The organism is Desulfovibrio diazotrophicus (assembly GCF_902498985.2).
In the GTDB taxonomy this organism is placed as follows: Bacteria; Desulfobacterota; Desulfovibrionia; order Desulfovibrionales; family Desulfovibrionaceae; genus Desulfovibrio; species Desulfovibrio legallii.
In genome coordinates, this window is the sequence record NZ_OX346397.1 from 737,231 (window position 1) to 794,037 (window position 56,807).

Sequence of the window (56,807 nt, forward strand, 5' to 3'; positions counted from 1 at the left end):
GGCGAATCAATCAGCAGAAAGTCCAGTTCGCCCCACTGCACGTCAGAGATAAACTGTCGGATAGCGGCGGTTTTTTTGGGTCCGCGCCACAGAACGGCCTGGTCTTTGTCCTGCAGCAGAGTATCCATGGAAATGACGGCAAGATTTTCGTCATAGGCTGCGGGCAGCAGTGCGTGGGTGGTTTCGTCCATCTCCACGGTGCTGGTGAGGCCCAGCAGGTTGGGCACGCTGGGGCCGTGGATGTCCACATCCAGAATGCCCACCTTGTAGCCCTTGTGCGCCAGGGCTGCGGCCGTATTGACAGTAACGGAGCTTTTGCCCACGCCGCCCTTGCCGCTCATAACAAAAATCTTGTGGCGGATGTGGCCGAGCCGTGCGGCGATGGCCTTGTCCTGCTGGGCCATGGGGTTGCCGCAGTTGCCGTCTCCCCCCTTGGTCGTGGCGCTGGAACAGCCGCCCGCCTGGGAACAGGATGCACACGAAGCCATGACGTCTCCTCTTATTGCGGCGGCGGCGCAGGCTTACCAGCCGTGGTCGCCCACCAGATCCACAAAAATGACCGGCCCCAGGTCTTCACGGCTTACGCGGCCCTGCGTTTTGCGCAGGCGCAGCAGGCGTTGGGTGCGGGGCCGGGAGCCCACAGGGATGAGCAAAATGCCCCCCTCGTCGAGCTGGTCCACCAGCGGCGGAGGCACTTCGGGCCCGCCCGCTGTAACAATGATGCGGTCAAAAGGCGCGGCTTCGGGCACGCCCAGCGTGCCGTCGCGCCTTTGCATATGAATACTGCGAAGCCCCAGTTGCCGCAAGAGCGGCGCAGTGCTTTGATAAAGCTCACGCAGGCGCTCCACTGTAAAAACCACGCAGCCCATGCTGGCCAGCACCGCCGCCTGATAGCCCGAACCCGTGCCTATTTCCAGCACGCGCATGCCCCGGCGCGCCTCCAGCAGCTGGCTCATGAGCGCAACAATATAGGGCTGCGAAATGGTTTGGCCGTAGCCTATGGGCAGGGGCGTATCCTCATAGGCCTGGGCCCGCAGGGCCTCCTGCACAAAAAGATGACGCGGCACGCTGCCCATGGCTGCAAGCACGCCGCAATCCGTAATGCCGCGAGCCTCCAGCTGTTCACGCACCATGCGCTGACGCAGGCGTCGAGGGTCCACCCTGGTTTGAGGAACCCGCCTTTCACCGCCTGTAAAACTACCGTCATTCATATGGCGGAAGTGAAACCAGATTTTGTCCCGCAAGTCAATGCGGTACGGGCGTGTTATGAAAACTTCCAGACTTTTCCTTGAAAACAGCTTCGCTTTGTGCAAGGCTTACCGGGGTAGCAAGAGCAGGAGTAGATATGCGCAAACGAAACATGCTTTCGACAATACTGGGGTTTATCGTACTGGCCGTTCTGGCGGCCGGCGGATATGTTTTTTTTAAAGATCTGGACGGGCCGCAGGTTGTTGTACAGCCGCAGACAGGCCGGGTGTCGCCCGCCAGCGTGATCAAGATCGCCATGAAGGATGCTTCGGGCATCCGCGCCGTCACGGTGGGCGTGCGTAAAAACAATACGCTGAACACCATCTTCAGCAAGCATTTTGAAAAATATCTGCCGGAACGCACGGTGGAGGTGCCCCTTGCCGGCGCCAACCTGCACGAAGGCGCTTTTGATCTGGAAATCCGCGCCACTGACGGCTCGTTGGCCGGTTTCGGCCAGGGCAACACCCGCACCGTACAGATGGCCATGCGCCTGGATACCCAGCCGCCGCGCATTTCTGTCAAAACGCTGCCCCCCAACGTGCGACGGGGCGGCGCCGCCGTAGTGCGCTATACTGTTGATGAAGACGTGAGCGACAGCGGCGTGCTGGTGGCGGGCTATTTTGTGCCCGGCTACCAGCAAAAAGACGGCAGTTACATCTGCTTTTTCCCCTATCCCTACACCATGCCCGCCCGCGAATACAAAAACAGCGTAGAAATCACCGCCACAGACCTGGCCGGCAACGTGACCAAAAGCCGTCTTACAGTCATGGCTTACGAACGCACCTTCAAAAGTGACAGCCTGGAGCTCAGCGACAACTTCCTCATGAGCGTGCAGAACAAACTGCAACACCTGGCCCCGCAGGTTGCCAACCCCCTGGACTGCTACCTCTATATCAACAACAATGTGCGTGCGGCCAATGCCCAGACCCTGCGCGAAATCGGCAAAAACACCGCCGCCGCCATGCTCTGGAGCGGCGCTTTTGCCAGGCTGCCGCGTTCCGCTGCCCGGGCGGGCTTTGCCGACCACCGATTTTACAATTACCAGGGCAAGCTGGTGGGCGAATCCTACCACCTGGGCTTTGACCTGGCTTCTGTCCGCAACGCCGAGGTGCCGGCGGCCAACAGCGGGCGCGTAGTCTTTACGGGCGAGCTGGGCATCTACGGCAACCTGGTGGTCATTGATCACGGCTTGGGGCTCATGTCGCTCTACTCTCACCTCAGCGACATCCAGGTCAAGGTGGGCGATGTGGTACAGAAAGGACAGACCATTGCCCACACGGGCAGCACGGGCCTGGCCTTCGGCGACCATCTGCACTTCGGTATTCTGGTGGGTGGTGTGGAAGTCACTCCTTTGGAGTGGCTGGACCCCAAGTGGATCCGCGACAACATCACTGGCCGTCTGGACGCCTCCAATGCCCCATAGGGCAACTTATTGCAGTAAAAGACCATGACAACGCGGCCCCCGCAGCAGTACGGGAGCCGCGTTGTCGTCTTGTCTGAAGCGTTGACAAAAGCGTTTTCCTTCTGCCCACCGACGACAAAAAATTGTAAGTGAAAAAAAACTCACCAGGCCCCTTGTAATTTCTGGGCAATCCGCTAGCCTGAAAACGTATCGGAAGGCGGCGCGCTCGCCCGCGGCTCTGGCGGCGCCTTTCTTGTGCCTTACGCACATTTTTTGCTTTGCAAGCCCGCCTTCGCCCACACCCCTTCGGCACTATGAGGACTTGCCCGTGTTACCGAATTCTGCGGCTCTGCTGGGCCTGGATATCGGCTCCACTACAGTAAAACTGGCCTTGCTGGACGCCGACGGCCATGTTCTGGAAACTCGTTACAACAGACACGGCACTGCGGTGCGCTCCACCCTCGCCGGTCTGCTGACGGATCTGGCGACCCGCCGTCCCGGCACGCGCGTTGTCGCCGCCATCACCGGGTCTGGCGCGCTCGATTTGGGCGCGCGGCTCGACCTTCCCTTCATGCAGGAACTGCTGGCCACGGCCCGCGCCGTGGGCCACGCCGCACCAGACACCACAGTGGCCGTGGAGCTTGGCGGCGAGGACGCCAAGCTGCTCTACCTCGGGCAGGATGTGGAACTGCGCATGAACGAATCCTGTGCCGGCGGCACAGGGGCCTTCATCGACCAGATGGCCCGTCTGCTCAATACCGACGCCGGAGGGCTCAACGCCTTGGCCGCGCGTCACACAACCCTCTATCCCATTGCTTCGCGCTGCGGCGTGTTCGCCAAGACGGACATTGTGCCCCTGCTCAATGGCGGCGTGCCCCGCGAGGACATTGCGGCCTCCATTTTGCAAGCTGTGGTGGAGCAGACTATCGGCGGTCTGGCCTGCGGCCGGCCCATTGCAGGCAAGGTGGCCTTTTTGGGCGGCCCCTTGCATTTTCTGCCGGAGCTCAAAAAGCTCTTCATCGCCTCCCTCAACCTGAAGCCGGAAGCCGTAGTGGCCCTGCCCCACGCCCAATGCGCCGCCGCCATAGGGGCGGCCCTGTGCGTGCGCGGCAACGACACGGCGGTAGATTTGTCCCGCCTGGCCGAGCGGGCCGCCGCCCTGGTGGACGAACCCCTGCCGATCACGGCTCGCGCCCTGCCCCAGCTTTTTGCCGACGAGCAGGCCTATGCGGCCTTCAGGGAACGCCAGCCGGCCCCGGCCCAGCCGCAAAAGGGGCTGCTCACCGCCGCCAGAGGCCCCCTGTATCTGGGGCTGGACCTGGGTTCCACCACCGTCAAGGCCGTGCTTATGGACGCGGGGCAGACCCCGCTGGACTGGCGCTACGCCTCCAACGGCGGCAACCCGCTGCAAACCCTGCTGCCCGCCCTGGCCGACATGCTGGACAAAATTCCGGAAGGCGCATGGCTGGCCGGGGCCGGAGCGACAGGCTACGGGGCCCATCTGGCGGAATCCGCCCTGGGAGTGGACTGCGTGCTGGTGGAAACCCTGGCGCACTTCAAGGCGGCGTTGCGTCTGGCGCCCCAGGTGAGCTACGTCATCGACATCGGCGGCCAGGACATGAAGTGCCTGAAGGTGGAAAACGGCGTCATCAGCGATGTGAACCTCAACGAGGCCTGCTCCGCCGGCTGTGGGGCTTTTTTGGAAAGTTTCGCACGCGGATTGGGCCTGGACATGGAGGAATTTGTCCGGCTGGCCCTCTTTGCCGCCCACCCGGCAGACCTTGGCTCGCGCTGCACAGTCTTCATGAACTCCAAGGTGACCCAGGCACAAAAAGAAGGCATGCAGGTTTCGGACATTGCGGCCGGGCTGTGTTATTCCGTAGTGCGCAACGCCCTGGACAAGGTGCTGCGCATCAAAAGCGTGGCTGAACTGGGCGAGCATGTGGTGGTGCAGGGCGGGGCCTTTCTCAATGACGCCCTGCTCTGCGCCATGGAGCGCACCTTGGGCCACCCCGTGTACCGACCAGCCCTTTCCGGGCTCATGGGGGCCTTTGGCGCGGCCTTGTCCGCCCAGGAGACCTTGACCGACACCAGGGCCCGCTCGCCGCTCTCCGGCGCGCTCATCCGGAGCCTGGTCATGCGTACCCGCAGCTTCCGCTGCCGGGACTGCGGCAACCACTGCCTGCTGACCGAAACGCGTTTTTCCCACGGCACCCGTCATATTGCGGGCAACCGCTGCGACCGCTTCAGCGAATCCCGCCGGGGGGCCGCGCCGCCCGCCCCCAACCTGTTTGCCTGGAAAAACCAACGCCTCTTCCGCTATGAACCGCTGCCGGAGGACGCCGCGCCCCGCGGGCGGCTGGGCATTCCGCGCGTGCTCAACATGTACACGCACTACCCCTTCTGGTTTACCCTCTTTACCAACCTGGGCTACCGGGTAGAAGTCTCCCCGCCCACCAACCGCGCCTTGTTCGCGGCGGGTCTGACCTCCGTGCCTTCACAGAGCGTCTGCTACCCGGCAAAACTGGCCCATGGGCATGTCCTGGCCCTGCTGGACCGGGGCATAAAGCACATCTTCTTCCCCTGCATCCCGCGCGAAGCGCAGGAATTTCCCGAACTCTGCGACACCTTCTCCTGCCCTGTGGCCTGCGGTTACCCGCAGGTGGTGCGCGAAAATCTGCCGGAACTGGCCCAAGCCGGAGCCGTGCTGCACGCCCCTTTTGTCAACCTGACCCACACGGCCTCCCTGGTGCGCAACCTCTGCCGAGAATTTGGCCTGCCCCGCGCCCAGGTGCGGGCCGCCGTACGCCTGGCCTCGCAAGAACAACGCCGCTACTGGCACGAACTGCGCACAGAAGCCAACCGCATCTATGACGACGTGCGGCGCAACCACGGCTCCCTGGTGGTGCTGGCCGGCCGGCCCTACCATGTGGATCCACAGGTGCACCACGGCCTGCCGGAGTTCATTGCCGGTCTGGGGGCGGCGGTCATCAGCGAAGACGCCATCCCCCATGGCGGCATGGACAGCCCTCTGCTGCAGGGCCTGCGCGTGCGCAACCAGTGGACCTACCCTGCCCGACTGTACCGCGCGGCCGCCTGGGTGGGGCAAGCGAACCACGCCGGCGCGCGGGTGGAGCTGGTGCAGATTACCTCTTTCGGCTGCGGCCTGGACGCCATCACCACGGATCAGGTGCGTGAGCTGCTGCGTGCCAGCGGCAAACTCTATACCCTGATCAAGATGGACGAGGGCAACGCCCTGGCCTCGGCCCGCATCCGCATCCGTTCGCTCTTGGCCGTGACCCGTTCCCGTTCCGAAGCCGCAACGGCGGAACGAGCCGCACTTCTGGCCGCTCCGACCGCGTTCACCCGACACCACGCCGCCAGCCACACCATCCTGGTGCCCCAAATGGCCCCCCTGCACTTTCCCCTGCTGGTGGAAGCCCTGGAGGGCGAAGGCCACCAAGTGCGATTGCTGCCTGAGGTCAGTGCCAGGGCCGTGGACCTGGGCCAGGCCTATGTGAACAACGACGCCTGCTACCCGGCTATTGTGGCCATCGGCCAGCTGCTGGAAGCCCTTTGCGACGGGCATTGCGACCCCGCGCGTACGGCCCTGCTCTTTTCCCAGACCTGCGGCCCATGCCGGGCCAGCAACTACCCCGGCATGTTGCGCAAGGCGCTGCGGGAGTGCGGCTTTCCACAGGTACCCGTTCTGCGGCTCAGCTCCTCCGGCGCAAACAACCAGCCCGGATTCAGACCCTCCCGCGCCCTGCTGGGGCGCATGGTTCTCGGCATGCTGGGCGGCGATATGCTCCAGCGCCTCTCGCTGTTCACAGGCACCCACGAACGCCATAAGGGCGACACCGAAGACCGCACCCAGGCCTGGCTGCGCACCCTGGCCCCCAGCGTTCGCAAAGGCGATGTGGACGCCTTTCAGAAGCAGATGCCCCGCCTGCTGCGCGATTTTGAACAAATCCCTCTGGATGTGGCCCCACGTCCGCGCGTGGCCGTGGTGGGCGAAATCCTCCTTACCTACCACGAGGACGCCAATAAACATATCGTGTCCCAGATTCGTCAGGAAGGCGGCGAACCGCTCCTGCCGGACCTGACCAACTTCATGCTCTACTGTCTGATGGATTCCATCTATGACTGGCGGGCCCAGGGCGGCGCTACCCTGGCGGCCCTGGGCAGCGCTCTGGCCATCCGCCGGGTGGAAAAACTGCGCCGGGGCCCGCGTGCCCTGCTGGCGAGCTCCCCGCTGGCAGACAAAATTATGCCCGTGGCCCATATTGACGGCCTGGCCCAGCTGGGCGAACAGGCCCTCTCCCTGGGCAACGCCGCTGGCGAAGGCTGGCTGCTGCCCGCAGAAATGCTGGAATTCATGCACCACGGCGTCAACAACGTGCTCTGCCTGCAGCCCTTTGGCTGCCTGCCCAACCATGTGGTGGGGCGCGGCTCCTTCAAGACCGTGCGCCGCCTGCACGAAGAAGCCAACATCATGGCTATTGACTACGACCCCGGCAGCAGCGAGGCCAACCAGCTCAACCGCATCCGCCTGTTCATGGCCTTGGCCAAGGAACGCCGAGAGACACAGGAAGCGCCGCAGCCCGCCGCAAGCCCCGTGGCCCGCACACGGCCCGTGGCGGAACGCCGCGCGGTCGCCCGCCGCACCCTTTCGGCTGCCATCTCCCTGCTCCCACAGCTGGCCGGCTTGCTGCCGGGGTAGATGTATGGGGGAACATATGGGGGGAAGGGAACTTTTCTTTTATTGCTCCGTGTTGGCGGCGCGCACAAAGGCATTGTAGGCGGCGCGGCTGTTGCGCACGGCGTCGTTCATGCGCTGGCGCAGGGGCGCGCTGAAGAACTGTGCCTCCACCCCTTGCGCCAACAGGGTTTCATACTCTGCGGCCGTTTTCAGAAAGGCGCGGAACAGGCGCTCCACCTCCGGTGCAGCAAGAAAGGGCGGGCGGCCAGCCGTGGCCAAAGCCGCCCGCAGATCATGCAGCTGTGCGCGCAAGGCCGCCTGGTCCGGCACGGGCGGCGTGAGCAGCCGGGCAACCGCGCCGCAGCCGGCAAACACCCGCTCCGCAGCCAGAATCTGCCGCCGCAACGGGTGTCCGCGCAAAAGCAGGCCCTCGGCCGTCACGGCATGGGCCTCCACCGTGCGCACATAACTTTCCCGCGCCGCCGCAAACTCCGCGTGCGCTTTTTCCATGCTTGCCGCCAAGGCCCGACCCTTGACCCCGTCGTCCTGAATGTCCACGTCCTTAACGTAGCGCTCCAACGCACGATAATCCGCCCTGATGCTGGCCGCGGTTTTGGCCATGATTTCCGCCTGGCGGACCAGCAGCGTCGCGTCCGCTTCCGGCAGCAGCCCGGCGGGCGGCGTCAGCTGCCGGGCCAGCGCGCGGTCTTCGTCGCCCGAAGCCTCAGGGCGAGGCAGCAACTGCCATTCCTGCAGATAGTAACGGGTCTGCACCATGAGCAGATCGGCCTGCCCGTAGCGGCCGGAAGCCAACGCATTGAGCGCGTCGTTATAAAAGGCCACCACGGCGTCGGCCTTTACCCGCTCTGCCTCCGTGGGCAAGGGAAGGGCTTGGTCACTGTCAGCTGGTTGCGGCTGGTCGGCGGTTTGATTTTGGCCCTTGGCGGCATGCTGGGGGGCCGCCGAAGTCGTTGTTGACGTCGTCGGCGTCTCTTTGCTGTCATTGTCGCAAGCCGTGAGCGACAGCGCCACCAAGGCCAGCAGGGGATACACCAGCACAGGGGCCAGCAGCCGGGGCAGCCGTCGGGCCAGAGCACGGGCCGCAGGCTTGCGGCTGCGGAGAAAAAATACGGCGGTTCTGCGCGTCATACCCGGGCCGCAATCCATTCATTGAGCCCCGTGAGGTCAGGCCCCCAAGGATGTTCCCCGCCTTGCAGCTCCGGCCCCACGCCATAAAACAGCGTGCCCACCTGTGCGGCGGCGTCCCGGTCCGTGGGGGCGTCGCCCACCATGAGCGCGTCTTCCGGAGCCAGGGGCAGAGGCGCGACAATGCGCCTGAGAACTTCGGCCTTGGCCGGCGGCGAACCGTGGATGCCAATAAAGTAATCCTTTAAGCCACGTTCGCGCAGCACGGCCTTGACTTCCTCATCCGGCGCACCGGAACAAACGTACATGGGCAGCACGCCACGCCAGCGCCGCAAGGTTTCTTCCGCACCAGGGATAAACGGACAGCGCCGTACCTCTTCCAGAGAATAGTCCACAAACTGGCGGGCCAGCGCGTCGGATTCCTCAGGCGTGATCTCCCGGCCCAGCACTTCCTGGTAAAACCAGGCGAACTTTTTATAGCGGCTTACGCCCCCGTGCCGGGTATGGTACAGCACCATGCGGTCTCTGGCCTCAGGGCCAAAGGGTTCGGCAATGCGGGCATAGGCCCGCGTCTTGATGGGCACGCTGTCCAGCAGCACGCCGTCGCAGTCGAACACAAGGCATTGCAAAGCCATATATTCATCCTCAATGTTGCGGATGCGCCACGCCGCCTTGGGGGGCGGCTGTACCGCGCATGCCGATGACCTTGGCGGGCACCCCGCCCACAATGGTAAAGGGGGCCACGTTGCGGGTGACCACCGCGCCCGCGCCCACCACGGCGCCGCGCCCGATGCGCACGTCCGGAGTGATGACGCAGTTGGCCCCGATCCAGACGTCTTCTTCAATAATGATCTGCCCCGGCACATGGCCTTGACGCATGATGGGCACGTCCTGCCTGGCAATGCGGTGGTTGGCCGCACGGATGACCGTACCGGGCCCTACGGCCGTGTGCGCCCCGATTTCGATGCGTCCCGCGTCCGCCCCCACATGCACGCAGGGCGACAGGGCCACATCGTGGTCCAGCACCAGCGTGCCATCCGTGGCAGTAACAAAGCAGCCTCGGCCCAGCCGCACGTTGTCGCCCAGCCGCATCTGCCGGCAGCCCGCCAGGGTAAGCCCGGTGCCGAAACGCACGGAACCGCAGCGGGCGAACAGCCAGCGCCAGGCCAGCAGCCGCAAGGCCAGCCCCACGGGCGTGGGCACCCAGGCAAACAGGGCTATCCACAGCTCTTCCATGGCCGCGGCCAGACGTTGCTTTGCGCCGGGCGGGCCAGTGTGCCCAGCCGCCGCCGGGGACATGGACGCAGAGCAATCGGACGGAGCCGGTCCAGACAGGCCGGGGGCGCTCTCGCCAGGATCAGATTGACCAGGATCAGACTGGCCTGGGGCAGTCTGGCCAAAGTCGCGCGGCGGCAAGGACGCAGCCATTTATTTGCTGTACTCGTGCATGAGGTCGTCGCCTTCCATCAGCCGGGCCACACGGGCCAGGTCTTCCGGCGTATCCACGCTCCAAGTGCGGCAATCGGTAGGCACCATACGCACTTTTTCGCCGTATTCAAGGATGCGCAGCATGTCCACGGATTCGTAGATTTCCAGCGGGCTTTCCTGCAGTTCATTAAAACGGAGCAGATAGTCGCGGCGGAAAGGGATGATGCAGACCTGCTTGCGCATGGGCACCTTGTCCGCGCCCTTTTTGCGCGAAGGGATGGGCTCGCGCGAAAAATAAAGAGCGTCGTTGTTGCGGTCCACCACCACCTTGACTTCGTTGGGGTCTTCAAATTCTTCCAGCGTGTCCATCTCAGCCATGAGGTTGACCACGTTGATGGAGGGGTCGGCCAGCATGGGGGCCACGGCGGCATCGATCATCTCGGGCCGGACCATGGGCTCGTCGCCCTGGACCATGACCACGATGTCGGCCTTTTTGCCCGTAGCAGCCTCAATTTTGAGCAGAGCCTCGGCAGTACGCGTGGAGCAGCGCACATGATGGTCGCCGGTCATGACGCAAGCAAGGCCCGCGTCTTTGCAGTAGTTTTCAATGATGGCGTCGCAGGTGGCCACATAGGTGGCGGCAAGGGTTTTGCTCATGGCCGTGCGAAAGGCCACATGGCCCACCATAGGCACGTTGTGGATGAGCGCAAGCGGTTTGCCGGGATACCGACTGGACCCCATCCGCGCTGGAATGATAGCGATAATATTCATGGAATGGCTCCTTGAGGGGCTGATTTTACACGGTTTTCAGCAAGCAAAAGGATAAAGCGCGGGGACGGGGCGACGGGAGTGTACGTCTTCGGTACTCGACCGGAGCACAGACGCGCACTGACGCAGACCGCCGTGGGTTCTGTTGTGCGCCCTGTCGGGCCGCGACCAGAGGCCATACAGGCGACGCCCCCGAAATGCCGCGGATTTTTGTTTGTGGCAAGAAAGCGCGGGGACGGGGCGACGGGAGTGTACGTCTTCGGTACTCGACCGGAGCACAGACGCGCGCTGACGCAGCCACAAGCAAAAAGACGCGGCATTTCAGTCGTCGGTGGGGAGCAGATACCCCCCTTCGGACGCCAATTCCGGATGCATCTGCCGGTGCTCCTCTTCCATAACGCGCAAAATGCCCTGCCCCAGGTCCACGGTCAGGGGCGGCACCAGCTTGCGCCCCACCTTGGGCATGAAGGCGTAAGGGGTAATCTGATAGTGGCCACTGTTGGGGTCGTTCTGGTACTTGATGTCCAGATCCTTGCCCAACATTTCGCCGATCATTTTGAAGAGGTCTCCTACCCGCATAGGCTGGTTGCCGGAAATAATGATATTCTGATTCTCAAATTCCGGGGCCAGCACGGCCAGGGTGGCGGTGCTGGCGTCGTCCACATGCACGTATTCGCGCAGAGCCGTGGACGCGCCGTAATAGGTGATGCTGCCCGCAGAAAGGGCTTCATAGACAAAACGGTGGATAGCGTTGCGGCGGTCCGAACGCGGGCCGTAGAGCGAGCCGTAGCGCAGAATGGTGTAGGGCAGGCCGTGCATGGCCTGATAATTTTCTATATACAGCTCGCAGGCTTGCTTGCTGCAACGATAAAAGCCGCCGGATTTGCCGTAGACGTACAGGGAACTGGCAAAAACGTAGCGTCTGACTTTGGCCTGACGGCAGGCCTCCAGCACCATGACGTTGCCCACCACATTGATGCGGGCCGTGTCCACCGGGCGGCTGTTGGCCTCGCCAATGTCGGCTATGCCGGCGTAATTGAAGACCATGTCCGCGCCCTGCACGGCCTGATGGACCACATCTTCATCCAGAATGTTGCCCGTGATCATGGTCTGATCCTGCCGCAGCCAGGGGGAAGGGTGCAGGTCCACAATAGTTACTGCATGCCCTGCCCCGGAAAGTTTGTCGCAGATGTGTGAGCCAAGAAAGCCCGATCCGCCGAAAACGGTGATCTTCACTGTCTGTTCTCCTGTCGGGGGCGCTCTGCCGCTGCCCACAAAAAGACGGAATCAATGCCGTAGGCAATAAAGCGGCTGCCCGCCGCCATTTGTCGGGCCAGTTCTGTGGGGTCGGGCTGCACAATATGCAGGCCCATACGCGCCCCGCAGCGCGCGCAGACGGCGGCGATGCGGTCCATGACTGCCTTGAAGTCGGGGTGGTCAAAACGTCCGGTAAGCCCCATGGAGCCGGAAAGGTCGTAGGGCCCTACCATAATGGCGTCCAGCCGCGGATGGGAAACAATGGCCTCCAGCTGCTCTACGGCGCGGATGTGCTCAATCTGCGCCACCAGGAAAAGTTCCGGGGCGCGGTGTGCGCGGTAGTCGTCAAAATTCTTGCCAAAGGCGTTGGCCCGGCAAAAGCCCACGCCACGGTATTCCGGGGCTGTTTCCCCGGCCGGCCGCCAGCTGTCCTGGCCGGGGTAGACGGAAAGGTCGATGGCCCGGTCGAGCTGGGCGCGGCTTTCGATCATGGGAAAGATAAGGCCCTGCGCGCCGGCTTCCAGGGCAGATTTGATCTGCGTTTTGCTGGCCTCGCCCAAACGGGCGAAGGGCGCGGCCCCACCGCATTCAATGGCCCGAAAGACGTCGGGGAGGCCCGTGCGGCCAAAAGAGCCGTGTTCCATGTCCACGGCCACCCAGTCGTAGCCCGCCCGGGCCATGAGCTCGGCCACATCGGGCGAAGGCAGTTGCAGCCATGTGCCCACGGTGGCTTTGTCCGCCGCCAGCAGCGCGCGAATTTCGTGTACAGTCATAACAAAGCGGCTTGCCGCCGCAGGGTTAAAGGACAACAAACGCAGGGAGTATACGCCGCCGCCGGGTCAGACGCAACGCGCCCAGGCCCCAAAAAATCCGCACAAAAACCCCAACTTTTTATAATGGTTTCATGAACACGCAGATTTTTTATGAAAAAAAATATGTGAAAAATTGCGCAGCTCCTTGACCTAAAAAAACTTCCGGCCTATTCTGGAGCAGCTTGCGGCAGTTGTCGCAAGTCGATGCCTCCGCAAGGCGGCGTTTTTTTAGCCCTCTGCCCTCTGCGGACCTTGCGGCCCTGCATAGCAAACTGGCGAACCGGCCCAAACCGCAGCTTTGCTCCGGCGCGGCCCGAAGGTACATATGGACAACGCCTCCTGTACGCATACCGCCGTGCGCGAAATTCGCTTGCGGACCACGGTCTATCTGGGCGTGGGGGCTTTGACGCGTCTGGAAGACGTGTTTGCGCGTCTGAAGGAAGACGGTGTGCGCTCCGTGCTCTGCGTTTGCGGCGGGCACGCCTATCGGGACAGCGGGGCCTGGGACGAGGCCGAACACGCGGCCCGTCGTCAGGGTTTGACGCTGGCCTTGTACAACCGCGTCACGCCCGACCCTTCCACGGACTGTATGGACGAAGCCGCCGCTTTGGGGCGCGTGGTGGGCGCGGGCGCCGTGCTGGCCATCGGCGGCGGCAGTTCCATAGACTGCGGCAAATGCGCGGCCGTGCTGCTGGCCAACCCTACAGTGACGGCCGAAGATCTGTTTTGCTGTAGATTCCGCCCCCGCACGGCCCTGCCTCTGGTGGCCGTGCCCCTGACCCATGGGGTAGGCAGCGAGGTCAACCGCTTTGCCGTAGCCACCCTGGTGCGGGACAACCGCACCGCGGTCATTGCCCACGACTGCATGTACCCGCGTTATGCGGTGGACGACCCTGCGCTTATGACCGGGCTCTCGCCCGAACAAACCCGTCATGTTTCCGTGGATGCCCTGAGCCGCGTGGTGGAAGCCGCCACAACCACTGTGAGCAATGCTTTTGTGGTTATGCTGGCCAGAGAAACCGTGCGCTTGGTTCACCGCTGGCTGCCCATGGCCCTGGAGCAGCCCGACGACCTGGAGGCCCGCTATGGTCTGTGCCTGGCTGCCATTCAGGCCGGGCTGGCCTTTGACAACGGACTGTTGCATATGGCCCACGCGTTGGAGCAGCCCTTGCGCAGCGTTTGCAAGGCCCCCCACGGTCTGCGTCTGGCCGTGCTGCTGCCTGCGGTAGTGCGGGAATGCTACCCCGCCTGTGCGCCGGTGGCGGCCGATATTCTGGCGCCGCTGGCCCCCGGTCTGCACGGCCTGCCCGAAGAAGCCCCCAAGGCGGCCCGTGCCGTGGAGCAGTGGCTTTTTTCCGTAGGCCTGACGCAAAAGCTCCTGAACCTGGGGGTTCAGGAGCTGGATGTGGAGAAATTTTGTACTCAGGTGGAGCACACCCCGGCTTTGGGGCCGTTGCTTTCCGTAGCGCCGGTGGCCAGTTCGCACGAACTGGTGACCAGAATCTACCGGCAATCCTTGCGTCCTATGGCCTGAGTACGCCATCCTCCTCCTGGGCCGGACTGTTCTGCCGCAGTCCGGCCCCTTAACCCAAGCCCCGCCGTCGCCCGACGGCGGGGCCCCTTTTCCCCGCTCCGCGCCCTCCCTGGGCGTGACGCGAGAAAGCATTTCCCTAGCACCTTCCCGTGCAAAATCCAAGCGCAAATTTCTCCAAGGCCAGGTTTGCCGCTGGGTTAGGGAAGAAAATTTTTTGGATTTTGCAATAACAAAAAGCTGTTAAAGTTTTTTGTCCACGCTCTGACAGGCTTGAAGCAAACGCCTTGTCAGGATAGTGCTGGAGCCGTCATGGAACTGTTTTGGGTATTCTGGCCAGACTTGGCCCCTTTTGCCGCCGCAGCCGCATCGCGGCTTACGCTGGCGCGTCGTCAGCGTATGGAGCGGTATGTCGCTCCTGCGGAGCAGTTGCGCTGCCTTGCGGCAGGGTTGCTGCTGCGCCGTGTACTGGGTGTGCGCCACGACCAGGATCTGACTCTGAACCCTTGGGGCAAGCCGCGATTACGGCGGCCCGGCGGCCTTGGCTTCAGCCTGAGCCACGCGGGACAGTATGCGGTACTGGCTGTGGGAACGCCGCCGCTGGGCGTGGATGTGGAGCCGCGTCTGCCCCCTGACCAGCCCCTGCCCTTGCGCGGCCTGCACCCGGCGGAACGCCGGGCCCTGGAGCAGCAGCCACAGCCGGAGGATTTCTGGCTGCGCCTCTGGACAGGGAAGGAAAGCCTGCTCAAGGCCGTGGGTCTGGGCTTGTGGCGCAATCCTGAAGAAATCTCACTGCTGCCCTTGCAGAACGGCGTGTACCACTGGCGGAACCGGCCCTGGCTGCTGACCTGGCGGGAGCTGCCGGGCCATGTGCTGGCCGTGGCTGCCCGCCGTCCTTTTGCCTCCCTGACGCTGACAGGGCTGACCCCCGTCGACCTGCTGGCGGACACCCTCCCCTCGCCTTTGCGTGGTTTTGCGGCGGCGTCCGTCTGAACCAAAACGTTGTTGCAGGCGCGTTCCGGCAGATACTGCGTCAGCCTTGCCGGGCTTCGGGATTAAGGCAGTCCGGGGGCACGCGACCGTCCAGGGCGGCGAAAATTTTTTCTGCACAGCTGTTGCCCATGCTGATAAAGCCGTCCATGGTGGTAGCGCCTTTATGCGGGGTCAGCAGCACGTTGGGCAAGTCACGCAGACCGGGATGGATCTGCGGCTCACGCTCAAACACGTCCAGACCGGCTCCGGCAATATCGCCCTTTTGGAGGGCTGCTGCCAGGGCGTCTTCGTCCACCACCGGCCCCCGCGCCGTATTGATGAGGATGGCGTGACGGGGCATGATTTCCAGCTCACGTCGGCCGATGTAGTGCCGGGTTTCGGTGGTTAGCGGAACGTGCAGACTTACGAAGTCTGCCGTGGCCAGCAGGGCGTCTTTTTCCATAAAGCGCGCCCCGGTCCGGGCTTCAAAATCCCGCCGGGGCCGGTGCGCCGTATAGATAAGCCGCATACCGAAACCGGCGGCTCGTTGGGCCACGGCCTGGGCGATGCGCCCGCCGCCCACCAGGCCCAGGGTTTTGCCGCTGACCCGCTGCCCGATTTTGAGCAGCAGGCCCCAGGGTTGTTCGCCGCTGCGCACAAAAGCGTCGCACTCGCGCAGGCGTCGGGCCACCCCTAGCATGAGGGCCATGGTCAGGTCGGCCGTATCTTCGGTGACCAGGCCGGGGTTGTGCGTCACCCAGATGCCCAGGCGGGTGGCTGCGGCCACGTCCACATGGTCAAACCCCACACCGTAGCAGGCAATGATTTTACAGGTAGGGGCCAGAGCTTCCAGCACTGCCGCGTCCAGCGGCAGCACCGGGGCAATAATGCCGTCCCGACCGCGTACGGCTCCGCAAAGGGCCGCGTGGTCGAGTCCGCCCAGGGGGCCCATCTCCACCGTGCAGCGGGTGCGCAATAAAGCCACAGATTCCGGAACAATGGCACGGATTACATAGATATTCGGCTGAGACATGGGTGCTGTGTCGGCTGTGGCTCAATGTGAAATAATGCTGGCCAAAAAGTCTTTGGCCCGCTGGGTCTGCGGCGCTTCAAAAAAGCGTTCCTTGGGCGTATCTTCCAGAATTTGGCCGTCTTCCATAAAAAGGACTCGGTGGGCCACTTTGCGGGCAAAGCCCATTTCGTGGGTCACCACCATCATGGTCATGCCTTCGTAGGCCAGCTCCACCATAACGTCCAGCACTTCGTTGATCATTTCCGGGTCCAGGGCCGAGGTGGGTTCGTCAAAGAGCATGGCCACCGGGTCCATGCACAGGGCGCGGGCAATGGCCACGCGTTGCTGCTGTCCGCCGGAAAGCTGGGAGGGATATTTTTTCATCTGCGCTTCCAGCCCCACCCGAGTGAGCAGGGCTACGGCTTTTTCCATGGCTTCCTGGCGCTTGCGTTTAAGCACTTTTTCCTGCGCCAGAATAAGGTTGTGCAGGATGTTCAGGTGAGGAAAAAGCTCAAAATGCTGAAAGACCATGCCCACATGGCTGCGCAGTTCGGCCAAATTGGTTTTTTTGCTGGTCACTTCGGTGCCGTTGACGAATATCTGCCCTTCCTGCACCGGCTCAAGGCCGTTGACCGTCTTGATCAGCGTGGATTTGCCCGATCCGGAAGGTCCACAGACCACCACCACCTCCCCTTTATTGATGCGGGTGGTGCAGTGGCGCAGCACGTTGAAGTCGCCGTACCATTTGGAAACGTCATTGATGATGATCACAGGTTCGGTAGGAGGGTTGCTCATACTTTTATTCTCTTTTTTACCGTGGTCACGGCCAGGGAAACGCAGAAACAGACTACAAAATAGCCCGCGCCCGCCAGCAGCACCATGTTGATTTCAAAGCCCGTCGTTTTGCCGATGTTGGTGGCCGTGCGGAAAAAGTCCGCCAGACCGATGATGTAAACCAGGGATGTATCCTGAAACAGAATCATACCCTGGGTGAGCAGCAAGGGCGTCATGACGCGGAAGGCCTGGGGCAGGATCACATAAACAAGTGCCTGGGGCCTGGTCATACCCAGGGCCAGGGCGGCCGCCCCCTGCCCGGCGGAGACGCTGCGCATGCCCGCCCGGATGATTTCCGCGTAATAGGCCGCCTCAAAGGCGCTGAAGGCCACCACGGCCGAAACCAGGCGGATGTCCGTCTGGGGCGAAAGGTTGAGCACGTTGCTCAGCACCTGCGGCACAATGAGGTAAAACCACAACAGCACCATCACCAGAGGAATGGAGCGGAAGCAATTGACGTAAAGCGTTGCAAACCAGCGCAGGGGCGCAAAAACCGAGATGCGCGCTACAGCCAGCAGCGTGCCCAGCACCATGCCCATGATCACAGCCGTGACCGTGATCTTGAGGGTAACCAGAGCGCCCTGGGCCAGCAGGGGCAGGCTCTGGGCAATCATACTCCAACCAAAATCAAGCATTTTTGCCTCCCATGCTCACGGAGGGCAGCCGCATTTTGTTCTCCAGAAGTTTCATGGCCCGCATGACCACAAAATTCAGCAAGACATAGGCCAGGGTCACGGCGATGAAGGACTCGTAGGCATAGCCGGAAAATTCCAACAGCCGGTTAGCCTGGGAGGTCAGCTCCACCAAGCCGATGGTGGAGGCCACGGCGGTGTTTTTGACCATATTGAGCATCTCTGAAGTGAGCGGCGGGATAATGATCCGGTAGGCATTGGGCAAAAGCACATACAGATAGGTCTGCGGCAGGGTCAGGCCCAAGGCCAGGGCGGCGGAACGCTGCCCGCTGGAAAGAGCCTGGATGCCGGAGCGCACCTGCTCACAGACGCGCGCGCCGGTAAAAAAGCCCAAGGCGCAGGTGGATAAAATAAAAAATTGAATATTCGGATTAAGTTCGGCTTTGAACCATACGCTTACATCGTGCGGCAGCAGGTCCGGCGCGCTCAGGTACCAGATAAAAAACTGGACGATAAGAGGGATGTTACGAAAAATGGCCACATAGGCGGCCCCAATGGTGCGAAAAAGGCGACTTGGCAGGGTACGGAGGATGCCGAACAGCGATCCGGCCACAAAAGCCACAATCCACGCACAGACAAACAGGGCCGCTGTGGTCAGAAATCCGTCCACCAGCCAGCTGAAGTAGGTCACGTTGCCGAACGGCGCCTGTTCAAAAAAAATGCCCCAATTCCAATTTGCCTGCATGGGTCGGATCCCGGTTGAAAGACTGTGTCACACTACGTTGCACTGACGGCGCCACGCAGCGCGTGGAAAATGCAAGGCAAACGCGCGGGTCGGCGCAAACCGGCCCGCGCGCCGCACGGTTAATCCAACGCCTTGTCGTTGGGCGCTTTAAACAGCGTCCTCATTTCTTTGGACATTTCAAAGTTCATGTTCATCCCCTTGGGCGGGATGGGCTGCATGAACCAACGCTGATAAGACTTTTCCGCCACGCCGGAAAGCTGCATTTCGGCAATGACGTCGTCCACCAGTTTCTTGAAGGGGGCATCCCCCTTGCGCACCATGCAGCCGTAGGCTTCATAGCTTTGGGGCGTGCCAACGATGGCCCATTGGGCGGGGTTTTTGGCCTTGGCGCGCTCGCCGGCCAGCAGGGCGTCGTCGATGAAGAAGGCCACGGCGCGGCCCGATTCCACCGTACGGAAGGCATCACCGTGGTCTTTGACGCTGATGATATGGATACCCAGCTTTTTTTCGTCATTCATCTTGTTGAGCAGCTTTTCAGAAGTGGTGCCGGCAGTGACGGCCACGTTCTTGCCCTTGAGATCGTCAAAATCTTTGATGCCGGAATTTTTGTCCACCAGAAGGCGCGTGCCCACAATGAAGAATGTGTTGGAAAAATCCACCTGCTGCTGGCGCTCGCGGTTGTTGGTGGTGGAGCCGCATTCAAAGTCGAAGGTGCCGTTCTGCAGCAGCGGGATGCGGTTCTGCGAGGTGATGGGCACGTAGCGCACCTTGAGGTTGGGCATATTCAGCTTTTTTTTGACGGCGGCCACGACCTTGTCGGAGTAATCCTGAGCGTAGCCCACCACGTTCTGCTGCAGGTCATAATACGAAAAAGGCACAGAAGATTCCCGATGCCCAACTGTTATAATGCCGGTATCTTTGATTTTTTTTAGCGTTCCGGTCAATTCCTCGGCCTGGGTCCCACCGCTCTGCGCGGGCACAAGCAGCAGTGCCGCCAGAGCAGCCAGGGCAAATTTTTTCCAATTCATGAATGCCTCCTCAAAGATGACGTTGCCGACAAGGGGGCCCCTTGCCGTGGGCACAGCCGCCGCCGATGCGCCCGGCAGGGGCTCTGCGCGCAGTATACGGCACAATATGACATGTTGGAAGAAAAAGTACAATAACCGCCGTCGCCGCTGCGGCGGTTGTCCAAAGGCGGCAAAAACCCTCTCTTCTGCCCTGTCAGTGTCCTGAATTGGAGCGACCTTGTCAATATGTTGCCAATCTGCATACTTAGAGATTTTTTTCTCAATCCGCACGGCATCTTTTTTTCAGAGCGCACACGCCCCTCCCTTGCGCGCTCGCCGCCCGCGCTCGACCTCGCTGGCATTTTCTGCTAGTCACTACCACTAGCAACTGCGTTGGCGATTTTTTTACGGCCGCCGCACAACCTCAACCTGGATACGCCATGGAAACCTCCGCCCATCCTCCGGTTCCCGCCTTTTCTTTCCGGCGCATGGCCGGTCTGGATCAGGCCCTGCTGCTTGCCGACGACGAATGGCGTCACCTTGACCGCCTTGACCCCAAGCTCTGGATGGCTTTGAGCTGCCCCACCGAAGGGCTGGAATTTGACACCGCCACCCTGCGCCTGCTGGACGAAGACGGGGACGGACGCATCCGCGCCGCCGACCTGCTGGCCGCTGTGGCCTGGGTCTGCCAGCGGGTTAAACGCCCTTCCCGTCTGCGGGAGCGCGCCCCGGACCTGCCCCTGGACAACCTGCGCGAAGACACGCCTGAAGGCGCGGAAGTGCTGGCCGCCGCCCGCCTGGTGCTTGCCACGGCCAACGCGGAAGGCGCTGCGGCAGTTGCGCGGGAGCAGATTGCCGCCGCTCTGGCCGCCGCCGCCGAATATCCCTACAACGGCGACGGCGTGCTGCCGCCCTGCTCAGTGCCGTCTGATCAGGCGGATGTAGCCCGCTTCATCAGCCTGGGCATGGCCATGGCGGGAGCCAAACGTGACGATTCCGGCCTGCCCGGCCTTGATTTGCCTCTGGCCCAAGAGATCCGCGCCCGCCTGCAGCAGGCCCGGGACTGGCGTGCCCAGGTGCGTGGGGCCGCGCTGCCCCTGGGCGCAGCCACAGAAGAGGCTTGGACGCTGCTCCAGAAAATCTCCCCCAAGATCGACGATTATTTTACCCGTTGCCGGATGGCAGACTTTACGCCCGCCGCCCTGCCCTCCCTCAATGAGGAAGGCGAAGCTGCCGCAGACGGCGAAGAGGCCCTGCTCTCGTTAGAGACCCTGCGGCGCCGCCCCCTGGCCCGCATTGTGCCGGGCCGTTCCCTGCTGGACGCCGCGCGTGGCGTGAATCCCGCCTGGGAGGAAGATTTGCGCGCTTTTGGTCGGCTTTTTGCACCCCTGCTGCCGCAGAAAGAAGGCGAAGCATGGTCTCTGGACGCCGCAACCTGGCGCGCCCTCAAGGAACGCTTCGCGCCCTACGCCGCCCTGCTGGCCCAGCGCCCAACACAACCGGCCGCCCCCGAAGAGGCCGCGCCCGCAACTTTTGCCCGGCCCGACCTGCCCGCCCTGGCTGCTGCCCCTGCCGGCGACCCGCTGGGACGGGCTTTTTTACCCCGTGCGCCGCAGGAGGCCCTGGACGCCGTGACGGATGCGGATTTGGACGCCCTGCTTGCCAACAACGTATGGCAGGGCTTTCTGGCCTGCCTGGAGCGCGAAAAAGCCGCACCGCGTCTGGATTCCCTGCGCGCTCTGGAAAAGCTGCTGCTTCTGCACGCCCACCTCTATACCCTGCTCATGAACTTTCTTTCCTTTGCCGATTTTTATGAGCCGGGCCAGCGCGCCATTTTTCTGGCCGGCACGTTGTACATGGACAGCCGCTCCTGCTCCCTGTGCGTGCCCGTAGCCGATGTAGAAGGCCATATGGCCCTCGCCGCGCAAAGCCACCTTTGTCTGCTCTACTGCCAGTGCACCCGCCAGACCGCCCAGGGCGCGACGCAAACCGCACAGATCGCCGCCGCCCTGACCGCGGGGGGCACCGCCGCCCTGGTCAAAGGCCGCCACGGCGTGTTTGTGGACAATGCCGGGCAGATCTGGGACTGCGCCCTGCTGCGCGTGGTGCACAATCCCATCAGCCTCAAGGAAGCCGTGTGGGCCCCCTACGTACGCTTTGCCAATCTTGTGGGCGAGCAAATGCAAAAACTGGTAGCCGCCAAGGACAAAGCCGTGGCCACAGCCACGACCAAAACCGCCGGTTCCCTGGCTTCAGGAGCCGTGGCCCCCACGCCGCCACCGGCTGCGGCTGCGGCCAAACCGCCGTTTGACATAGCCAAGAGCGCGGGCATCTTCGCCGCCCTCAGCGTAGGCATCAGTATGGTCAGCGCCTCCTTCGCCTACATTGCCAAGTCCCTGTTCTCCCTGGGTTGGTGGTGGCCGCTGGCCCTGGCCGGGCTGTTTGTCTGCATTTCCGGCCCCTCCACCTTGCTGGCCTGGTTCAAGCTGCGGCGGCGCAGCCTTGGTCCTCTGCTGGACGCCTCCGGCTGGGCCGTCAACACAGGTGCGCCCATTAACCTGAGCCTGGGCGCCTGCCTCACGCGTGAAGGCAGCATGCCCCCCGGCGCGCAACGCTCACTGGACGATCCTTACGGCCTGCCTGCCCGCCTGGGCCAAGGCAGATCACGGGCCTTGACAGCCGTAGCGCTCATCCTGCTTCTGCTGGGCGCGGCCCTGGCCGCCAGCTGGGTCTGGCGAGACAATCTGCCCCCCTGGTTGGGCACGCGCCTGCCCTGGGCGCAAAGCGTTGCACAGCAACCAGACGCTGCCGCCAAGGGGGATGCGGCCAAAAAGACAGCTGTCAAACCAGAGGCCGCCACAGCCAAAGCCGCACAAAAGGACACAACGGATGCGGCCAAAACCGAGGGAGGCCAGCCGGAGGCCTCTGCGGCTCAGGTTGACTCCAAGACCGGGCACAAGGACAAGGCCGCCCCAGCCGCTGCACCATCGCCCCTGGACAAGCTGCTGCCGCTGCAAAAAGCCCCCTAATGCATTGCAACTTTTGGAATATGCATTCTCAAACTCTTTACTACGCACACCGTGGCGCGTAACTGTGCATATACACTGCGTTTGCACCTGCATGACTGACTTCTGTTCACGCAGTCGCCAGAACAACTTCAAAATGATATTGCTCTAGCTGCCTCGGCGTTGTGTAATACTCCAGGTTTTTCTTTGTTTGCGTAAGCGGCCGCCGCAGCCCCTGGGCCCGGCGGCCGCTCTTGCTTTCTGCTGGAAGATGCGTATATGTATACTGCCACATGGCGCAACTATTCTGCCGCCGCCCACAAGCGGCCTTCACCCCTTTTCCCGGAGATGTCATGAAACGTAGCGTGCTTCTGGCCGCACTGCTGGTCTGCTGCTGTGCCCTCCTGCTTACTGTGACCGAAACCACGGAAGCCGCCCGGCTGGGCGGCGGACGTTCGTTTGGCGGCAAGCCGTTTATGAGCACACCCGCACCCGCCCGTCCTCAAACCGCCCCAAGCAGACCGGGCCCGGCCGTTAACCAGAACCGGCCACAGCAGCAACAGCCCGCTGCCGGCGCTGCCCGGCCCGGCCTTTTCGGCGGCATGGGCGGCCTCATGGGCGGGCTGCTGGCCGGCACGCTTATCGGTTCCCTGCTTTCGGGCCACGGTTTTGCCGGCGGCGGCTTTATGGATATCCTCATTTTCGGCCTGCTCATCTATTTTGGTCTGAAGCTCTTTGCCCGCTTCCGCAGAGCGCCGTCTCCGGTCGGGGCCGGTCAGGGGCCAGCCGCTACGGACGAACCCTTCCGGCGTGAGGGCGCCGACGGTTGGGGCGCCTTGCGCAGCACGGCTGCGGCCACGGGCGGAACAACGGAAGACGCGCCGCCCGTTTCCGTTCCTCAGGGCTTTGATGTGGAAGAATTTCTGCGTGGGGCCAAGATGGCCTATAACCGCCTGCAGCAGGCCTGGGACAAACGAGATATGGCCGACATCGCTCAATTTGCCACCCAGGCTGTGCAGGAGGAAGTACGCCGCCAGATGGAGGCGGACCCTACCTCCGGCAGCACGGAGCTGCTCTTGGTCAACGCCCACCTGCTGGGCGTTGAGAACGACGGGCCGGACCAGTATGCCCAGGTCTTTTTTGATGTGCTGCTGCGGGAAGACCCCGCCCAGCAAGCGCCCACCTCCGTGCGTGAGGTATGGCACTTTGTGCGGCCCGTGGCGGGTGGCATGTGGAAGCTGGACGGCATTCAGCAGGTGGAAGGCTAAGCCCTGACGTTCTTCCGGGAGGGGCCTGTGCCCCCCCCCCTGTTTCGCCGACAAAGCCCAAAAGCAAACAAAAAGCACTGCCGTGCGCGGGCTGCAGTTACTTTGCGGCCCGCGCCTTTCGGCTGGAGAACTGTGTATGGAAAACTATGTGGCAAAACACGACAAACTCATGCGTCTGCTCCAGATGCGCATTGAAAGCGCCACGCCGGAACACGCCGTGGTCACCATGCCCCTTACCCCTGACCACCGCAACGGCATGGGCTTTGCCCACGGCGGGGCCATCTTTTCCCTGGCCGACGTGGCCTTCGGTGCAGCGGCCAATGCCGGCAAGCTGACCGGCGTGGTGAGCCTTTCCACGGCCATCGAATTTCTGCGCCCCGGCAAAACCGGCCCCCTGCGCGCCGAAGCCATTGCCGTACGCCGCGGCGCGCACATCCAGAGCTATGACGTCATGGTCTATGACAGTGATGGATCTCTCATTGCCCGCTGCATGGCTTCCGGCTACCAGACTGACATTGCCCTGCCCGCATAGCAGAGCGAACAGTGTTTTCGCAGAGGAATGGGGATTTGTAGAAAACGTTATTTTTCATATAAATGCACCTAGCCTCCCCTGCGCAAAGAAAACGGCGGATTTTTGCGGATTACGGACTTGAGTCCGCTGCACGCAAAAATCCGCCGCTGTCATCACGAGCGCAAAAAGTTGTTTTTTGTCCAAACGGGACGATAGCGCGTCAGCTCGCCGTTATGCGGGCTGCGCAGCTGCCGCCCTTTCGTCCCGTTTTGCCGGGTGAGGAACGCTTGCGCCTCCACGCCGGGCGTCTGTTTGTGCAACCGCCAGGGCATTGCAACATGCAATGCCCTATGCGTCCGCCAGAGGCAGACTGAGGCAAAAACTGGCCCCCCCTTCGGGGCGGTTGACGGCCGTCAGCGCGCCATTGCGGGCCTGAGCCAGCGAACGGGCCACGGCCAGGCCCAGGCCTGCATACCGGCCTAGGGACTGCCCCTGTCCAGAGGTCTGGTCCGGCGTCTGCGGGCGGCTTTGCAGCGTCCGCGTGCTGAAGAAGGGTTCAAAGATATGAGGCAAAACTTCGGCCGCAATGCCGGGGCCGTTGTCCTCCACCCAGAGGTCGTACCAGCCCCGATCCTGCGCCGCCTCCCGACGCACGGATCCCCGTATGTGCAACGTCCCGCCTTGCGGCATGGCGTCCAGCGCATTTTCCACCAGATGCAGCAGAATCTGACGCAGTTCCGGCAGGGATCCCAACGGCCGGGCCGGGCCGTCCGGCAGGGCAATGCGGCAGACCACGCCGCTCTGCTCCACACGGGCGTGCAAGAGCTCCAGTACCGCGTCTATGGCAGCAGCCACGTCCAGGGGGCCGGTGCGCGGGTCCAGGCCGTGCCCCACCATGAGCAGCTTTCTGGTAATTTCACGTACGCGCAGACTCTGCGTGCGGATGAGGGCCACGGCCTCACGCGCCTCGTCCACTTCGGGCAGGGCCGCGGCTTCGGGCGCGTCCAGACAGTCCCGCACCAGGCCAGCGGCCTGCACAATGATGTTCAGAGGGTTGTTGACCTCGTGGGCCACGCCTTCAGCCACCCGGCCCAGACTGCGCCAACGGGCGGCCTCGGCCAGCCGGGCGGCCTCCTCCCTGGCGCGGGCGCGCTCGTCGGCCTTGCGGCATTCGGCCAGCACATCGTCCAGACGTACAGGCTTGGAAAGCCAGTTCAGCGCCCCACGCCGCATGGCCTGTACGGCTTTACCCATGTCTGCTGCGCCGGAGAGCATGACCACATCCGTGCGCGGATATTTTTCACGTAAAACTTTAAGCAGCGCCACGCCGTCCATGCCCGGCAGGCCCACATCCAGAAAGATCAGATCGCAATCCTGCCGTTCCAAAGAGGCCAACGCCTCCGGGGCATCCGCCGCCGTGGCCGTTTCCACGCCGCGCAGGCTGAGGCGCTCCGCCAGGGGGCGGGCAAAGGCGGCCTCGTCGTCCACAATAAGCACCCGCATGGGTCAAGCCCTCCGCAGTCAGTGCTGCCCGCCCTGTGTCCCGGCCCTCTCTGCCCACAGCGCCGGGCAGGAAGGCCAAGGCGAATCCTGGGGGGCTCAAGCCCCCCAGACCACCGGAGGCGGCTTGCAACACCAGACCGTGTTCCACATCCGTATGCCGTTGCGCCGCGTCATTTATTGTGTTCGTCCAGGACGTCCTTTTCGTTCAACACGTCGCGGGCGGCGTCAAAATCGCCGCCTTCGGCCAGAGAAACGGCCACCATGGCGTTTTCCACCTTGTCGCGATAGGCCATGCGGATGCTGCTCAGCAGCTCGTCGATGTCCATGGGCTTTTTAAGGAAGTTGTACGCGCCCATGCGGTAGGCCGTCTGCTCTTCCGCATCCCCGCCGTGGCCGGTGAGGATGATGACCTGCACCTGCGGATTGCTTTTCTTTACATTGCGCAGCACTTCAAAGCCGTCCATGCCGGGCATGCGCAGGTCCAGAACGATGACGTCCGTGGGTTGCTCCACGGCCTTGAGGGCCTGCGGCCCGTCGTAAGCCACGCGCGCCTCAAAGCCGCGCATGGACAAGCGTTCGGCCAGGGTGTCCACAAACTGCTTTTCGTCGTCCACAAGCAAAATTTTGATGTCTTCTTTGGTCATGGAACCATGCTCCTTGCAGGCCCGCCAGCACGGGCCGGTTATGCGCCCTCGCCAGCGCAGGCCGAAATGGAAAGAAAAAACCGCTGCCCCGCGTCCCGCCAGGGCATGAGCGCCGCCCGCCAGCCGGGCCTGAGGCCGTCCAGCAGAGGGCTGCCGGTCATGACTGAAAAAGCCATCTCCCGATTGGGGCCCTCCGTCACTTCCACAATAATGCCCTCTTCTTTCTGCCGCTGCCCCGCCGCAAAACGCAGGGTCACCTGCCCGCCCACGGAGGCGCAGAGGTCAAAAACTTCCAACAGCGCGCGCAACACGGCCAGGGCAGGCACCGGAGCCCACACGGGCTCTTCCGTTTCGCGGTACTCCAGTTTGATCTGCGCGGCTCGCGCGTGCCGCGCCGCCAACAGGCAGAAGGTGCGGCAGACCCGCGCCAGATCGCAGGGGCCGGCGCTGTCCGCGCTTTCCGCGCCGCCGGCCTGGGCCATGTGGTCCATGCCCTCGGCCAAAGCTGCGCCCTGAACCACCGCCCGCTGCACTTCGCTCAGGGCTGTGGCAAGCCGCTCGTGCCGGGCCGCCCCCCCCTCGCGGGCCGCCAAGGCGGCCAGGTCCTGCGCCAGCCCCGCTGATTCACGGATAACGGCCAGCACATTGCGCATGTCGTGGACAGCCGAGGCCAGCAGTCTGGCCATGCACTGACTCTCGTTCATGGACGCCCTCCCCCGCTGTCGTCGGCGCCGGCCGCGCCTTCACGGGCGGCAGCCTGCACAGCCGCCAGAAAGTCCCTGAAGGCCAGGGGTTTAGTCAGGCAGGCCGAAGCCTGGGCCAGGGGGCAGACGCCATTGTCGTCCACGGCCTCGTGCCCGGTGAGCACAATGACGGGCAGGCCGGGATGGGCGGCTTTGAGGCGATGCAAGGCCTCGTCCCCGGAAAGGCCGGGCATGAGCAGGTCCAGCACGGCCACGTCGGGGGTATCTTTGTCCGCCTCTTGCAGGGCGCTCAGTCCGTCATAAACCACGCGGACGTCATAGCCGCGCAGGCGCAGGCGTTCCGCCAGGGTATCCACAAAGTCTTTTTCGTCGTCAGCCAACAGTATGCGCAAGGCCATGCTACACCTCCCCCGCGCCTTCGGGAGGGGTCAGGGGCAGGGTTACCCGCACGGTGCTGCCCTTGCCCTCTTCACTCTCCACATGGATGTCGCCGCCCAGGCGACGTACAATGCCGTAGGTGATGAACATGCCGAGGCCCGTACCCTTGTCTTTTTTAGTGGAATAGAAGGGCTCAAAGATATGCCGGAGCACGTCGGGCGACATGCCTTTGCCGTTGTCGCTCACGGCCACTTCCAACCCCTGCGGGCCAAGCGCGGTGCAGACGACCTTAATGAAGCGTCCATTGTCCGGACCGCCCGCGCGCTCCACTGTCGCCACGGCGTCCAGGGCGTTGCCCAGGATGTTCAGAAAGATCTGTTGCAGCTCGCCCCTGTCCGAAACAATTTCTGGCAAATCCTGCGGCAAGTCCGCCTCCAGGCGCACCCCCCGGTTTTTGGCCTCGCGCTCCAGAAAGCTCATGGTTTCGGTAATTACTTCCTCCACATGCAGGCTCTGGCGGTTGGCCTCCATGCGTCGGGCAAAGCCCAGCAGGCGGTGGGTAATGCCGCGGGCGCGCTCCACCGTGCTCTCGATACTGGTCAGCAAAGCGGAAAAACGCTCCTTGTCCGCAGGGTCGCTGACCACTTTGCCCATATCCAGCAAATCCTGGGCCAGGCCCGCTTTTTCATAAATAACGGCCAGGGGGTTGTTGACCTCGTGGGCCACGCCCGCAGCCAGTCGGCCGATGGAAGAAAGTTTCTGGTTGTGCTCCATCTGGGCAAACACGGCCACCCGTCGCTCGTCGCTGGCCTGCAGCCGGTTGATCAGGTGCTTCATGAGAAAGTGCGAAACCAGCACGATAAGGGCCACGCCGCCGCAGAGCACCAGCAAAAGTTCGGTGCGCAGGGCCGACCAGGGACGAAAAGCATCGGCCACGGGCTTGACGGCCAGGAGCATGAACTCCGTGCCCGCCAGGGTGCAGGAGGCCACCATGAGGTTGCGGCCAGAGGCGTCAGTTATGCGGCGCACCACAGTTTCGTGCGAGGCCGGCGGCAGAGACAGGGGCAGGGTTTCCAGAGCCTTGCCGTAGAGATTGGAATCGGTCTGCAGCACGCCTTCGCGGTCCACCAGAAAAACGTCTGTGTCCTGCTCCGGCCCCACGGTGGAAACGATCTGCTGCACACGCAACGTATCCGTAGCCACACGCAGGGTCCAGGACTGGCCGCTTTCCTGCAGCCGATGCACGGCCACCACCAGGTGCGGGTAGCCCCGGTAGCCCAGGAAGGCGTTGCTCAGATAGCGACCCTTGATTTCGGCCTCCCGCAACCAGGGTTTGCCAGCGTAGTCCGCGCCCTTGAGCTTATACGGCCCCACATACCCCACCTGACGGCCTTCGGCGTCCACCAGTCCCATATCCACAAAGCCCTGAAACTCGCTCTTGAGGGACAGAAAAACCCGGTTGAGGGTGCGTTCGTCCGCCAGATCCTCAAAGGTATAGGCGTGCGCCAGGAAGCCCACGGTGGAGACCCGTTCGCCCAAATACAGCTCCAGAGCCGCCTGGGATTTGCGGGCCAGGGCATAAACCGGGCTTTCCATCTCCCGCCCCAGGGTGCGTGTATACTGCAGATGGCTGATGGCCGAAAGCAGCAAGAGCGGCGTAACGGAAACGGCCACCATAAGCAGCGTCATAAGCCGCCGCAGAGAACGGTAACGCCCCGGCGAAATATCTTCCGGCACTTCCAGCAGATGACCGAAAGACTGTTTGAGAATGGCGAACATGGGCTCCTCCTGGTCTGCGCCGCAAGCTGGGGTGTCACAACCGTTTTTGCGTCACAGCGGGTCTCGGGACGGCGCGCGCCGGGCCGGGCTGTGGGGACGGCCGCCAGAGCGGCCGCCGCAAGGCCACAGCCCCAAGGCTGCGGCTAGTGTCCGCCGGCCACCAGGATGCCGGAGGCCGCCAGACTGAGCACCAGCACTTCGGCGATGGCAATGCTCATCATAAGCCACTCCTTGTGCTTGGCCAGGGTCCAGGCCAACTGAATGAAGCAGAAGATGGTCAGCGCCGCCAGAAAGGCTATGCCTACGAAGTTGCATATATCGCCCTTGGCCACCAAGGCAAGCCACCCCCAGCCCTGGGGGATGTTCCCGGCCGCGCGGTATTCGGCCGCGCTGTGGGTCCACAACCGGGGCAGTTCGTCCAGGGGGATCTGGGGCGTCAGCACGCCGAAGACATACAGCGCGTAGGTGATAAGCATAATGATAAAGCCCAGCAGCGCGCCGTAAAACAGCGTGTCCGCATAGCGCAGTTGCGCTGGCGAAGCCTTGATTTCGTTCCGCAAGTCTTTGGTCTGCATTTGTATACTCCCTTATATATCCGGACTTACCAGCCCAGTCCCTTGAGCAGGGCCTTGGCCCCGGAGAAGAAGAGCACGATAATGACCATATACCGGATGAACTTGGGCTTGGCCACGGCCAGAAGACGCACACCCACCACGGATCCCAGCATAAGCCCCACGATGGAGGGCACAGCCATGAGCGGGATGACGCAGCCCTGATTCAGATAGACCCAGGCGGCGGAAGTATCGGTGATGGAGAGCAGGAACTTGGAAGTGCCCACGCCCACCTTGAGGGGAACGCCCATGAGCAGGTTGAGCACTGGCACGTTGGCCCAGCCGGCTCCCAGACCGAACATGCCGGCCATGATGCCGATGGCAATAAAGAGCAGCAAACCCACCAGGGTGCGGTGGGTTTTCCACTCCACCACTTCGCCGGTGCTGGGTTCCAGAAACACGCCGTTCATGCCCAAGGCCAGGCCCACGGCATCCTGTTTGGTCACCACGGGACGCACGGAGTTTTTGGACATGAGCAGCAGTACGGCAATGCCCAGAATGGTCGCGCCAAGGCAGGTCTGTACTACATTGGTGGGCAGAGCCAGACCCAGCATGGCGCCCACAATGGCGCAGGCTGAGGCAATGAGCGCCACGGGCAGGGCCAGACGCAGGTTGGCGAAGTTACGCCGCAACAGACCGGGACCGGCGGCCAGCGCGCCCGCCAGGGCCACCAGCAGACCCGCGCCGCGCACGAAGTCCAGATGGAAGGGAAAGAAGCCGCTGACCAGAGGCACAAACAGAACGCCGCCGCCCACGCCGGCCATCACCGCGATAATGCCGAGGATAAAGCAGAAAAACAGCAGTGCCGTGGGCCAGAACCACCAGGGGTGGTTGTCCACTGGCGCCAGATCGGGCGTCTGGGTGGCCGGAGGCGTGGCCCCCTCCGGCGCGACCTGCAGGGTCGTGCCTGCGGCGTCCGGTGCGGCCGTCGCGGCCGGATCGTTTTGCGCCGCTACCTGGACTGCGGGCGTGGCGGCACTTTGCGCCCATGCTCCCACGGGCCCCGCCAGAAGCAGCAGCAAAGCCACCATAAGCGGCCACAGCCGCCGTGCCCCAAACCTTGCCCCCAGAACAGGGGCCGCACTCAAATCACACGCCATTGTATCCCCCTTGCGGCCAGATGCCGATGCGTTGTTTCTGACAAAGCCAGACTAGCCTCCGGCAAGGGCCTGGGCCATCGGGAGTTTCCTGATTTGTGAATTTTTGCCTAAGGGTTTTCCCCAATAGGGGGGCGCCGCCAGATGGGCGCATGGCGCCACGGCGGCGTCAGGAACGCCGCCCATAATGGGGCTGCCCCCTGGCTGCAGCTAAACTTTGACCAGACCGTGGCGGATGGCGATTTTGACCAGATCGCCCACGGAAGCGGCCTTGAGCTTGGTGAGCAGATTGTACTTATGGGTTTCCACTGTTTTGGGGCTGATGAACAGCTCGCCAGCAATGGCCTTGACGCTTTTGCCGTCCGCCAGCAGGCGAAAAATCTGCTTTTCGCGCGGGGAAAGGGCGCGCAGATCGGCGGCGGCGTCGCCCACGGCGCTGTCGGCGGCGCGGCGCTCGCGCAGCAGGGCGGCCATGCGCCCGCCGGGGTCGGGAAAGGTCACAAAAATTTCACCCCGCCGCACGCTTTCAATGGCTCGCAGCAGTACGCCCGGCGGTTCGGACTTGCGCACATGGCCCATGATGCCCAGGTCCACCAGTTCCGGCAGCCAACGCTGGTCCTCAAGGCCGGTATAGACCACAATGCGGACGCGGGGCTGCACTTCCAGTACGGCCCTGCCCGTCTCCACCCCATTCATGCCCGGCAGGCCCAGGTCCAGCACCACCAGATGCGGCGAGAGCGCGGCGGCCAAGGCCACGGCCTCGCCGCCGCTGCAGGCCATGCCCACCACCCGCAGATGCCCGTAAGGGGCTAGCAGGCTGCGCACGCCCTCCATAAGCAGTTTATGGTCGTCCACCAGCAGGATGCGGCAGACTTCGCCCGGTGTTTCCGGCATATGCGGCTGCGCTCCCCGGCAACGGTCCCGCCGGACCACACGACGGCGGCGGCCTGGGTTAAAGGATGAACAGCGTGGCCAGCCCCAGAAAGATAAAAAAACCCGCGCCATCGGTAATGGTGGTCAGAAAAATGCTGGACGCCTGCGCCGGGTCGCGCCCCAGGGCGCGGAAGAGCAGCGGAATGGAGCCGCCCGCCACCGCGCCCAGCAACATATCGCAGAGCAGCGCGCCGCCCATGACGCCCCCCACCTTGGCCTGCCCGGTAAACCACCACGCCGCGCAGAAGGCCGTGACGGCCATGACCATGCCGGTGACGATGCCGATCTTGCCTTCGCGCAGTACGGCCATCCAGGCTTTCTTCTGGTCAAAGCGGTCTGTGGCCAGCTGGCGGATCATGACGGCCAGGGCCTGTTGGCCCGTATTGCCCGCCTGGTTGGCCACCATGGGCATGAGCACGGCCAGCACGGCCATCTGGGCGATGGAACCTTCAAACATATAGACCACGGAAGCGGAAAGAGCGGAATTGATCATATTCACAAACAGCCAGGGCAGACGTTTGCGCACACTCTCCTTCCAGGGGGTGTCCACGCTTTCTTCCGGGTCCGCGCCCACCATGCCCAGCATGTCTGCGCTGGCTTCCTCGTGCATGATGTCCATGATATCGTCGTAGGTCACCACGCCCATAATATGCCCTTCGTTGTCCACCACGGGCATGGCCATATAATTGTAGTGCGAAAGCAGGCTGGCCACTTCGCGCTTGTCCGTATCGTAGGTGACGCTCACCACGCTCTGCCCGGCCACGGCATCGCCCACCACTGTGCCGGGGCGCGCCAGCATGAGGTCGCGCAGAGAAAGCACGCCCACCAGCACATGCTGGGCGTCCACCACATAGGCGTAGTACGGACTTTCCTTGTCGGCCATTTCGCTGCGGATATGGGCAATGGCCTCGTCCGCCGTAAAATTTTTTTCCAGCAGGATAAGCTCGGTATTCATGACGCCGCCGGCCGAGTCCGGGTCAAAGTTGAGCAGGCTGCGCAGTTCTTCGGAGCTCTCGCGGGTCAGCCGGCCCAGCAGGGCGTCGCGCCGGTCGGCGTCCAGTTCGTCCAGCACGTCGGCGGCGTCGTCCGGGGACATTTCGGCGATAATCTGGGCGGCCACGTCATCGTCCAGATTTTCCAGCACGTCCACGGCCATATTTTCGTCCAGCTCGGCCAGAGCCTCGGCGGCCTCCTCCTTAGGCATGCGCCGCAGGGTGCTGACCTGCTTTTCCAGGCTCAGATTCTCCAGATGGTCGGCCATGTCCGCCGGGTGGACAAATTCCGCGTCAGTATAGGCGGCGGCGTCCACACGGGTGTTTTCGCGCTCCAGGTCGGCCACTTCAGCGTCGCCGGCCTCGGCATTGTCCTGCACAACCGGGACGATGGGCGGCGCTTCAGGTGCGGGCGCGGGCGAAAGGGCTGAGGCGATATCGGAAGAAGGGACAGTGGTTGCGCACGGCTGGGGAAAAGAGGCTGGCGAAGAAGCCGGAATGTCGACGACCGTCCTCTCCGGCGCGGGAGAGGATTGCGCCCCCGCGTCGCCCTGGGCAGATGGGGCAACACGGTCTTCCTGAGAAAAAACAGTAGATTTTTCGGTGCGGAGGTCAGCCATACACGTCAGTACCCTGGTACGTTACGAATCAAAAAACAACGCCGTCGCGGACGCTTGCGCCCATAGGCACACAGCTTGACGCGCGCCACGGGGCATTCTAAGTAAGGTGTCAGAAACCCGGCAAGCCTGCAAAGGCCTGCTGCAACCCTATGCCAACCGGCGCGCCGTCCAGGGGTTCCGGCCCGTTGACGGGCGCCTTTTCACTTAGCACGCGGAAGCGGAGGGGACAAGCGCAATGTTCACGTCATGGGCCGCCTTCTTTACCCCTGAAGGCCGGCCGCTGCTACAAAAGGCCATTGCCCTGGCCCTGGAAGAGGACGGCCCGGAGCTTACCGCCCGGGCCCTGTTTGCGCCCGATGCGCAACTGCACGCGGTCATCCGGGCCAAGGAAGCCACCCTGGTGGTGGGCCTGCCCGTTATCGGCGAAGTGCTGCGCGCTCTCGACGCGCCCTTCCACTGGCAAGCGCTGGCCCCGGAGGCCGGCGCCGTGCCCGCCATGACAGAAGTGGCCCGCATCACGGCTCCGGCCGAACCCCTGCTCAAGGCCGAGCGGGTCATCCTCAATTTCATCACCCACCTTTCGGGCATTGCCAACCTCACGGCCCGCTACGTACGGGAACTGGAAGGCACGGGCGTACGCCTGCTGGACACGCGCAAAACCACCCCCGGCCTGCGCTGGCCGGAGAAATACGCCGTCCAAGCGGGCGGCGGCTGCAACCACCGCATCAACCTGGCGCAAATGCTCATGCTCAAAGATAACCACATTGACGCGGCGGGTTCCATTGCCGCTGCCGTGGCCGCCCTGCGCGCGCGGTACGCGCCCTGCCCGCCCATAGAGGTGGAATGCCGCACCCCGGGCCACGTGCGCGAGGCCCTGGCCGCCGGGGTGGAACGCGTCATGATGGACAACATGGAGGGCGCGGCCCTTGCCCAGGCGCTGGCGCTGGTTCCACCTGAAGTGGAAGCCGAAGTGAGCGGCGGCGTGCGCCTGGAAAACATCCGCGCCATTGCCCTGACCCAACCGCGTCGGCCCGATTTTATTTCCGTGGGCAGACTTACCCACTCCGCCGTGGCCGCCGACTTCAGCATGACCCTGCTTCCGGCCTGACCGGGCCGTTTTTTTCAAGGACAGTATTATGGAAGATTTGCACGCCGCCATCACGCGCCTCAAGGAGCGTCTGGGCGCAAGCCTCTGTATTATGGGGCACCACTACCAGAATGACGCTGTGGTGCGTCACTGCGACATCACCGGCGATTCTCTGGAACTGGCCCGCCGGGTGCCCTCGGTGGCGGCCGAACACATTGTCTTTTGCGGCGTCTATTTCATGGGCGAATCGGCCGCCCTGCTGGCCAAGCCCGGCCAACACGTCTACCTGCCCAGTCTGGACGCGGACTGCCTCATGTCCCGCATGACGCCGGCCCCCCTAGCCCGCAAGGTGCTGGAAGAGCTCACCGCCCAGGGCCGCAAGGTGGTGCCCCTGGCCTACGTCAATACTGACCTGGCCCTCAAGGCCGTGGTGGGCGAGTACGGCGGGGCCGTGTGCACTTCAGCCAATGCCGCCACCATGCTGCGCTGGGCGCTGGACCAGGGCGACAGCGTACTTTTTTTGCCGGACAGGCATCTGGGCGACAATACGGCCACGGGCCTGGGCATTGCGCCAGCGGACCGACACGTGCTGCGCATCGGCTCCAAAGGGCTGGTCGCTCCCGATACGCAGGCTCTGGACAGAAAGCTGCTGCTCTGGCCGGGCTGTTGCGCCATCCACGCCCGCTTCGAGCCGCAGGACATCCTGGATATGCGCGCCGCCCACCCCGGCTGCCGGGTCATTGCCCACCCCGAATGCCGTGAAGAGGTGGTGGCCCTCTGCGACGGGGCCGGATCCACATCCTACCTCATCAAGGAGGCCGCCCGCGTGGCCAGCGAAAACCCCGGCAGCACGCTGGTTATTGCCACGGAAAACAATCTGGTGCGCCGCCTGGCGGCCCGCCACGCCGGGCAGTGCGACATAATCCCCCTGGGACACGCCATCTGTGGCAACATGGCCAAGGTGACGGAAAAAAAACTTTATGATATATTGAGGCGCATTGCGGACGGCGCCGCCACCCCGCTGGTTGTGGAGAAGGCCCTTTGTCCCCCCGCCCGCCTCTCCCTAACCCGCATGCTCCAGGCCTGCGGACTGTGAGGAAGCTATGAGCACTCCCACCCGGCGGCATGTGCCCGTGCTGATCATCGGCTCCGGCGTTGCCGGCTGCACGGCGGCCCTTACCCTGGCCGACGCCGGTCATGACGTTCTGCTGATCAATGCAGGCGAAGACTTGGCCGACGGCAATTCCGAACTGGCTCAGGGCGGCATCATCTACCGTGCCGCCCCCTCAACGGCCATTCCCGACGACGCCCGCGCTCTGGAAAAAGACATTCTGGTGGCCGGGCACGACTACAACTATCGCAAGGCCGTGCGTTACCTCTGCCGCCAGGGCCCGCGCTGCGTGGAACGCATGCTGATGGAGCGCGCGGGCGTGGAATTTGACCGCAACCCCGACGGCAGCTTCAACCTTACGCGGGAGGGGGGGCACGCCGCCCCGCGCATCCTGCACCGGGCCGATTACTCCGGCAAGGCCATCATGGACGGCCTCACCGCCCAGGTGCGCAAACATCCGCGCATCACCAGACTGCACCGTCGTGCGGCCATCGACCTCCTGACCAGTCACCACCAGGCCAGAACCTCGCAGTACCGCTACGAGGTGGGCAACCGTTGCCTGGGCGCCTATGTGCTCAACGAAGAAAGCGGCGAACCGGAAACCATCCTGGCCGACTGGACCGTGCTGGCTACCGGCGGCGTGGGGCAGGTTTTTCTGCATTCCACCAACACACCGGGCTGCGTGGGCACGAGCGTTTCCATGGCCTTCCGCGCCGGTGTGGCCCTGGCCAATCTGGAATTTATGCAGTTCCACCCCACGGCGCTCTATGAAGAACGCACCAACCGCCGCTCCCTCATCACCGAGGCCATGCGCGGCGAGGGAGCCCGCCTGCTGGATCAGAAAGGCCACGCCTTTATGCGCAATTACGACCCCAGGGGGGACCTGGCCCCTCGCGACGTAGTGGCCCAGGCCATGATGGAAGAAATGCTCCACAGCGGCGCGCCCTGCTTGTTCCTGGACGTGAGCTGCGTGAAGCAGGATCTGCCCACGCGCTTTCCCACGGTATTTGAAACCTGCCGCCAGGCCGGCATCGACATCCGCAAAGAGCCCATCCCCGTGGTGCCCGCCGCCCACTACTTCTGCGGCGGCGTGCTTACGGACATCAACGGCCGCACCTCCATGCGCGGGCTGTACGCCGTCGGCGAATGCGCCTGCACGGGCTTACACGGGGCCAACCGTCTGGCCAGCACGTCCCTTCTGGAGGCCTTGGTCTGGGGCATGAGCTGCGGCAAGGATCTGGCCCGGCGCTGCACGTCCGAGCGCGGCCTGCCCACAGCTTTGGCCAGGGCCATCCCTGACTGGCAGCACGAAGGCAACGAGCGCAACGACGACCCGGCCCTGGTGGCCCAGGACTGGACCAACATCCGCAACACCATGTGGAACTATGTGGGCATTTCGCGCACTGAAGCCCGATTGCGCCGCGCCTTTGAAGACATGCGCGATCAGGTGCGCCATATCCACGATTTTTACAAACGCACCCATATTTCACGACGTTTGGTGGACCTCTTCCACGGTTCGCAGACGGCCTACGCCATCACCCAGGCCGCCATGCGCAACCGCACAAGTCTGGGCTGCCACCACAGGGTGGACTGACGCGCGGACAAGGACGACAGGAGCATGAAAAAATTCCTTTTGCCGCTGGCTCTCGCCGGCGCGCTGACTCTTACCCTGCTGCTGGGGATCAACTTTGTGCTGCGCCCCCATGTGGAGCGGGAGGTGCTGCAAAGTCTGCAGCACATCAGCCTTTCGTCCGGGGGGCAACCCTATGAGACCTCGGCGGACCAGGTGACTCTGGCCCCTTTTTCCCGCGATTTGACCATCCGGGGCCTCACCTTTCGCGGGCACAGCCCGGAAGGCCCGCTGGCCTACACCGTGGCCGAGGCCCATGTGCGCCTGCCCGTACGCATATTGCTGGCCTTTACGCCCCTGCGGCCCCTGGCCTTGCCCAAAGAAGGCCTTGTGCCCGTGGCCCAGAATGTGGACCTGCGCAACGTGGTTCTGCGCACCCCGCAGGCCCGCGGCGTGCTGCAGCACGAAACCATTGATGTGCTCCGGGCTGACGCGGCCCTGGCGGCCGAAGCTCTGGCCCCTGCCCAAATCATGGATGCGGCCGATATCCTCTACCGCATGGGGGCGGACAACCTCCGCGCCCGTTTCATAACGGTAGAAATTCCCGGCAGCGCAGGCCTGACCCGCATGACCATCGATACAGCGGAGCTGCGACGCTGGCAGGGCGGAAGTATGGGCGCATTTGACCTGAGCGACCTGCGCCTGGCCGTCAACGGCAGGGAGGCGCTGCGTCTGGGCCGCCTGGAGCAGCGGGACATCCATCTGCCGCATGAGGATACGCTCCGTCGGCTGATGGACGTGGCGGACAAGACCGGGGCCGGCATGGACAGAGCCCTGGCGGCCCTCATCCCTCTTACGGACTCCATGCTGGCCGCCAATCCGCCCTTGTTGGGCGGCCTGCGGGCCGCGGACCTGGATCTGAGCCTGGGCAACAAAAACATCCGCGTGCGTCAGGTGCGCTTCCGCTGGCTTTCCACCGCACCGCGTCACAGCCTGAGCCAGGTGGAAGGCCTGGACCTCCCTGAGGGCACGCTGGAATTACTCACCGGTCTGAACCTGCCCGCCACAGTGGCGGACCTGAGCTTCGAAAGCCGCAAGACAGGACTCCACCAGAGCTGGGAAAAGGCTTCCGCGCGGGCCACGGGCCTGGGCGACCTCAACTGCGCCTTGACCATCCACGACGCGGGCCAGGGAGCAAGTCTCCTGCTGCAGCGTTACAGCGGGCTCAGCCTGACCTTCACGGACGCGGGCCTGACCAGCCTCTTGGTGCGCGCGCTTGCTCCGGAATCGGACGAAGCCTTGGCCACACTCAACGCGGCCCTGGCCTCGCCATCTCTGACGACCACCCCCCAAAATCGAAACATCGGCAAGGCCCTGCGAACATTTTTCACCAGGCCGGGCACTCTGGAAGTGCGCACCCGCACGGAACGCCCCCTGGGTGCTGACGACCTGCTTCTGGCCAGCGAAAATCCCGGAGCCTTTTTTGACGTCACGGCCACGGCCGGACGTCTCACCATTGAAGAACAGCTGCGCGGACTGCCCCCTTCCGGCCAGCCCGCCGCCGGCCCCTCAGGTTTATGACATGCGCAAGCTCTGGCTGAAAAAACATGAAGACCGCCGTCTGCGGGCCGGGCACCTCTGGGTCTTCGGCAACGAGGTGGACGGGAGCAAAAGCCCCCTTCCCAGTTTTGAACCCGGCGAGGCGGCCACCCTCTGCGACGCGCGGGGCGCACCCCTGGGCAGCGTGTACGTCAATCCCGCCTCGCTCATCTGCGCGCGTCTTTACAGCCGTCGCCCGGAAACCGAGCTGGATGCGGCCTTGCTGCGTTCCCGCCTGACAGCGGCTTTGGCCCTGCGCGAGCGGCTCTACGCCGCCCCCTGGTACCGCCTCTGCCACGGTGAAGGCGATTTTTTGCCCGGCCTGGTTCTGGACCGTTTTGACGGGCACCTCACCGTACAGCTTACCACCGCTGGCATGGAGCGCCGTAAGGAAGCCCTGGAAGCCTGCTTGCACGATCTGCTCGCCCCGACCTCCATTCTTTGGGATAATGATCTACCCGCCCGCGCCCTGGAGGGGCTTGACCGCGCCGTCGCCGCCTGGGGCCAGGCGCCGGAGGCGCTGGAAGTGCCGGAAAACGGTTGCCGCTTCTTGGCTCCTTGCGTCACGGGGCAGAAAACCGGCTGGTTCTATGACCAGCGACGCAACCGACGGGAGCTGGCGCGCTATGCCAAGGGCGCGGACGTATTGGATATTTTTAGCTATGTGGGCGGCTTTGGCGTAACGGCCGCCGCCGCGGGCGCGACTTCGGTGACCTTTGTGGACGCGGCCCGCCCTGCTCTGGACTACGCCCTGACCAATGCCGCCGCCAACGCGCCGCACTGCGCGGCCCAGGCCCTCTGCGGCGACGCCTTCCAAGTCTTGCGTGAACTGCGTGAAACGGGCCGCCGCTTTGGCTGCATCAGTCTGGATCCGCCCGCCTTCATCAAACGCCGCAAGGACAGAGCGCAGGGGCTGGCCGCCTACCGCCAGGCCGCAGTTTTGGCCGTATCCCTGCTCAAACCCGGCGGCGTGCTGGCCAGCTCCTCCTGTTCGCACCATCTGGAGGCGCAAGAACTGCGCGACTGCTTGACGCAGGCCGCCGCCAAGAGCAAACTGCATACCCGGCTGCTGTTTGCGGGAGGTCAGGGACCGGACCACCCCGTTCAGGCCGCCATGCCGGAAACGGCGTACCTTAAATGCTATATCGCCCAGGTGGGCCCATAAACAACAAGGAAGCGTCATGTTGAACAAAGTTCGCCTGCTCACCCCCGGCCCCACGCCTCTGCCCGAAAGGGTTCGTCTTGCCCTGGCCAAGGACATGATCCACCACCGCAAAAGCGAATTTATGGCCATTATGGGACGTGTGCAGGAAGGCTTGCGGACCCTTTTCGGCACTGCGGGGACAGTGCTGCCCCTGACCTCTTCCGGCACGGGCGCCATGACCGCCGCCGTGTACAACCTGTTTGCCCCCGGCGAAAAGGTGCTGGTGGTGGAAGGAGGCAAGTTCGGCCAGCGCTGGCGTGAAATCGCCGTCTCGCGCGGGCTGGAGGTGGTCACGGTCAGCGTGCCCTGGGGCAAGGCTGTGGAACCGCAGGACGTGGCCGACGCTTTGGCCGCAGACCCGGCTATTGTCGGCGTGCTGGTACAGCACTCCGAAACCTCCACGGGCGTGCTCCATCCCGTGCGCGAAATCGCCGCCGTCACCCGTAAGAGCCCCGCCCTGCTGCTGGTGGACGGCATCTCGGCCGTGGGCCTGGCCCCCTGTCCCATGGATCAATGGGGCATCGACTGCCTGGTGACGGGCTCACAGAAAGGACTGCTGCTGCCCCCTGGCCTGGCCCTGCTGGCTCTTTCTCCGCGCGGCTGGGAAAAGGCCGCCGCCACCGTCACCGGCTGTTTCTATTTCAACCTGCCCAAAGAGAAAGCAAAGGTGGAGCAGGGGCAAACCCTGTTCACCCCTGCCATCAACCTGCTGGTGGCCCTGGAGGAAAGCCTGGCCCTGCTGCTGGAAAACGGCCTGGAGGCCCTCTACGCCAAACAGTGGGCCCTGACCATGATGGCCCGCACGGGCGTCAGCGTCATGGGGCTGGAGCTTTTTGCCAAAAGCCATTTCTCCTGGGGTGTCACCAGCGTACTGCTGCCTCCGGGCGTGGACGGCGGAGCTGTGCTGCGCCGCGCGCAGGAGGAATTCGGCATCTGCATGGCCGGCGGGCAGGACCAATACAAGGGCCGTATGGTGCGCATCGGCCACATGGGCTGGGTGGACTGGGCCGATGTGGCGGCGGGGCTCTATGCCCTCAACCGCAGCCTGGCGGAAACAGGCGGCTTCAGCGGCGCGCGCGACTATCTGGAACAGTCCCTGGCAGCCTACCGCGCGGCCCTCAAGGACGGACCGGGCGTGCCCCTGCCGCCCGTATGCCGCTGACCCCCGGCGGCAGCTTGGGGGAAACCCGCTGGGGCATTACACCTTTGAAATGCCCTGGCGGTTGCGTGAGCAGACGCCCGCCGTGGAAACGCAAGCGCGATGTCTTTGCGCGGATAAACGCCGGAACGCGCGGGCCATAACCGTTGAGAATACCTATTCTCAAAAGTAGTCTGCTCTATGACGCTTCCGCAAGGCTTTGAGGCGCGGCAGTAGCGTCTTTTTTCTCAGACCCGTCGCCCGTCCGGCCAGATCCGATCCCGGCGGAGGGCAGGGGCAACAGCGCGCGGCCAGCGCGCCAGGAGTCCGTCATGACTGAAAAAAACTGTGGCTGCTCTGCCGGTCCCATGCCTGAAGTGACCTTCTCCACCTTTGTCATTTCTCTGGCTTCATCGGCGCTGGTGCAGCTCGGCGAGGTGCCCAATCCTGAAACCGGACAGACGGAAACAGACCTGCCCCTGGCCCGGCACAGTATCGACGTGCTGGAAATGCTGCGACGCAAGACCGAAAAATGTCTGGACGAGCAGGAAAGCAAGCTGCTGGAAAGCCTGCTCTATGAACTGCGCATGAAGTTCGTTATCCGTTGCGGCCCGGACTGCAGTGGTCGCTGACGGCCCTGCCCCCGCGACGGGGATTTTTTGTACTGAAAAAGCGCCCTCGCCACGGTTACGCCGCCGCAGGGCGCGCCGACGTTCGCAACCGACGTTCCAAAGGGATATGACATGAAAGTGATTTCCGTGGGTTTGGTGGGCATTACCGGGTATGCGGGCATGGAGCTGGCGCGCCTGCTGGCGGGGCATCCGTCCATGCGCCTGGGCATGGCCTGTTCCCGGGCCGAGGCAGGCCGTCGTCTGGGATCCTACTACCCATTTCTGGAACATCTGCCCGGCGCGGATGTGGTCATCAGCACCTTTGACCCACAAAAAGCGGCGGAGCTCTGCGAGGTGGTCTTCCTGGCCGTGCCCGCCGGCACAGCCATGGATATGGCTGAGCCCCTGTTGCGCGCCGGCGTAAAGGTGGTGGATCTTTCCGCCGACTTCCGCCTGCGCGACCCGGCCACCTATGCAGCCTGGTACAAGCGCGAACACGTCTGTACCGACCTGCTGCACAAGGCCGTCTACGGCCTGCCTGAACTCTACGGCGCGGACATTGCCCGCACCAGCCTGGTGGCCAATCCCGGCTGCTACCCCACGGCCACAATTCTGGGACTCTATGCTGCGGTCAAAAACAACCTCGTCCACTGCGACGACCTGGTGGTGGACGCCAAATCCGGAGCCACGGGCGCGGGCCGCAAGGCCGCTGTGCCCACGCTGTTTTCCGAAGTTTCGGACAACTTCCGTGCCTACGGCCTGCCCACCCACCGGCATACGCCGGAAATCGAGCAGGAAATCTCCCTTCTGGCCGGACAGGACGTACGCCTTTCCTTCAATACCCACCTGCTGCCCACCAACAGGGGCATCCTCGCTACCATCTATACCCGGCTCAAAGACCCGCGTATGGATCTGGACGCCGTGCGCGCAGTCTATACCGAAACCTGGAGCCATAGTCCCTGGGTCCGCATCCTGCCCAAGGGGGCGCTGCCGGAAACGCGCTATGTGCGCGGCAGCATGTTCTGCGACCTGGGCCTGGTGGTGGACCCGCGCACCGGACGGCTGATCATTCTTTCGGCCATTGACAACCTCTGCCGCGGCGCTTCCGGCCAGGCCCTGGCCAACGCCAATCTCATGTGCGGCCTGCCGGTGGAGGCAGGGCTCAATAATCTGGCCCCACTGCCGTAAGCGCGGCACATTTGCAGCGGCAAAAGGCCAGGGCCGCCGCGCACGAGAGCAGCTTACCTGTGAGAATAGGCACGCTCACAGGTTACGGCACGCTCGTTCCGGCACTTAAGCGCGCAAATACATAGCGCTTGCGGCCTCCACGGCGGGAGGCTGTTTACGCAACCGCCAGGGCATTGCAATCTTAAAAAGAACCATATCGGCTCAGTGCGCTTTGGCCGAAGGTGGCGGCAGTGGTCAACAGTTTTTGAATGCTGAACAAAGGGAATGCCATGGAACTGGAAAACGCCTTTCAGGATCCGCAGCTCTGCCACGCCCTGCTGCAACGCCTGACGCGGGCGCTGGACGGCCGCACGCTACGCTTTATGGAGGTTTGCGGCACACATACGGTGGCCATTTTCCAAAGCGGCCTGCGTTCGCTGCTGCCCGCATCGGTCACGCACCTTTCCGGACCGGGCTGTCCCGTCTGCGTTACCCACGACGCGGAAGTGGCCGCCTTTCTGGACCTGGCCGGGCGTGACGGAGTCATCCTGACCACTTTCGGAGATCTGCTGCGCGTGCCCGGCCCCGGCGGCAAAAGTCTCAAGCACGCCCAGGCCCAGGGCGCGCGGGTAGAAATCGTCTACTCCCCGCTGGATGCCCTCAACGTGGCCGCGGCCAATCCGGAGAGCACGGTGGTCTTTCTGGGCATCGGCTTTGAAACCACAGCCCCCACCGTGGCGGCCACTCTGCTTACGGCGCGTCAGCGCAAGATACGGAACTTCTGCGTGCTTTCCCTGCACAAGCTGGTGCCTCCCGCCCTGCGCACCCTGCTGGACGACAGTCAGTGCGGCATTGAGGCCTTTTTGCTGCCGGGGCACGTTTCCACCATCCTGGGGCTGGAGCCCTACGCCTTTCTGGCGCGGGACTACCATGTGCCCGGCGTGGTGGGCGGGTTTCAGCCGGCGGACATCCTGCTGGCCCTCTGCCTTATGGCTGAACAACGGCGGGACGGCACAGCGGCGGTGGTCAACGCTTACCCCCGCGCGGTGGACGACGCGGGCAATCCCCGGGCCCGCGCCTTGATGGAACAGGTTTTTGAGCCGACGGACGCCCTGTGGCGGGGCATCGGGCGCATCCCGCAGAGCGGGCTTAAACTGCGGTCGGACTTTGCCGACCTGGACGCCATGGCCCGCCTGGACGTGACCCTGCCGGAGGTGCCCCCCCTGCCGGGCTGCCGTTGCGGCGACGTACTGCGCGGCCGCATGGCCCCGCCGGACTGCCCCCTCTTCGGCAAAAAGTGTACACCCGCCACCCCGGTAGGCCCCTGCATGGTTTCCACCGAGGGCAGTTGCGCCGCCTACTACAAATATTCGGAGCGATAATGGAGACCTGTCTTCTTCTGGATGCGGGCAGCGGCGGACGCGCCTCGCAGCGCCTGGTGGCGCAGTGTTTTCTGCGGCATTTCGCCAACCCCCTGCTGGAACGGCTGGACGACGCCGCCCTGCTGGAGGATCTGGACGGCCCGCTGGCCATGAGCACCGATACCTATACCGTGACGCCGCTCTTCTTCCCCGGCGGCAGCATCGGCAGTCTGGCCGTGCACGGCACGGTTAACGACGTGTCCATGCTGGGCGCGCGACCCCGCTACCTGAGCTGCGGCTTCATTCTGGAGGAAGGCCTGCCTCTGGACGTGCTGGAGCGCGTAGCAGCGGACATGGGCACGGCGGCCAGGGCTGCGGGCGTGTCCATCGTCACCGGAGACACCAAGGTGGTGCCGCGCGGCGCGTGCGACAAAATATTTATTAATACTACAGGAGTGGGCACGGTCTTTGCCGCCCCGCCGCCTTCGGGGCACAATGCCCGCCCCGGCGACGCCGTACTGGTGAGCGGCGCGCTGGGCGACCACGGCCTGACCGTCATGGGCAGCCGTGAAGGGCTCTCCTTTCTCAACGACGTGGCGTCAGATTCTGCCCCCCTCAATCATATGATCGCCGACATCATTGCTGCGGCGGGTCAGGTGCATGTGCTGCGCGACCCTACGCGCGGCGGCCTGGCCACTACGCTCAACGAAATCGCCGAACAATCCCAGGTGGGCATCGAGCTGGATGAAGCCAGCATCCCTGTTCACGAAAGCGTGCGCGGCGGCTGCTCCTTCCTGGGGCTTGACCCGCTCTATCTGGCCAATGAAGGCAAATGTATCTGCATTTTGCCGGAAGACCGCGCCGAGACCGCCCTGGCGGCCATGCGCCGTTCGCCCTATGGGCTGGAGGCCGCTCGCGTAGGTACGGTGACTGCAGGCAAAGCCCAGGTGACCCTGACCACCCGCATCGGGGGCCGCCGCCTGTTGGGCATGCTGGAAGGCGCGCAACTGCCCCGCATCTGCTGAATCCCCTTACCCTGCAAACCGCACCTGTCACCTTGGGCGGCCAGCCTGCAGGTTTTATGGGCTATCTCAAAGAAAGGAGCATAGCGATCCGCAGGGGGAACGCTTGCCCTGAAAAGCGGAGCGTAACGCCCCGCACTGGGAGGCCCCCAATGGGCCTCCCGGCGGGCATTTCAGGGCCGAAGAGGCGAGCCCTGAAAAGTGGTAAAATTTGTATATATTGGCACCGCTGCAGAATTGCGGCTAAAGGTGCGCCCACAGCTGAACGCCCACCGCATCCCTGAAGGCCAGAGGAGCCACCGTCAAAAGCGGTGCAACGCAGCAAACAAAAAGACTTTTTCTGACATTCCCGTGCGCAAACCCGCCAATCCAGACGGCCCTGCCCACCGCAACCCCACCCCAAGGCTCGCGGGCTTTTGTCTCGGCGGCCGCCAGCGCGGCCGCCGGACCTTATTCATGAGCAGACTTAGGGCATTTAACTTTTGAAATGCCCTGCTGGTTGCGTAAGCAACCGCCCGCCGTGGAGGCGCAAGCGCAATTTATTTGCGCGGTTAAGCGCCGGAACGAGCGTGTTTTCACCTTTGAGAATACATATTCTCAAAGGTAATCTGCTCTAGTCCGCCTGTGTCCGGATAAAGGTGGGAATCTCAAAGTCGTCTTCATCATAGGTAAAGTCTTGCTGCCCAGGGTTGTGCGCGCTGTGCAGCGACTGCCCCAAGGCTTGACGCTTGCGCATATAGGACGGCCCTTCTATATCTTTTTCGTTGGTCCAAAGGCCGGCCTGGGCCCGTCGTGAGGCGCGGGCAGGCTCGTCGCCCAGCAGGGGTTCGTCCAGCTCACCGCCGCGCTGGTTCCGCGCTGCGCCGCGAGAGCCCATGCGACGCGAATCGGCCACCACGGCGTCCCGACCAGGCTTGCGGAAGTTGGTCACCGTCGCGGCAGCCTGGGGCTGCACGCTTTCCACGGCCTGCACCGATTCGATGCCCGTGGCGATGACCGTCAGGCGGATTTCGTCGCCGATGTTGTCGTCAAAGACCACACCAAAAATGATATTGGCTTCTTCGGGCGTGGCTTCACCGATAATCTCGCCGATTTCGGCGATTTCATCAGCGGTGATATCTGTGGGCGCAGTGATGTTGTAGAGCACGGCTTTGGCGCTTTCCAGCGAAACGTCCTCCAGCAAGGGGCTCATAATGGCGCGCTGGGCGGCTTCGCGAGCGCGGTTTTCGCCGGAGGCAATGCCCGTGCCCATGAGGGCCAGTCCGGATTCGGCCATGGTGGTGCGCACGTCGGCAAAATCCAGGTTAATGAGGCCATCGCCCACAATGACGTCCGAAATGCCCTTAACGGCGTAATAGAGCACGTCATTGGCCTTCTGCAGCATCTCGGAGAAGGGGGCCTTTTTGGGGGCAAAGGCCAGCAGGCGGTCGTTGGGGATGGTGATCAGGCAGTCCACATGCTGCTTGAACTCCTCCAGGCCGGCCTCGGCCGCGCGCTTGCGTTTGGCGCCTTCAAAGCTGAAGGGCTTGGTGACCACGCCCACGGTGAGCGCGCCCAGTTCCTTGGCGGCCTGGGCCACCACCGGGGCCGCGCCCGTGCCGGTGCCGCCCCCCATGCCGGCGGTAACAAAAACCATGTCCGCGTCCCCGATGGCTTCACGAACGGCGTTGACGCTTTCCACTGCGGCCTCGCGGCCTATTTCGGGGTTGGCCCCAGCCCCCAGGCCCTTAGTAAGTTTTTCGCCCAGCTGCACCTTGACCGAAGCGCCGTTTTTGGCCAGGGCCTGCAGGTCCGTATTAGCGCAGACGAACTGCACGCCGCGCAAGCCAGAAGCGATCATGTTCTGCACAGCATTGCCGCCGCCGCCGCCCACGCCGATGACCTTGATTTTTGCGTTGCTGGCCAGCGTGGTGTCAATATCGTCAACGATTGATTGAGCCATATGTCCTCTCCTGGATTTCAGACCTCAAATGCCCGCTTGAGGTTTGTTTGTTAGGAAATGTCCGCAAACCACTTTTTCATGCGTACGAGCACGCCGTCGAAAACGCCGCTCTCGCTCCGTGTGGTAAATTTTTTCTGACCGGAAAGCTCTTTTTCCGCACCGTAGCGCAACAGCCCTACGGCTGTAGAAAATTTGGGGCTGTTAACCACGTCCTTCAGGCCGCCCACATTGCGTGGGTAGCCGATACGCGTGGGCAGATTGAAGATCTGCTCACCCAGTTCCTGGCAGCCCTCCATAAGCGCCGTGCCGCCGGTGAGCACCACGCCCGCGCCGATCATATCCTTATAGCCGGAGCGGACCAGAGTCTGGTCCACCAGATAGAGGATTTCCTCCATGCGCGGTTCGCAGATTTCGGCGAGCACCTGACGCGACAGGCGGCGCGGATCGCGCCCGCCCACGCTGGGGACTTCAATAAACTCGTCGTGGCGCACCAGGTCTGCCAGGGCGCAGCCGTATTTGAGCTTGATTTTTTCAGCCGAGGCCACAGGCGTACGCAGGCCAAAGGCGATGTCGTTGGAGAGGTTCTGCCCGCCCAAGGCCAGCACGGCCGTGTGCTTTATGGCGTCGTTGGCGAAGACGGCGATGTCTGTGGTGCCGCCCCCCAAATCCACCAGGGCCACGCCTATTTCGCGCTCCTCTTCGGTGAGCACGGCCTGCGCCGAGGCCAGAGATTCCAAGGCGATGTCTGAAACTTCCAGCTGACTGCGGTGGCAGGAGCGTACAATATTCTGTGCGGAAGACACGGCCCCGGTGACAATGTGCACTTTCACTTCCAGGCGCACGCCGGCCATGCCCAAGGGGTCGGCAATGCCGCGCTGGTTGTCCACAATGTACTCCTGCGGCAGAATGTGGATAACTTCACGGTCGGCAGGGATGGCCACGGCGCGGGCCGCGTCCAGGGCGCGTTCCACATCGCGTTGCGCCACCTCGCCGCCTTTCACGGCAATGACCCCATGGCTGTTGATGCCCATGATGTGGCTGCCGGCAATGCCCACATAGACCGAATGAATTTCGCAGCCGGCCATAAGCTCCGCGTCCTCCACCGCCTTGCGGATGGACTGAACGGTCTGCTCAATATTGACCACTACGCCCTTGCGCAACCCAGTGGAAACACTGGTGCCGATGCCCACCACGTCGACGAGACCCGACTCAGTAAGTTCCCCGACCACCGCGCAGATCTTGGTCGTGCCGATATCGAGGCCAACGATGAGCTCGGACTTGTTCATGCCATACTCCTGAAACACCTTGCTATGCTATATGGATTGCGCCGGAGGTTTGCGGAACTGGCCCGCACTGCGCCGACGTATGTACGTCCTCTGTTGTATCGCCTGTCCTGCCCCTGCGGCGGCAAACCGCATCAGGCCGGCTGGTTGAGCAGTACCCATACGCTCCCGTTGACGGCGCGCACTTCGCGCACGTTGCGCAGGTCCCGCCGACGGGCCAGATCGCCCAGAGCCATGCCCAGACGGGCCAAGTTGCCGTCCCAGTCGTCCGTAGCCAGAGAGAGGCGCAGTTCCCGGTCCTCCAGGTAGAGTTCCACTCCCCTGCCGGGACTCAGGGTCACCGTGGCAATGGCCCCGGCCTCCACGGGCAGCGCGCCCTTGCGCATATCCCGCAAAATCCGCTCCAGATACGGGATATCGTCCTCAGCTCCCGGCTCCACCCGCAGGGTGGGCAAGGAAAGGAAGTTTTCACTTTCCACCGGGGCGATGATTTCACCGCGCTCGTTGGCATAGTAAAGTACACCGTTCTTGTGCACCCAGAATGAGGGCAAACGCTCTTTAATTTTTATGACAAACCTGTCCGGCAAAAGACGTTTAACCGATACTTCCGCCACCCAGGGGGTCTGCCGCAGGTTACGTTCCACTTTGGAAATGCTTACGGAAAGGCTGTTGCCCCCTTCGCGTATGCCGCCATACTGCAACACCATCTGCCGGGAAAGCCGTACATTGCCGGTCACGTCCACATGGCGGGTGGTGAAAAAATCACTGGTAATCGCCGCGTTGTACAGCCACAGGGAAGCAAGACATACGCCGGCCAGCACCAGACCCAGCCCCAACAACAGGGCGGTGAGGGCCGCCAGGCTCTTCAGCCCCCGCAGCCCCCGCAAACGCGCGCCCAAGGCGCGCAAGGGGGCCGGCATGACAGAACGCTGCGCCCTGCGCCCTTTTTTGCCCGAAACAGCCGCACGGGTATAGGCGTTGCGGGCCTTGCGACCACTTTTCTTCAGGGCAAGAGGCATGGCGTTATCCTGACCTCGGGCTCCAGCAGGATGCCGCAACGCCGCAGCACGGCCTCCCGCGCTTCCCGCAGCAGGGAAAGGGCCGCCGTGGCGCTGCCTTCGCCCTCATTGATCAGAAAGTTGGCATGCAGGCTGGAAAAGGCCATGCCGCCCAGTTTTTTTCCTTTAAAGCCCGCCTGTTCCAAAAGTTTGCCAGCGGACATATCCGGCGCGGGATTTTTGAACACACAGCCCGCGCTCCAGGCCGTCACAGGTTGTTTAGACTTTTTCTTAAGAAAGTTGTGACGCATGCAATTACTGATGCCATCCCTGGCCGCTCTGGTCAAGCCAAATGTGCCTTCCAAGACAATAAAATCATCGTTACTGCCTGCAATGCACAGATGCCGATAGCCATACTGTAGTCCATGTACGTTGACTGTACGCACTGTTCCATTGATAACAGCTTGTATTTTTATTATTTTTTCGCACGTCTCCACGCCATGCGCCCCGGCGTTCATGGCAATGGCCCCGCCCACGCTGCCCGGTATGCCCACAAGGCCCTCCAGGCCACTTAGGCCGTGGACGGCGCAGAAACGCAAGAGGCGCGGCAAGGGCACGCCCGCCCCGGCCCGCACCAGCACCTTACCCCCGGCCTCACCCACAATTTCCGGCCCGTGCGTGAGTTGCGGCCGCACCAGTACCAGGGGCAGTTCGCCGTCCTGGGCCAAGATGTTGCTGCCCGCCCCCAGCACCAACGGCGTGCCGCCCAGAGCGCGCAGACGCTCGCCCAGCAGGGGCACGTCCTCAAGACGCTCCAGCACTATTTCGGCCAGGGCCGTGCCGCCCACGCGCAAGGTAGTGCGCGGGGCAAGCCAGGGGGCAGGGGTTTCACGCATGCTCTTGCGCCTCCAGCCAGGCCGGGCCCAGGCGGGTAATGCTGCCCGCGCCCAGCGTGAGCAGGACGTCACCGGGCCTGAGCAGCGTGGGCAAAGCCACAGTCATGGCGTCCAGGGTCTGAAAATACTCCACCGGCGTAGTGGAAACCTGCCGGATGCCTTGAGCCAGACTCTGGCCCGAAACGCCGGGGATGGGTTTTTCCGAAGCGGGATAAATTTCTGTCAACAGCAGCAAATCCACGGCATCGAAAACTTTACAGAATTCGCCAAAGTGGGCTTGGGTGCGCGTAAAACGGTGAGGCTGAAACGCCGCCACCAGACGTCGACCAGGAAAAACCTGCCGGGCCGTAGCCAGGGTAGCCGCAATTTCCGCCGGGTGGTGGCCGTAGTCGTCCACCACGGTAACGCCACCCCGCTCGCCTTTGAATTCAAAACGCCGCCCCACGCCGCCAAAGCCGTTCAGGCCGCGCGTGCAGTCCGTAAAGCTGATGTCGGCAGCCATAGCCGCGCCGATGGCGCCCAAGGCGTTGAGCATGTTGTGCCGCCCTGGCTGGGGCAGATTGATTTCGCCCAGTTTGCGGCTGTCGCGCCAGACCTCAAAATGATTGGTGCGTCCGCTTTCCAGGGGCACGGCGCGCAGGGCGTTTTCTTCGGCAAAACCGTAGGTCAGCACCGGGCGCTTGACCTGGGGCAGCAGGGCCCGCACGCCGGGATCGTCGCCGCAGACAACATTAAGGCCGTAAAACGGCACCTGGTTCATGAACTGCACAAAGGCCGCGTTGAGGTGCTCGCGGGTTTTATAGTGGTCCAGATGGTCTTCATCCACATTGGTGACCACATTGATAATGGGCAACAGGCACAAAAAAGAGCCGTCGGATTCGTCCGCCTCGGCAATAAGGTAGTCGCCGTGGCCCAGGTGGGCGTTGGTGCCGTAAACATTGAGCCGACCGCCGATGATCACCGTGGGATCCAGCCCGGCGGTATCGAAAATGGAGGCCGTGAGCGAGGTGGTGGTGGTTTTGCCGTGGGTGCCGGCAATGGCCACGCCCTGCCGCAGGCGCATGAGCTCGGCCAGCATTTCCGCACGGGGGATAATGGCGATATTGCGCCGACGGGCCTCCACCAGTTCCGGGTTGTCCTCACTGATGGCCGTGGATTTAACCAGCACCTGCACATCGCCGATATTTTCCGCCGCGTGGCCCAGAGCGATGTGCGCGCCCAGATCCCGCAGATGGCGCACCACGGCAGAATCGGCCATATCCGACCCCGTGACCGCGTACCCCTGGTTAAGCAGCACTTCCGCAATGCCGCTCATGCCCGCGCCGCCGATGCCCACCATGTGGATGCGTTTGATTTTGTTGTTCATGTAAAAAATCCTTTAAAAAAAGTCTAGATACATTGGGCGGTTAAAGCTGCCTCATCGGGGTTCGGCATATTGCACGGCGCTCAGGCGCGGGTTTTAACGATGGTTTCCAAGATATCAGCCACCCGTGCGGCGGCGTCCGGGCGGGCTGCGGCAAGAGCCGCAGCGGCCATGGGGGCGCGTTCGCCGGGCATGCTCAGCAGGCGCAGCAAGGTTTCGTCCATGTGCTGCACCACCATACGGCTTTCGGGCACCAGTTCCGCCGCGCCGCAGCGGGCCAGCACCGTGGCGTTGCGGGTCTGGTGGTCGTGGATGGCGTGGGGAAAGGGCACCAGCACTGCAGGCAGACCAGCGGCGCAGAGTTCAGCCACGGTGCTGGCTCCGGCCCGGCACAGCGCCACATCGGCCCAGGCATAGGCTGCGGCCATGTCGTCAATAAAAGCCGCCACGCTTTCCGGCGCGTAGCCCGCAGCCACATAAGCCGCGCGCACCCAGCCCGCGTCGGCCTCGCCGGTCTGATGGCGGATTTCCACCCCCCCACCGCGAAAGGCGGCCAGGTGCTCCACCATAAAGGCGTTGAGGGCGTGCGCGCCCTGCGAACCGCCCATAACCAGCAGGCGACGCGTGCGCCGCTCGCGAGAAAGTCCGCCCACGGCGCTCACAGCGGCCCGCACGGGGTTGCCGGTGAGCACGCATTTTTTCGGGTCAAAACCTTCCGTATTGGGCAGGGAAAGGCAGACCTTGCGCGCCAGGCGGGCCAGCAGGCGGTTGCTCATGCCGGCTACGGCGTTCTGTTCGTGCAGCAGACCGGGCACGCCCAGCAGCCGCGCGGCCAGCATGGGCGCAAAGGCCGCGTAGCCGCCAAAACCTGCCACGGCCTGGGGGTCAAACCGCCGCACCAGCTTGAGCGCTTTGCCCACGGCCAGCGTCATGCGACCGGCCGCGCCCACGGCCCGCAGCCCGCGCCCCAGGAATCCGCGCACGGGCAGACCCGCAAAAGGCACGTCCGCCAGACGGGCCAGACGCTCTTCCGGGCCGTACTGCGAACCCACAAAGAGCAGCCGCACGTCCGGGTTGCGCCGCCGCAGTTCTTCCGCCACGGCCAGAGCCGGAAAGATGTGCCCGCCGGTGCCGCCGGTGGTCAGGAGGATGCTGTCCACGGTTCCGCCGTCCTTGAAAAGTTCATGAGCAGCCCCACACAAAGCATGGTGGCCACCAGGTTACTGCCGCCGTAGCTCATGAGCGGCATGGGCACGCCCTTGGGCGGGGCCACGCCCATGACCACGGCCAGATTGAGCACCGCGCCCATGACCAGAATGGTGGTAATGCCGAAAGCGGTGAAGCGGTCGCGCAGATTCTGCTGGCCCATGATGATTTTGTAGCAGCGCCAGAACAAGAGGGCGAACAGAATCATGACTACGCTCACGCCCACAAAGCCCAGTTCTTCAGCCAGCACGGCCATGATAAAGTCGTTGTGGGCCTCCGGCAGATAGAACATCTTCTGCTTGCTGGCCCCCACCCCCACGCCGAAGAAGCTGCCGGAACCGATGGCCAGCAAGGACTGCACCAACTGGTAGCCCGTATTGTGGGCGTCCTGAAAAGGATCGAGAAAGGCCAGCAGCCGCCGCAGCCGATAGGGGGAGGAAATGGCCAGGGCCATGGCGCCCGCGCAGGCCAGGGCTACGGAAAAGAACAGGTAGATAAAGCGGGTGCCACCCGCCACACACATAAAGAAAAGCAGGCAGGCCAACACCACGGCGCTGCCGAAGTCCGGCTGGAGCAGCAGCAGAAAACAGAACAGGCCTGTGACCGCAAAGGGCGGGATGACGCCCCGGCTGAAGGTCTTGATCAGATCCTGCTTGGAGCTCATGAAGTAGGCCAGATACAGGGCCAAAGCAATTTTGACGAATTCCATGGGCTGCACGGAAACAGGCCCCAGCGGAATCCAGCGCTTGGCGCCGTTGATGGCCGGGGTCAGCGGCGAGAGCGTCACCAGCAGGAGCAATAACGCCACAAAAAGTGCGGGATACTGCAGATGGTAAAGCCACTGCCGCGGCATAAGGGCCGCGCCCCAGAGGGCCGCCCCGCCCGCCAGGGCAAAGAAGATCTGACGCTTGAAAAAATAGTATTTGTCGCCGTTGACCTGTTCGGCCACAATGCCGCTGGCCGAAAGTACCATGACCAGACCAATGGCCAGAATAACCAGCATGAGAGCGAACAGCCACCAGTCAAAGGGCGCTGCGTTCGTCGCCCCATTCATGGCGCGTGCCAGAGGGCTCTCACCCGATTTTTTTACGGTTTTGGCCGTAAAGACGTTTTTCATGCCAACAACCCCACCAGACGTTTAAAATCGTCGCCGCGCTCTTCATAGTTGCGGTAAAGATCATAACTGGATGTGGCCGGGGCCAGCAGCACCACCTCGCCCGGCTGCGCGTCGGCGCTCGCAAAGCGCACGGCCGGCTCCAGGGTCGGGTGCCAGCTCAGGGGCACGACCCCTTGCCAGGCCTTTTCAAAATGCTCACGACTTGCGCCGAACAGCACAACTTCTTTGACTTTTTCCCGCACCAGCGCGGAGAGGGCCGCCAAATCGCCGCCTTTGAACTTGCCGCCGCAAAGCAGGCGCACAGGCCGGTCAAAAGCCTCCAGCGCCACTTGCAGGGCCGATACCGTGGTGCATTTGGAATCATTGACATACAGCACGCCACGCAGTTCGCGCACCCGCTCCAGGCGGTGCGGCAGCGGCGCAAAGCGGGCCACGGCGCGGGCCGCGCTCTCTTCGCGCACGCCGAACAGTCGGCAGGCCTGCCAGGCCGCCTCCTCGTTGATGCGGTTGTGCCGCCCCATGAGCCGACTGTGGGGAAAGCGCTCCGTGGCGTCCACAAAAACCGTGCGGGCCTTGAGCGCATAACGTTCGGCCAGGGGGCGCAGGTCCGCCCCCAGCACGGCCAGATCGCCCTCGTCCTGACAGCGGAACAGGCGGAACTTGGCCGTAATGTATTCTTCCATATCCTTATGGTAGTCCAGATGATTGGGCGTAATGTTGAGCAGGATGCCCGCCCGGGGGCAGAACGTCGTGCAGGTCTGAAGCTGAAAGCTGGATACCTCCAGCACCAGCACGTCGGCCCTGGTTCCGGCCAGCACATATTCCGAAAGGGGCGTGCCGATATTGCCGCCCAGAAAGACCGCATAGCCTTGCTCGTGCAGCATGGCCGCCGCCAGGGAAGCCGTGGTGGTTTTGCCGCTGGTGCCGGTAACGGCCAGTACGGGCTCGTCGCTCAGGCAGCGCCAGGCCAGTTCCATTTCGGCCAGAATTTCAGAAGTCTCCGTATCCACCAGTCCCTGTAGGCGCACGGCGGGCATGCCGGGGCTGGGCACCACAAAAGCCGCCTGAGCGAACATCTCCGGCTTGTGCTCGCCCAAGAGCAGCTCCACGCCCAGGGCGCGCAGATCTTCGGCCAGGGCTTCCCGGCCCGCGAAGGCCTTGGGGTTGCTGTCCAGAAGCCGCACGCGCACGCCTTCGCGTCGCAACAGCCGCGCCGCCGCCAGGCCGGACCGGCCCGCGCCCACCACCACTGCCAGTTCTCCGGCATTGATGCGTCTGCCCCGTGCTTTTTCCAACGCCATAAGCCGTCTCCTCAGCGCAGTTTCAGGACTGAAAGAGCCATGAGCCCCAACAGGATGGACGTAATCCAGAAGCGGATGATGATTTTTGATTCCGGCACGCCCTTGAGTTCAAAATGGTGGTGCAGCGGCGCCATGCGAAAGATGCGCTTGCCGCCTGTCCAGCGAAAGTAACTCACCTGCAGGATGACCGAAAGAGTCTCGGCCACAAACAAACCGCCCACCACCGCCAGCACCAGTTCCTGCTTGCAGAGCAGGGCCAGATAGCCCAGCACCCCACCCATGGAAAGCGAGCCCACGTCGCCCATAAAAACCTGGGCGGGATAGGCGTTGAACCATAAAAAACCCAGCCCCGCGCCCACCAGTGCGGCGCAGAACACGGTCACCTCACCCACGCCCGGCATGTAGGGCACCAGCAGATAACTGGAAAAGCGCGCGTTGCCCGTGATGTAAATGAAAATGGAGAAAACCAGGCAGGCTACGATGGAAGGTCCGATGGCCAGTCCGTCCAGCCCGTCCGTAAGATTCACGGCGTTGGATGCGGCCACCATGACAAAAATGCCGAAGGGCAGGTACATCCAGCCCAGGTCCACGGTCACTTCCTTGAAAAACGGTACCGTGAGCTTGCTGCTGTAGTCCGGATTGGCATAGAGCAGCAGCATGGCTGCGCAGGCCACCACCAGTTGCCCGGCCATCTTGGCCTTGCCGGAAATGCCCCGGTTTTCGTGGTGGCGGAGCTTGGTCATATCATCCCAGAAGCCCACGGCCCCAAAGCCCACAAAGACCAGGAAGGCCTGCCAGACGTAGGCGTTGGAGAGATCGGCCCAGAACAGCAGGCTGAGCGCAAGACTCGCCAGCATGAGCAGGCCGCCCATAGTGGGCGTGCCCGCTTTGGAAGCGTGGGCCGCCACATCCTCAAGGATATACTGCCCGCACTTGACCCGCCGGAGCCAGGCAATAAAGCGCGGCCCCACCAGAATGGAGAAGACCAGGGCCGTGATGAGCGCGGCCATGGAACGGAAACTGATGTAGCGGAACACGTTGAGGAAGGTGTAGTCCGCAGAAAAGGGCACCAAAAAATTATAAAACATGCCTGTCCGTTCCGTTGGTTTGCCCCAGAGCGTTGCCAGAACTGAGAAACGCCCGTTCTCAGGAGCAAACGCTTGCCGAGGCCGCTACGCTCACTATTCCGGCCGCGCGGCCTCCGACCGCCCAAGCCGCTCCCGCAAGGCCGCCAGCAACAGCTCCAGCCGGTTGCCGCGCGAACCCTTGAACAATACGACGCCGCCGGGC

49 protein-coding genes (2 of these 49 running past the window's edge) are annotated in these 56,807 nt (G+C 63.3%); 17 read left to right on the forward strand and 32 right to left on the reverse strand.

What is annotated here, in order from left to right:
- Together J7I12_RS03230 and J7I12_RS03235 are read right to left on the reverse strand one after the other, a co-directional pair.
- Window positions 1–488 carry the 5' portion of an Mrp/NBP35 family ATP-binding protein gene (locus J7I12_RS03230; protein ID WP_118228967.1) on the reverse strand. The gene continues 400 nt to the left of window position 1, outside the view, so the window shows 488 of its 888 coding nt (coding positions 1–488); the start codon lies at window positions 486–488; its stop codon lies beyond the left edge, outside the window.
- A gap of 33 nt (window positions 489–521) precedes the next feature.
- Window positions 522–1,133, reverse strand: coding sequence for a protein-L-isoaspartate(D-aspartate) O-methyltransferase (locus tag J7I12_RS03235; RefSeq protein WP_118228968.1), 612 nt, complete (start codon window positions 1,131–1,133; stop codon window positions 522–524).
- A gap of 212 nt (window positions 1,134–1,345) precedes the next feature.
- On the opposite strand from J7I12_RS03235, the gene J7I12_RS03240 reads away from it, so the two are divergent.
- Window positions 1,346–2,671, forward strand: a complete 1,326-nt coding sequence (locus J7I12_RS03240) for a M23 family metallopeptidase (RefSeq protein WP_118228969.1) — start codon at window positions 1,346–1,348, stop codon at window positions 2,669–2,671.
- Between the two features lie 307 nt (window positions 2,672–2,978).
- The gene (locus J7I12_RS03245; RefSeq protein ID WP_208360890.1) at window positions 2,979–7,373 is read left to right on the forward strand and encodes an acyl-CoA dehydratase activase; all 4,395 of its coding nucleotides are present in this window, start codon (window positions 2,979–2,981) and stop codon (window positions 7,371–7,373) included.
- Window positions 7,374–7,412: 39 nt separating this feature from the next.
- Here J7I12_RS03245 and J7I12_RS03250 read toward each other — a convergent pair whose 3' ends face one another.
- The 6 genes from J7I12_RS03250 to J7I12_RS03275 all read right to left on the reverse strand — a co-directional run bounded on the left by J7I12_RS03250 (window position 7,413) and on the right by J7I12_RS03275 (window position 12,724).
- Window positions 7,413–8,501, reverse strand: a complete 1,089-nt coding sequence (locus J7I12_RS03250) for a hypothetical protein (RefSeq protein WP_208360888.1) — start codon at window positions 8,499–8,501, stop codon at window positions 7,413–7,415.
- Entirely contained in the window at window positions 8,498–9,133 is a 636-nt protein-coding gene (locus tag J7I12_RS03255; protein ID WP_208360886.1) for an HAD family hydrolase, read from the reverse strand. Before J7I12_RS03255 ends, J7I12_RS03250 begins: the two co-directional genes overlap by 4 nt.
- 10 nt (window positions 9,134–9,143) lie before the next feature.
- A complete protein-coding gene (locus tag J7I12_RS03260; protein WP_236031472.1) occupies window positions 9,144–9,734 on the reverse strand; it encodes an acyltransferase in 591 nt (196 codons plus the stop codon).
- A 192-nt stretch (window positions 9,735–9,926) separates the two neighbouring features.
- Window positions 9,927–10,697 (reverse strand): 3-deoxy-manno-octulosonate cytidylyltransferase, encoded by a 771-nt coding sequence (locus J7I12_RS03265; RefSeq protein WP_118228974.1) that lies wholly within the window; start codon window positions 10,695–10,697, stop codon window positions 9,927–9,929.
- A 318-nt stretch (window positions 10,698–11,015) separates the two neighbouring features.
- Window positions 11,016–11,930, reverse strand: a complete 915-nt coding sequence (locus tag J7I12_RS03270) for an NAD-dependent epimerase/dehydratase family protein (protein WP_118228975.1) — start codon at window positions 11,928–11,930, stop codon at window positions 11,016–11,018.
- Window positions 11,927–12,724 carry an HpcH/HpaI aldolase family protein gene (locus J7I12_RS03275; RefSeq protein ID WP_118228976.1) on the reverse strand — a complete coding sequence of 266 codons (798 nt, stop codon included), beginning with the start codon at window positions 12,722–12,724 and terminating at the stop codon, window positions 11,927–11,929. The genes J7I12_RS03270 and J7I12_RS03275 overlap by 4 nt, the downstream gene beginning before the upstream one ends.
- A 364-nt stretch (window positions 12,725–13,088) precedes the next feature.
- Here J7I12_RS03275 and J7I12_RS03280 point away from each other — a divergent pair, with 364 nt between their 5' ends.
- Together J7I12_RS03280 and J7I12_RS03285 are read left to right on the forward strand one after the other, a co-directional pair.
- Complete coding sequence (locus J7I12_RS03280) at window positions 13,089–14,297, forward strand: iron-containing alcohol dehydrogenase (RefSeq protein ID WP_118228977.1); 1,209 nt, start codon at window positions 13,089–13,091, stop codon at window positions 14,295–14,297.
- A 309-nt stretch (window positions 14,298–14,606) separates the two neighbouring features.
- Entirely contained in the window at window positions 14,607–15,287 is a 681-nt protein-coding gene (locus J7I12_RS03285) for a 4'-phosphopantetheinyl transferase superfamily protein (RefSeq protein WP_118228978.1), read from the forward strand.
- Between the two features lie 40 nt (window positions 15,288–15,327).
- Here the strand turns inward: J7I12_RS03285 and J7I12_RS03290 are convergent, their stop codons facing one another.
- The 5 genes from J7I12_RS03290 to J7I12_RS03310 form a co-directional block, all read right to left on the reverse strand.
- Entirely contained in the window at window positions 15,328–16,299 is a 972-nt protein-coding gene (locus J7I12_RS03290; RefSeq protein ID WP_208360884.1) for a 2-hydroxyacid dehydrogenase, read from the reverse strand.
- 21 nt (window positions 16,300–16,320) lie between these two features.
- Entirely contained in the window at window positions 16,321–17,073 is a 753-nt protein-coding gene (locus J7I12_RS03295; protein WP_270229082.1) for an amino acid ABC transporter ATP-binding protein, read from the reverse strand.
- Window positions 17,070–17,747, reverse strand: coding sequence for a glutamate/aspartate ABC transporter permease GltK (gene gltK / locus J7I12_RS03300; RefSeq protein WP_118228980.1), 678 nt, complete (start codon window positions 17,745–17,747; stop codon window positions 17,070–17,072). The genes J7I12_RS03295 and gltK overlap by 4 nt, the downstream gene beginning before the upstream one ends.
- A complete protein-coding gene (locus J7I12_RS03305; RefSeq protein ID WP_118228981.1) occupies window positions 17,740–18,489 on the reverse strand; it encodes an amino acid ABC transporter permease in 750 nt (249 codons plus the stop codon). The genes gltK and J7I12_RS03305 overlap by 8 nt, the downstream gene beginning before the upstream one ends.
- A gap of 119 nt (window positions 18,490–18,608) precedes the next feature.
- Window positions 18,609–19,517, reverse strand: a complete 909-nt coding sequence (locus tag J7I12_RS03310) for a glutamate/aspartate ABC transporter substrate-binding protein (protein WP_118228982.1) — start codon at window positions 19,515–19,517, stop codon at window positions 18,609–18,611.
- Window positions 19,518–19,936: 419 nt separating this feature from the next.
- Between J7I12_RS03310 and J7I12_RS03315 the strand changes: the two genes are divergently transcribed.
- From J7I12_RS03315 to J7I12_RS03325, 3 genes are all read left to right on the forward strand, one after another.
- On the forward strand, window positions 19,937–22,525 hold the full coding sequence (locus tag J7I12_RS03315) for an ABC transporter permease (RefSeq protein ID WP_208360882.1): 2,589 nt from the start codon (window positions 19,937–19,939) through the stop codon (window positions 22,523–22,525).
- 329 nt (window positions 22,526–22,854) lie between these two features.
- Entirely contained in the window at window positions 22,855–23,769 is a 915-nt protein-coding gene (locus tag J7I12_RS03320; protein ID WP_208360880.1) for a Tim44 domain-containing protein, read from the forward strand.
- A 136-nt stretch (window positions 23,770–23,905) separates the two neighbouring features.
- The gene (locus J7I12_RS03325; RefSeq protein WP_208360878.1) at window positions 23,906–24,301 is read left to right on the forward strand and encodes a PaaI family thioesterase; all 396 of its coding nucleotides are present in this window, start codon (window positions 23,906–23,908) and stop codon (window positions 24,299–24,301) included.
- A 327-nt stretch (window positions 24,302–24,628) separates the two neighbouring features.
- Here J7I12_RS03325 and J7I12_RS03330 read toward each other — a convergent pair whose 3' ends face one another.
- From J7I12_RS03330 to mgtE, 9 genes are all read right to left on the reverse strand, one after another.
- Window positions 24,629–25,783, reverse strand: coding sequence for a hybrid sensor histidine kinase/response regulator (locus J7I12_RS03330; protein ID WP_118228985.1), 1,155 nt, complete (start codon window positions 25,781–25,783; stop codon window positions 24,629–24,631).
- 170 nt (window positions 25,784–25,953) lie between these two features.
- On the reverse strand, window positions 25,954–26,427 hold the full coding sequence (locus tag J7I12_RS03335) for a response regulator (RefSeq protein WP_118228986.1): 474 nt from the start codon (window positions 26,425–26,427) through the stop codon (window positions 25,954–25,956).
- Between the two features lie 38 nt (window positions 26,428–26,465).
- Entirely contained in the window at window positions 26,466–27,131 is a 666-nt protein-coding gene (locus J7I12_RS03340) for a histidine kinase (RefSeq protein ID WP_118228987.1), read from the reverse strand.
- Complete coding sequence (locus J7I12_RS03345) at window positions 27,128–27,529, reverse strand: response regulator transcription factor (protein WP_118228988.1); 402 nt, start codon at window positions 27,527–27,529, stop codon at window positions 27,128–27,130. The genes J7I12_RS03340 and J7I12_RS03345 overlap by 4 nt, the downstream gene beginning before the upstream one ends.
- Before the next feature lies 1 nt (window position 27,530).
- Complete coding sequence (locus tag J7I12_RS03350) at window positions 27,531–29,288, reverse strand: sensor histidine kinase (protein WP_208360876.1); 1,758 nt, start codon at window positions 29,286–29,288, stop codon at window positions 27,531–27,533.
- A gap of 143 nt (window positions 29,289–29,431) precedes the next feature.
- Entirely contained in the window at window positions 29,432–29,863 is a 432-nt protein-coding gene (locus J7I12_RS03355) for a DUF1634 domain-containing protein (RefSeq protein WP_118228990.1), read from the reverse strand.
- Between the two features lie 26 nt (window positions 29,864–29,889).
- Window positions 29,890–30,999, reverse strand: coding sequence for a sulfite exporter TauE/SafE family protein (locus J7I12_RS03360; RefSeq protein WP_236031469.1), 1,110 nt, complete (start codon window positions 30,997–30,999; stop codon window positions 29,890–29,892).
- Window positions 31,000–31,206: 207 nt separating this feature from the next.
- A complete protein-coding gene (locus tag J7I12_RS03365) occupies window positions 31,207–31,890 on the reverse strand; it encodes a LuxR C-terminal-related transcriptional regulator (protein WP_118228991.1) in 684 nt (227 codons plus the stop codon).
- A 58-nt stretch (window positions 31,891–31,948) separates the two neighbouring features.
- A complete protein-coding gene (gene mgtE / locus J7I12_RS03370; protein WP_236031466.1) occupies window positions 31,949–33,541 on the reverse strand; it encodes a magnesium transporter in 1,593 nt (530 codons plus the stop codon).
- A gap of 235 nt (window positions 33,542–33,776) precedes the next feature.
- Between mgtE and nadC the strand changes: the two genes are divergently transcribed.
- The 10 genes from nadC (at window position 33,777) to hypE (ending at window position 45,414) form a co-directional block, all read left to right on the forward strand.
- Window positions 33,777–34,649 carry a carboxylating nicotinate-nucleotide diphosphorylase gene (nadC, locus tag J7I12_RS03375; protein WP_118228992.1) on the forward strand — a complete coding sequence of 291 codons (873 nt, stop codon included), beginning with the start codon at window positions 33,777–33,779 and terminating at the stop codon, window positions 34,647–34,649.
- Between the two features lie 28 nt (window positions 34,650–34,677).
- Window positions 34,678–35,724: a quinolinate synthase gene (locus tag J7I12_RS03380; RefSeq protein WP_208360874.1), complete on the forward strand. Its 1,047-nt coding sequence runs from the start codon at window positions 34,678–34,680 to the stop codon at window positions 35,722–35,724.
- Window positions 35,725–35,731: 7 nt separating this feature from the next.
- Window positions 35,732–37,333, forward strand: a complete 1,602-nt coding sequence (gene nadB, locus J7I12_RS03385) for an L-aspartate oxidase (RefSeq protein ID WP_118228994.1) — start codon at window positions 35,732–35,734, stop codon at window positions 37,331–37,333.
- A 24-nt stretch (window positions 37,334–37,357) separates the two neighbouring features.
- Window positions 37,358–38,890, forward strand: coding sequence for an aq_1923 C-terminal domain (locus J7I12_RS03390; protein WP_208360872.1), 1,533 nt, complete (start codon window positions 37,358–37,360; stop codon window positions 38,888–38,890).
- A 1-nt stretch (window position 38,891) separates the two neighbouring features.
- Complete coding sequence (locus J7I12_RS03395) at window positions 38,892–40,073, forward strand: class I SAM-dependent rRNA methyltransferase (RefSeq protein WP_208360870.1); 1,182 nt, start codon at window positions 38,892–38,894, stop codon at window positions 40,071–40,073.
- A 16-nt stretch (window positions 40,074–40,089) separates the two neighbouring features.
- A complete protein-coding gene (locus J7I12_RS03400) occupies window positions 40,090–41,274 on the forward strand; it encodes a pyridoxal-phosphate-dependent aminotransferase family protein (RefSeq protein WP_118228997.1) in 1,185 nt (394 codons plus the stop codon).
- Window positions 41,275–41,582: 308 nt separating this feature from the next.
- Window positions 41,583–41,882 (forward strand): DUF1844 domain-containing protein, encoded by a 300-nt coding sequence (locus tag J7I12_RS03405; RefSeq protein ID WP_118228998.1) that lies wholly within the window; start codon window positions 41,583–41,585, stop codon window positions 41,880–41,882.
- Between the two features lie 111 nt (window positions 41,883–41,993).
- Window positions 41,994–43,049 (forward strand): N-acetyl-gamma-glutamyl-phosphate reductase, encoded by a 1,056-nt coding sequence (gene argC / locus J7I12_RS03410; RefSeq protein WP_118228999.1) that lies wholly within the window; start codon window positions 41,994–41,996, stop codon window positions 43,047–43,049.
- Between the two features lie 269 nt (window positions 43,050–43,318).
- Window positions 43,319–44,410, forward strand: a complete 1,092-nt coding sequence (gene hypD / locus J7I12_RS03415; RefSeq protein ID WP_208360868.1) for a hydrogenase formation protein HypD — start codon at window positions 43,319–43,321, stop codon at window positions 44,408–44,410.
- Window positions 44,410–45,414 carry a hydrogenase expression/formation protein HypE gene (gene hypE / locus J7I12_RS03420; RefSeq protein WP_208360866.1) on the forward strand — a complete coding sequence of 335 codons (1,005 nt, stop codon included), beginning with the start codon at window positions 44,410–44,412 and terminating at the stop codon, window positions 45,412–45,414. The genes hypD and hypE overlap by 1 nt, the downstream gene beginning before the upstream one ends.
- 610 nt (window positions 45,415–46,024) lie before the next feature.
- On the opposite strand, the gene ftsZ is transcribed toward hypE, so the two are convergent.
- The 10 genes from ftsZ to J7I12_RS03470 form a co-directional block, all read right to left on the reverse strand.
- Window positions 46,025–47,353, reverse strand: a complete 1,329-nt coding sequence (gene ftsZ, locus J7I12_RS03425) for a cell division protein FtsZ (protein WP_118229001.1) — start codon at window positions 47,351–47,353, stop codon at window positions 46,025–46,027.
- 50 nt (window positions 47,354–47,403) lie between these two features.
- Window positions 47,404–48,639 (reverse strand): cell division protein FtsA, encoded by a 1,236-nt coding sequence (gene ftsA, locus J7I12_RS03430; RefSeq protein ID WP_118229002.1) that lies wholly within the window; start codon window positions 48,637–48,639, stop codon window positions 47,404–47,406.
- Between the two features lie 131 nt (window positions 48,640–48,770).
- Entirely contained in the window at window positions 48,771–49,655 is an 885-nt protein-coding gene (locus tag J7I12_RS03435; RefSeq protein WP_118229003.1) for a cell division protein FtsQ/DivIB, read from the reverse strand.
- Complete coding sequence (gene murB / locus J7I12_RS03440) at window positions 49,640–50,530, reverse strand: UDP-N-acetylmuramate dehydrogenase (protein WP_208360864.1); 891 nt, start codon at window positions 50,528–50,530, stop codon at window positions 49,640–49,642. Before murB ends, J7I12_RS03435 begins: the two co-directional genes overlap by 16 nt.
- Window positions 50,523–51,896 (reverse strand): UDP-N-acetylmuramate--L-alanine ligase, encoded by a 1,374-nt coding sequence (gene murC, locus J7I12_RS03445; protein WP_208360862.1) that lies wholly within the window; start codon window positions 51,894–51,896, stop codon window positions 50,523–50,525. The genes murB and murC overlap by 8 nt, the downstream gene beginning before the upstream one ends.
- Window positions 51,897–51,976: 80 nt before the next feature.
- Entirely contained in the window at window positions 51,977–53,053 is a 1,077-nt protein-coding gene (murG, locus tag J7I12_RS03450; RefSeq protein WP_118229006.1) for an undecaprenyldiphospho-muramoylpentapeptide beta-N-acetylglucosaminyltransferase, read from the reverse strand.
- Entirely contained in the window at window positions 53,035–54,216 is a 1,182-nt protein-coding gene (ftsW, locus tag J7I12_RS03455; RefSeq protein WP_118229007.1) for a putative lipid II flippase FtsW, read from the reverse strand. The genes murG and ftsW overlap by 19 nt, the downstream gene beginning before the upstream one ends.
- Entirely contained in the window at window positions 54,213–55,517 is a 1,305-nt protein-coding gene (gene murD, locus J7I12_RS03460; RefSeq protein ID WP_208360860.1) for a UDP-N-acetylmuramoyl-L-alanine--D-glutamate ligase, read from the reverse strand. Before murD ends, ftsW begins: the two co-directional genes overlap by 4 nt.
- Window positions 55,518–55,528: 11 nt before the next feature.
- The gene (gene mraY, locus J7I12_RS03465; protein ID WP_118229009.1) at window positions 55,529–56,605 is read right to left on the reverse strand and encodes a phospho-N-acetylmuramoyl-pentapeptide-transferase; all 1,077 of its coding nucleotides are present in this window, start codon (window positions 56,603–56,605) and stop codon (window positions 55,529–55,531) included.
- A 93-nt stretch (window positions 56,606–56,698) separates the two neighbouring features.
- Window positions 56,699–56,807: the 3' portion of a UDP-N-acetylmuramoyl-tripeptide--D-alanyl-D-alanine ligase gene (locus tag J7I12_RS03470; RefSeq protein WP_236031450.1), read on the reverse strand. 1,337 nt of this gene lie beyond the right edge of the window; the window shows 109 of its 1,446 coding nt (coding positions 1,338–1,446); its start codon lies beyond the right edge, outside the window; the stop codon is at window positions 56,699–56,701.

What these genes read in the sequence shown, in the direction of transcription:
- J7I12_RS03235 (WP_118228968.1), bottom strand. Translation starts at nt 1,133, where the DNA reads ATGGTGCGTGAACAGCTGGAGGCTCGCGGCATTACGGATTGCGGCGTG.
- J7I12_RS03240 (WP_118228969.1), top strand. Translation starts at nt 1,346, where the DNA reads ATGCGCAAACGAAACATGCTTTCGACAATACTGGGGTTTATCGTACTG.
- J7I12_RS03250 (WP_208360888.1), bottom strand. Translation starts at nt 8,501, where the DNA reads ATGACGCGCAGAACCGCCGTATTTTTTCTCCGCAGCCGCAAGCCTGCG.
- J7I12_RS03255 (WP_208360886.1), bottom strand. Translation starts at nt 9,133, where the DNA reads ATGGCTTTGCAATGCCTTGTGTTCGACTGCGACGGCGTGCTGCTGGAC.
- J7I12_RS03260 (WP_236031472.1), bottom strand. Translation starts at nt 9,734, where the DNA reads ATGGAAGAGCTGTGGATAGCCCTGTTTGCCTGGGTGCCCACGCCCGTG.
- J7I12_RS03265 (WP_118228974.1), bottom strand. Translation starts at nt 10,697, where the DNA reads ATGAATATTATCGCTATCATTCCAGCGCGGATGGGGTCCAGTCGGTAT.
- J7I12_RS03275 (WP_118228976.1), bottom strand. Translation starts at nt 12,724, where the DNA reads ATGACTGTACACGAAATTCGCGCGCTGCTGGCGGCGGACAAAGCCACC.
- J7I12_RS03280 (WP_118228977.1), top strand. Translation starts at nt 13,089, where the DNA reads ATGGACAACGCCTCCTGTACGCATACCGCCGTGCGCGAAATTCGCTTG.
- J7I12_RS03285 (WP_118228978.1), top strand. Translation starts at nt 14,607, where the DNA reads ATGGAACTGTTTTGGGTATTCTGGCCAGACTTGGCCCCTTTTGCCGCC.
- J7I12_RS03290 (WP_208360884.1), bottom strand. Translation starts at nt 16,299, where the DNA reads ATGTCTCAGCCGAATATCTATGTAATCCGTGCCATTGTTCCGGAATCT.
- J7I12_RS03295 (WP_270229082.1), bottom strand. Translation starts at nt 17,073, where the DNA reads ATGAGCAACCCTCCTACCGAACCTGTGATCATCATCAATGACGTTTCC.
- gltK (WP_118228980.1), bottom strand. Translation starts at nt 17,747, where the DNA reads ATGCTTGATTTTGGTTGGAGTATGATTGCCCAGAGCCTGCCCCTGCTG.
- J7I12_RS03305 (WP_118228981.1), bottom strand. Translation starts at nt 18,489, where the DNA reads ATGCAGGCAAATTGGAATTGGGGCATTTTTTTTGAACAGGCGCCGTTC.
- J7I12_RS03310 (WP_118228982.1), bottom strand. Translation starts at nt 19,517, where the DNA reads ATGAATTGGAAAAAATTTGCCCTGGCTGCTCTGGCGGCACTGCTGCTT.
- J7I12_RS03315 (WP_208360882.1), top strand. Translation starts at nt 19,937, where the DNA reads ATGGAAACCTCCGCCCATCCTCCGGTTCCCGCCTTTTCTTTCCGGCGC.
- J7I12_RS03320 (WP_208360880.1), top strand. Translation starts at nt 22,855, where the DNA reads ATGAAACGTAGCGTGCTTCTGGCCGCACTGCTGGTCTGCTGCTGTGCC.
- J7I12_RS03325 (WP_208360878.1), top strand. Translation starts at nt 23,906, where the DNA reads ATGGAAAACTATGTGGCAAAACACGACAAACTCATGCGTCTGCTCCAG.
- J7I12_RS03330 (WP_118228985.1), bottom strand. Translation starts at nt 25,783, where the DNA reads ATGCGGGTGCTTATTGTGGACGACGAGGCCGCCTTTGCCCGCCCCCTG.
- J7I12_RS03335 (WP_118228986.1), bottom strand. Translation starts at nt 26,427, where the DNA reads ATGACCAAAGAAGACATCAAAATTTTGCTTGTGGACGACGAAAAGCAG.
- J7I12_RS03340 (WP_118228987.1), bottom strand. Translation starts at nt 27,131, where the DNA reads ATGAACGAGAGTCAGTGCATGGCCAGACTGCTGGCCTCGGCTGTCCAC.
- J7I12_RS03345 (WP_118228988.1), bottom strand. Translation starts at nt 27,529, where the DNA reads ATGGCCTTGCGCATACTGTTGGCTGACGACGAAAAAGACTTTGTGGAT.
- J7I12_RS03350 (WP_208360876.1), bottom strand. Translation starts at nt 29,288, where the DNA reads ATGTTCGCCATTCTCAAACAGTCTTTCGGTCATCTGCTGGAAGTGCCG.
- J7I12_RS03355 (WP_118228990.1), bottom strand. Translation starts at nt 29,863, where the DNA reads ATGCAGACCAAAGACTTGCGGAACGAAATCAAGGCTTCGCCAGCGCAA.
- J7I12_RS03360 (WP_236031469.1), bottom strand. Translation starts at nt 30,999, where the DNA reads ATGGCGTGTGATTTGAGTGCGGCCCCTGTTCTGGGGGCAAGGTTTGGG.
- J7I12_RS03365 (WP_118228991.1), bottom strand. Translation starts at nt 31,890, where the DNA reads ATGCCGGAAACACCGGGCGAAGTCTGCCGCATCCTGCTGGTGGACGAC.
- mgtE (WP_236031466.1), bottom strand. Translation starts at nt 33,541, where the DNA reads ATGGCTGACCTCCGCACCGAAAAATCTACTGTTTTTTCTCAGGAAGAC.
- nadC (WP_118228992.1), top strand. Translation starts at nt 33,777, where the DNA reads ATGTTCACGTCATGGGCCGCCTTCTTTACCCCTGAAGGCCGGCCGCTG.
- J7I12_RS03380 (WP_208360874.1), top strand. Translation starts at nt 34,678, where the DNA reads ATGGAAGATTTGCACGCCGCCATCACGCGCCTCAAGGAGCGTCTGGGC.
- nadB (WP_118228994.1), top strand. Translation starts at nt 35,732, where the DNA reads ATGAGCACTCCCACCCGGCGGCATGTGCCCGTGCTGATCATCGGCTCC.
- J7I12_RS03390 (WP_208360872.1), top strand. Translation starts at nt 37,358, where the DNA reads ATGAAAAAATTCCTTTTGCCGCTGGCTCTCGCCGGCGCGCTGACTCTT.
- J7I12_RS03395 (WP_208360870.1), top strand. Translation starts at nt 38,892, where the DNA reads ATGCGCAAGCTCTGGCTGAAAAAACATGAAGACCGCCGTCTGCGGGCC.
- J7I12_RS03400 (WP_118228997.1), top strand. Translation starts at nt 40,090, where the DNA reads ATGTTGAACAAAGTTCGCCTGCTCACCCCCGGCCCCACGCCTCTGCCC.
- J7I12_RS03405 (WP_118228998.1), top strand. Translation starts at nt 41,583, where the DNA reads ATGACTGAAAAAAACTGTGGCTGCTCTGCCGGTCCCATGCCTGAAGTG.
- argC (WP_118228999.1), top strand. Translation starts at nt 41,994, where the DNA reads ATGAAAGTGATTTCCGTGGGTTTGGTGGGCATTACCGGGTATGCGGGC.
- hypD (WP_208360868.1), top strand. Translation starts at nt 43,319, where the DNA reads ATGGAACTGGAAAACGCCTTTCAGGATCCGCAGCTCTGCCACGCCCTG.
- hypE (WP_208360866.1), top strand. Translation starts at nt 44,410, where the DNA reads ATGGAGACCTGTCTTCTTCTGGATGCGGGCAGCGGCGGACGCGCCTCG.
- ftsZ (WP_118229001.1), bottom strand. Translation starts at nt 47,353, where the DNA reads ATGGCTCAATCAATCGTTGACGATATTGACACCACGCTGGCCAGCAAC.
- ftsA (WP_118229002.1), bottom strand. Translation starts at nt 48,639, where the DNA reads ATGAACAAGTCCGAGCTCATCGTTGGCCTCGATATCGGCACGACCAAG.
- J7I12_RS03435 (WP_118229003.1), bottom strand. Translation starts at nt 49,655, where the DNA reads ATGCCTCTTGCCCTGAAGAAAAGTGGTCGCAAGGCCCGCAACGCCTAT.
- murB (WP_208360864.1), bottom strand. Translation starts at nt 50,530, where the DNA reads ATGCGTGAAACCCCTGCCCCCTGGCTTGCCCCGCGCACTACCTTGCGC.
- murC (WP_208360862.1), bottom strand. Translation starts at nt 51,896, where the DNA reads ATGAACAACAAAATCAAACGCATCCACATGGTGGGCATCGGCGGCGCG.
- ftsW (WP_118229007.1), bottom strand. Translation starts at nt 54,216, where the DNA reads ATGAAAAACGTCTTTACGGCCAAAACCGTAAAAAAATCGGGTGAGAGC.
- murD (WP_208360860.1), bottom strand. Translation starts at nt 55,517, where the DNA reads ATGGCGTTGGAAAAAGCACGGGGCAGACGCATCAATGCCGGAGAACTG.
- mraY (WP_118229009.1), bottom strand. Translation starts at nt 56,605, where the DNA reads ATGTTTTATAATTTTTTGGTGCCCTTTTCTGCGGACTACACCTTCCTC.